Here is a 55,406-nt window from a genome sequence, read left to right on the forward strand (position 1 = left end):
GCGGGAGCGACCGTCGCCGTGGCCGGGGGCGCGATCTACAACGCCGCCGACCCCGCCGCCGCCGCGAAGGAACTCAAGAAGCGCGCCGCCTGACCGAACCCACTCGCTGTGTGCCGGGCATCGGCTCGGCACACAGCGGAACAGCCCCGAAATCACATTTCAGAATTTGGCTCCGAATGTGTCGAGTCAGAATTGTCAGGAGTGCGCGTCCATGGCAGCAAACGGATCGATCTCCCGTTCCCGCGCGATCGAATCAGCTGAAGAGCTCGTCCGCTTGACGACCAAGCGGCTCCCCGACGACTGGACCGAGCTGGACCGGCGTGCGGTGGACACCGCGCGCGTGCTGGCGGCGGACGCGGTCGAGCACTGCGGGAGCGGGCACCCCGGCACGGCCATGAGTCTCGCGCCCGTCGCCTACGCGCTGTTCCAGCGGGTCATGCGGCACGACCCCGCCGACGCGTCGTGGCTCGGCCGCGACCGGTTCGTGCTGTCGGCCGGCCATTCGAGCCTCACCCTGTACATCCAGCTGTTCCTCTCCGGCTACGGCCTCGAGCTCGAGGACCTCAAGTCCCTGCGCAGGTGGGGTTCGCTCACGCCGGGTCACCCCGAGTACCGGCACACCAAGGGCGTCGAGACCACCACCGGCCCACTGGGGCAGGGCCTGGCCAACGCGGTCGGGATGGCCATGGCCGCCCGCCGCGAGCGTGGGCTGTTCGACCCGGACGCCGAGCCGGGCAAGAGCCCGTTCGACCACCACATCTACGTGATCGCCTCGGACGGTGACATCGAAGAGGGCGTCACCTCCGAGGCGTCGTCGCTGGCCGGCACGCAGCAGCTCGGCAACCTCACGGTGATCTACGACAGCAACGAGATCTCCATCGAGGACGACACCCGGATCGCGCTGTCCGAGGACACCGCCAAGCGCTACGAGGCGTATGGCTGGCACGTGCTGACGGTCCACGGCGGCGAGGACGTGGCGGGGATCCTGGACGCGATCGAGCAGGCCAAGGCCGAGACCAAGCGCCCGACCCTGATCGTGCTGCGCACCGTGATCGGGTATCCGGCGCCGACCAAGATGAACACCGGCAAGGCGCACGGCGCCGCGCTGGGTGCCGAGGAGATCGCCGCGGTCAAGCGCGCCGTGGGCCTGGACCCGGAGCAGAGCTTCCAGGTCGACGACGACGTGCTGCGCCACACCCGCGAGGTGGTGGTGCGCGGGCGCGTCGACCGCGAGAAGTGGCAGCTCGAGTTCGACGCCTGGGCGAGGGCCAACCCCGACCGCAAGGCCCTGCTCGACCGTCTCAGCCGGCGCGCGCTGCCGGCGCACTGGGCCGACGACCTGCCCACCTGGCAGCCCGACGCCAAGGGCGTGGCCACGCGCAAGGCGTCAGCCGCGGTGCTGGCCAAGATCGGCGCGGTGCTGCCGGAGCTCTGGGGCGGGTCGGCGGACCTGGCCGAGAGCAACAACACCACGATCAAGGGCGCGGACTCGTTCGGCCCGGTCGAGATCTCGACCAACGCCTGGCAGGCGAACCCCTACGGCCGCACGCTGCACTTCGGCATCCGCGAGCACGCGATGGGCTCGATCCTCAACGGCATCGCGCTGCACGGCGGAACCCGCCCGTACGGCGGCACCTTCCTCATCTTCAGCGACTACATGCGCCCGGCGGTGCGCCTGGCCGCGCTGATGCGACTGCCCGTGATCTACGTGTGGACGCACGACTCGATCGGCCTCGGCGAGGACGGCCCGACGCACCAGCCCGTCGAGCAGCTGGCGTCGCTGCGGGCCATCCCCGGGATGTCGGTGGTGCGCCCGGCCGACGCGAACGAGACCGCGTACGCCTGGAAAGCCGTGCTGGAGGACACCGCCGGGCCGGCCGGGCTGGCGCTGAGCCGCCAGGACCTGCCGACGCTGGAGGGCACGTCGGCGCAGGGGGTGGCCCGCGGCGGTTACGTGCTCGCCGAGGCGTCTTCGGGGCGTCCCGAGGTGCTGCTGGTCGGCACGGGTTCCGAGGTCCAGCTGGCCGTGGCGGCCAGGGAGGTGCTCGAGGCCGAAGGCGTGCCCGCCCGCGTGGTGTCGATGCCGTGCGTGGAGTGGTTCGACCGGCAGGACCGGGCGTACCGGGACAAGATTCTGCCACCGTCGGTGCGTGCGCGGGTGGTCGTGGAGGCGGGTGTCGCACAGCCGTGGCACCGGTTCGCCGGCGACGCGGGCGAAATCGTGTCGCTGGAGCACTTCGGTGCATCGGCGGACTTCAAGACCTTGTTCAGCCAGTTCGGCATCACCACCGAGGCCGTGGCCGAAGCGGCCCGGCGCAGCGTGCGTGCCGTGAATTCGTTGTCCTGACCCGATTTGTGGAGGAAGATCGCGGTGACGCACTCGATTTCGAACAAGCTCGACCCCGGCCTTTTCACGGACGCGACGCGCGCGGTCATCGGCGAGGTCGACCGCGTGAGCACGGCGGTGCAGTCGCCGTCGTGGATCCGCGCCGGCGCGCTGCTCCTGAAAGCCCCGGCCGTGTTCACGATCGGCACCGGGCGCAGCGGGCTCGCGTTGCAGATGGCCGCGATGCGGTTCATGCACCTCGGGCTGCGCACCCACGTCGTCGGCGAGGTGACCGCACCGGCCATCGGCCCGGGCGATGTGCTGGTGGCGGCCTCGGGCTCGGGCAAGACGGCGCGCGTGGTGCGAGCCGCGCAGACCGCGCGTGAGCAGGGTGCGGACGTGATCGCGCTGACCACGGCGGCCGGGTCGCCGCTGGCCGAGACCGCGACCGAGGTGCTGATCATCCCGGCCGCGGACAAGCAGGACTTCGACGGCGGCGCGTCGGTGCAGTACGCCGGCAGCCTGTTCGAGCAGTCCGTGCTGCTGACCACCGACGCGCTGTTCCACACGCTGTGGAAGACCAGCGGCAGCCAGGCCCAGGAACTGTGGCGGCTGCACGCGAACCTGGAGTGACCGCACCTTTTAACAGCCCTGATGAGACAGTCCTAAGAGGAGTCGAAAATGTCCGAAGCGCGGGCCCGCGGTGACATCCACACGTTGGAGGCGGTGGCGCTGGCCGCCACCTCCCGCGCGGCGGTGGCCAGCTTCGCCTGGGTGGGCCGGTACGACCAGAAGGGCGCCGACGCGGCGGCGACCGCGGCCATGCGCGAGGCACTGGCCGACGCACCCGGGCGTGGGACTGTGGTCATCGGGGAGGGCGAGAAGGACGACGCCCCCATGCTGTTCAACGGTGAGGTGGTGGGCAACGGGCACGGCCCGGACTTCGACATCGCGGTGGATCCTCTTGAAGGAACGTCGTTCTGCGCGAAGGATCTGCCGGGGTCGCTCGCGACGATCGCGTTCGGCGAAGCGGGCACCATGTGGTCACCCGGGCCGGGGTTCTACATGGACAAGATCGTGGTGCCCGCCGCGGCGAAGGACGTCATCGATCTCGACGACCCGGCCGAGGTCACGTTGGCCAACGTCGCCAAGGCGCTGGGCAAGCAGGTCAGCGAGCTGCGCGTGATGATCATGGACAAGCCGCGCCACCAGGACCTGATCATGCGCGTGGTGCACGCGGGCGCGGCCGTGCAGACCCCGGCGGGCGGCGATGTCGGGGGCAGCCTGGCGGTGCTGCTGCCGACGAACGACGTCGACCTGCTGATCGGCGTCGGCGGCACGCCCGAGGGCGTGATGACCGCCGCCGCGGTGCGGGCACTGGGTGGCGGGATGCTCGGCCGGCTGGCCCCCCAACGCCCCGAGGAAGCCGACGCCATCCGTGCCGCGGGCATGTCCCTCGACCGCGTGTACGAGTGCTCCGAGCTCGTGACCGGCGACGCGTTTTTCGTCGCCACGGGTGTGAACGGCGGGCCGCTGGTCGGGCGGCCGCGGAGGATCGCCGGCACGACCGTCACCGAATCGCTCCTGATTTCCCGGGGAGAAGTTCGCCACGTGACACACACGACCTTCGCATGATTTTCCGTTCGACCACCGAGATCAAGGAGACACGGTGACGTTGCACCTGGACGACCTCGGCGTTCGCCGCCTCGGCGAGTGTCGGTACGACTCGCCGATCTCCGAGATGCTCTCCACCAAGCAGACCTCCCCGCACTACGTCGCGGAAGGCGACCGCGTGCTGTTGGAGGACACCGTTTCCATGCTCGCCGAGCACAGCCTCCCGCCCACCCAGGTGCCGAGCTTCGAAGCCGCCGGGCCGCGCCGGAAGATCTATTTCGACCCCGCGCGCGTGACCGCCGGGATCGTCACCTGCGGGGGGTTGTGCCCGGGGCTCAACAACGTGATCCGCGGTCTCGTGCAGGAGCTCGCGGTGCACTACAAGGTCAAGCGGATCCTCGGTTTCCGCAACGGCTTGCAAGGCCTCACGCAGCAGCACCGCTACGACACCGTCGAACTGACTCCCGAGCGCGTGCGCGACATCCACAACGCCGGCGGCACCATCCTGGGCAGCTCCCGCGGCGGCCAGGACGCCGACGAAATGGTCGACAGCCTCGTCCTGCGCGGCGTCGACATCATGTTCGTCATCGGCGGCGACGGCGGCATGCGCGCGGCCACGTTCCTCAGCAAGGCGATCCGCGCGCGTGGCCTCGACATCGCCGTCATCGGCGTCCCGAAGACGATCGACAACGACCTGCCCTTCACCGACCAGTCGTTCGGCTTCCAGAGCGCGTTCGCCCGGGCCACCGACTTCATCTCCGCGGTCGCCGTCGAGGCCGCCGCCAGCCCGAACGGCGTCGGGATCGTGAAGCTGATGGGCCGGCACTCGGGATTCATCGCCAGCTACGCTGCCTTGTCCGCCAACGCCGCGGACATCGTGCTGATCCCCGAGATCCCCTTCGCCCTGGGCGGCGCGGACGGCCTGCTGGCCCACGTCGAGGAACGCGTGAGAGCCAAGGGTTACGTCGTGATCGTGCTCGCCGAGGGCGCGGGCCAGGACCTCCTCGAGGACCACGGCCTGCCCCAGCTCAACGGCCGCGGCACCGACGCCTCCGGCAACATCAAACTCGGCAACATCGGCGAACTGCTCAAGGAACGCATCACCGCCCACCTGGTTTCGGTCGGCCTCCCGCCGACCATGCGCTACATCGACCCGAGCTACGCGGTCCGCAGCATCGCCGCCAACGCCTACGACGCCGTCTACTGCCTGCGCCTGGCCCACGCCGCGGTCCACGCCGCGATGGCCGGCCACACCGAAGCCGCCGTCGCGCGCTGGCGGCGCCGCTTCGTCCACGTGCCGCTGTCGCTGATGACCAGCCGCCGCAACCAGGTCGACCCGGATGGGGATCTGTGGATGTCGGTCCTGGAGACGACCTGCCAGCCGGCGGAGTTCGGTGCCTCGCAGGATCGGGTGCGGGTGCGGTCGGGGTTCTGCTGACGCTCGCAGGGCGGAGCCGGTCGAGGTCTCCTGGCCGGCTTCGACGGAGCCGTGCCGGCTGAAGCGCTCTCCGAAGAGCAATGCGGGCCGCCCCGATCAAGGGCGGCCCGCATCGTCGTCGGGAGGTGGCTCAGAACTTGCCGGCCTGCACGTCGGCGACCGTGACGCGCGAGGACTTGTACGTGGCCATCGCCGACTTCGACCCGTTGCTCACGGGGAGACCCGTGGCGGCGTCGACGGTCAGCACCTCGGCCTCGCCCGAGAAGAGGGCGGCGCCGGCGGTGATGGTGAGGGTCGGCTTGCCGTCGGTGGTCGATTTCGTGACCGTGACGTCCGGAATCGTGGAGAGCAGGCGGAGCACGCCCGCGCGGACCTGGGGGTTGGCCGCGCCGAGGTTGAGCGCGTTGACGGCGTTGGTCCACAGGTGGTTGTCGACCAGGTTGTCCAGCGTCTTGCCGGTCGGACGCTGCGTCGGGACCGCGACACCCTTCGCGCGGTAGATGTCGGCTTCCTTGGCGATGGCATCGGCCCACGCCTTCTGAGCGGCGGCGTCGCTGAGCCCCAGGCCGAAGCCGTTGGGGGTCGCGTTGACCATCTTCGTGCGGGCCTCGTTCAGATCGCCGGTCGCGGCGAAGCGGGCGGCGGCGACGTCGGCCGCGTCGTTCGGCTCGGCGAGGTTGGCGTGGCTCGCGATCACACCGGGCAGCGACTTCGCGTCTTCGGCGAGGTAGACCTCGCCCTTGTCCGTGTAGAGGCTGTACACCACGTACGGCGAACCGTCCGGCGCCTTCGTGCTGCGGATGACCAGCGAAGCGTCGCCGGTGACCGAACCGGCGTTGGTGGTCACGTTGGCCGCCAGGCTCACTAGCGGCGAGGTGACGGCCGGGGCGTCGGCGACCGACGCCGGGGCCTGGGCCTGGGGCTGCGGCACCGAGGTCGCCACCACGGCAGCGGCCACGGCGGCGGCCGCGACGGCGCCGAGGCCGATCTTGCCCGGCACACCCGGGCTGGCCCAGCTGAACTTCGCCCGGCGGGCCGGAGTGGTGGTGGATTCGGACATTGCTGCTCCTAGGGCTGCGCGTGCTTTTCCGTACGCCTCGGGGCGCAACGGCTGAACATCCTTCAAGTTGCGGACCAAATCCATCTCGTCCACGGTCAAGCGCCTTTCTTCACAGGGGCCGGCTTCGTCAGGAGTGCAGCCACTTCGGGCGCCTTCCGCAGCGCCTTTCTGGCCTGGTGCAACAGGCGGCGCGCCGTGCCGGCCGGCACGCCGAGCACCCGCGCCGCGTCGGCAGCGGTCAAGTCCTCCCACGCGACGAGCGTGAGCACTTCGCGTTCTTCCGGCTTGAGCTCCGCCAACGCCGCCCGCAGCACCGCCTGGACGTCGACGCGCGCGTCGACCTCAGACCACGGGTCGGCACCGCGGTCCGGCACGTCTGGCACGAGGTCCTCTGCCGGCCGCGACCGCCAGTGCCGGCGGATCGTGTTCAGCGACACCCCGTACAGCCACGGCCGGGCTTCCGGAAACGACCTGTCGTACGTGCCCCGCGAGGCGTAGGCCGCGACCCACACCTCACCGAGCAGGTCTTCGGCCGCGTCGCGCCCCACCCGACGAGCCAGGTAGGCGCCGATCGCGCCCTCGTGCCGGCTGATCACCTCCACGAAGGCTTCCTGGTCGCCCTCCAGCGACCTGCCGATCAGTTCCGCGTCCGAAGTCATGCCACTCCTCGCTTCTTCCCTGACCTTCCATGGGGGAATTGCCGATGCGGCGCGAAAGCGTTCAGCGCCGGCCCAGAAGGAGGGTGAACGAGGAGGTCGGGGCACCGAGACCCGTCGCCGCGTCGTAGCCCCGGGTGGTGGGGAGGCTCTTGTCCTGGCCGAAGGTCGTGACGAACGCGGGGTCGAACTCGTCGTCCAGCCGGTATCCGAGAGCGATCGGGGGATCGGCCGGGTCCACCGGCAGGATGTCGCGCACGGCCGGGCCGCCCGCCAGGCGGTAGATAGCCGGGTTGGCGAAACCGAGGGCGTGGCCCGCGGTCTGCATCGCGTCGGCCTCGATGCCGGCGAACAGCGGGGAAGACGCGCTCGTGCCACCGATTGGCACTTCCGCGTAGCCGCCGCTGCCGTCCAGGTCGGTGGCGCCGATCAGCCAGGCGTTGCCGGCGTCGGCCGAAATGTCCGGGATCACGCGCTTCGCCGCCGTGGTGCCGTGGTCCGTCGCCAGGCTGCGCGGCACGGCCGCCTTCTGGTAGCCGGGCTCGGCGAACAGCGTGCTGAGGCCACCGCCGGAACCACCGTCGAACTCGCCGGGCGGATCTTCGTCGTACCCGGTGCGGTCCGAGTTCATCGGCAGGAGGTGATCGCCCCACGTGTGCTCGGCGACCACCTCGCCGTGCGCGCCGATCTCCAGGCTCGTGCCGCCGACGGCCGTGGCCCACGGGTTCGACGCCGGGAACTGGGCCTGGTGGAGGTTTTCGGCCCCGCCGTCACCGCTGGAGAAGTCGAAGCCGATGCCTTCGAGCGCACCCTGCTGCAGCACCAGGTCCCACGGCGCCCTGCCCGCCGGCGACAGCGAGTCCTCGCCGAGCCCGGCCGACGTGCTCGCGACGTCGGCCAGGTGCCGGTCGACCACGCGTGAAACTCCGTCGAGCCAGGACTGCAGCTCCTGGGGTGCGAAGTCGGCACAATCGACGATCACGTTCACGATGCGCGCGTCCGGCGCCCCGAGGTGCGCCGACTGCACGTCGATCGACTCCTCCAGACCGCTCTCCCTGCCTACGCACGAAGCGTCCGAGGTCGGGCTGATGTCTTCGACGTACTGCCCCGGCGTGAACACGGGCTCGCCGTGCGCGGCGAAGAACCGGTTGGCGTCGGCGAGCTCCGTCGGCGAGTGCTCGTCGAGGATGATCGCGACCGTCTTGCCCTTGCCGGTGTAAGGGCTGTTGGACAGGCCGTACGCGTCACGCACCTGCTTCGGCTCGTACCCGCACAGCTGCGTCGGCGCGGTCGTGTGCCCGAACGCCGGGGGGATCGGGCTCGTGTGCTCGCCCCAGTAGTGGGAACACGGGAAGTCGGTGGGCTGTGTTGCCGTGCGGGCCCCGGCCGCGGTGGTGCCACCGACGATCGGACTCAGCTCGAGCTGGTCGATCCCGGTGACGCTCACGATGTCCGCCGCCACCGCCGCCGGAATGGAGAACCCGCCCACGACACCGGCGTCGCGGAATGTCCGCGTTCCGCCTTTCGGCTCGGTCACCGTCCGGTCGAACTCGCTCACCTGTGTGCCGAACGCGGCGTCGATCTGCGCCACCGTCGCGTTCACCGCGAGGTAGTGCTCGGTGGTCGCGGTGACCGTCATGCCCTGGCCGGCGAGCCAGGACTCGACGGCGCCGACCTGCCCCGGGGCCGGACCGAACTGCTGGGCAGCCTGTGCCGGCGTGAGGAAGTGGGCGTAGCGCGGACTGGCCGGGTCGGACACCGCGCGGGCGGCGTCGGCGAGCCCCGGTCGATCGGCCAAGTACACGCGCAGGGCGACGGGCATCGTCGCGTCGAGCGGACGTGGTGTGCCGGTGAGAACGCCGGGGTTCGGACTCGGCAACTCGACCCGCGACGGCGTCGCCGCGAACGCCGGAGGTGCTGTGCTCGCGGCGAAAACCACCGCGCCGGCGAGCACAGCACCTCGGCGGAGAACCTTCTGGTGTGTTGTCACACCCGGCTGTTGTCAGGCCGGGTGGGCAAGTGTTCAGGCCACGCGTTCGAACAGCGCCGCGATGCCCTGGCCGCCGCCGATGCACATGGTTTCCAGGCCGTAGCGGGCTTTCCGGCGCACGAGTTCGCGGCTCATCGTCGTGAGGATGCGGGTTCCGGTGGCGCCGACGGGGTGGCCGAGCGAAATGCCGGATCCGTGCACGTTGACGCGGTCGAGGTCGTCGGAGAGCTTCCACTCGCGCAGGCACGCGAGAACCTGCACGGCGAAGGCTTCGTTGATCTCGATCAGGTCCACGTCGGCCAGCTCGACGCCGGCGCGTGCCAGCACGGCCGCGGTGGCCGGCACCGGCCCGGTGCCCATCGTCTCCGGCGCGACGCCGGCCACCGCCCAGGTCACGAGCCGGACCAGCGGCGTGAGGCCGTGTGCCTCGGCCTGTTCCGGCGTGCAGACGATGCACAGCGCGGCACCGTCGTTCTGGCCGCTGGCGTTGCCGGCAGTCACGGTGGCGTCGGGATCGTTCTTGCCCAGCACGGGTTTCAGCGCGGCGAGGGCCTCGGCCGTGGTGTCGGGACGCGGGTGCTCGTCGGTGTCGATCACCTGCTCGCCGCGCCGCGTGCGCACCGTCACCGGCACGATCTCCTCGGCGAACACACCCGACTCCTGGGCTTGTGCGGCCCGCTGTTGCGAGAGCAGCGCGAGCGCGTCCTGCTCGGCGCGCCCGATGCCGTACTCGCGGCGCAGGTTCTCCGCCGTCTCCAGCATCCCGCCCGGCACCGGGTGGTTCCGGCCGCCGGCCGTGACGCGGCCGCGCGCGAGCGAATCGTGCAGCATCACACCGGAACCCTTGACGCCCCAACGCATTCCGACACTGTAGAACGGCGCGTCGCTCATGTTCTCGGCGCCGCCGGCGATCACCAGGTCGCTGACGCCGGTCTGCACCTGCATCGCCGCGTGCAGCACGGACTGCAGGCCGGAGCCGCAGCGGCGGTCGAGCTGGAGGCCGCCGCTGCGCAGGCCGAGGCCGCCGTCGAGTGCCACCACGCGGCCGAGCGCCGGTGCTTCCGACGTGGGGTAGGCCTGGCCCAGCACGACGTCGTCGACCGCGTCCGGGTCGAGGCCGGTGCGGTCGAGCAGCGCGCGCAGCACGGTCGAGGCGAGGTCGGCCGCGCTCACCGACGCGAGCGCGCCGCCGAAGCGGCCGACCGGGGTGCGCAGCGGCGAGCAGATGAGGGCAGGACGAAGCTCCATGAACGGGTTCCTCCGGAGAAAAAAAGTCAGTCGGTGCCGGCGCGGAGCCTTCCGGCGTGGTGGATGTGGTCCGACATCAGCGCGCCGGCCCGGATCGCGTCGCCGGCCCGGATGGCGTCGATGATCCCGACGTGGTCCGAGTCCAGGGCCGACACGTTGTGGTCGGTGTCCCACAGCGTGACGCTGGTCGGGAAGCGCGACCACAGGCTGGAGATGTGGTCGAGCAGCACGGCGGCGCCACCCTGGTAGATCGTGTAGTGCAATTCCTTGTTGAGCCGCGAAAGCTCGGCGCTCGTGGCTCCGGCGGCCTCGGCGGCCCGCAGCGCAGCGTGGGCCGCTTCGATCGCTTCGAGGCGCTCGGCAGAAATGCGCTCGACGGCGATCTGCGTCGCGAGCCCTTCCACCGCGGCGCGCAGGCGGTAGAGATCGTCCGCGGTCTCGGGATCGACGTCCTTCACGGTCGCGCCGCGGTGCGGTGAGTAGCTGATCGTGCCGTCGGCTTCCAGAATGCGCAGGGCTTCGCGCACGGGTGTCACGCTCACGCCGTAGCGCTGCGCGATCTGCACCTGGCGCAGCGCCTGTCCCGGTTGCAGCGTGCCATTGGCGACGTCCTGCTTGAGCCGGGTCACCACGTAGTCGGTGCGGCTCTGCGGAGGTGCCGGAGTGCCGTCCGCGATCTCCGATGCGCGTGCCATGCGTCAGCCCTACTTCCTTCACATTGTGTAAAGTGCAGACTACCTACGCACGGCCTTGGCCAGGCGTTGCCGCGCGTCGTCGCTTTCGAAGCACAGGGCCTGCAGTGCCGCGTCGGCGATGCGCCGGTGGTCGCCGGGAGCGTGCACGGCCTCCTTCGCGTAGCGCACGGCCGTCATCGACGCTTTGCCGAGCTCGCCGAGCAACTGCGCGAGCGCGGCGTCGAGGTCGTCGGAGACTTCGTCGACCAGGCCGATGGCCAGCGCCTCCGCCGCGCCGATCCGCTTGCCGGTGAAGATCAGGCGCTTCGCCGCGGACCGGCCCACGATCTTCGGCAGGCGGAAGAGCCCACCGGCCGACGGGATGATGCCCAGCCGCACCTCCGGCAGACCCCAGGTCGCCGTGGTCGAGGACAGCCGGAAGTCGCAGGCCAGCGCGAGCTCGCAGCCGCCGCCGAGCGCGTGTCCGCCGACGAGGGCGATGGTCGGCCACGGGTACTCCTCGATCGCGGTGAAGAGCCGGTGGTTCACGCGTTGCAGGGCTTCGCGCCGGGTGCGTTGCGCGAGCTCGTTGAGGTCGGCGCCGGAGACGAACGTGCCTGGCACGGCGCTGCGCAGCACCAGCGGCCGCTCGCTGTCCGCGAACTCCGCCACGGCGCGGTCGACGCCGGCGCTCATCTCGAGGTCGAGCGCGTTGAGCTTTTCAGGCCGGTCGAGCCAGATCGTCACGGCGTGGTCGGTGACTTCGGTGCGCACGCTCATTGCAGGTTCCCCGATCCCGGGACACGGGCCCCGTCCTGGTCGTAGCGGTAGACGCCCTGTCCGGTCTTGCGGCCGAGCCGGCCGGCCTGCACGAGGCTGACCAGCAGCGGATCGGGCCGGAAGCGTTCGCCGAGCGACGTGTACAGCCCTTGCAGCACCGACAAGCGAGTGTCGAGGCCCACGAGGTCGACGAGCTCGAACGGACCCATCGGGTGGTTCAGGCCGTGCTTGAGTGCGAGGTCGATCTCCTCGGCGTTCGCGACGCCTTCGGAGAGCATGTGGAACGCCTCGTTGCCGATCAGCACGTTGACCCGGCTCGTGACGAAACCCGGCCGATCGGCCACGCGCACCACGACCTTGCCGGCCGACTCGCACAGCTCACGCGCCAGCGTTTCCGTGGCCGGCGCCGTCTGGAGCCCGCACACCATCTCCACCAGCGGCAGCCGGTGCACGGGGTTGAAGAAGTGCAGGCCGATCACGCGCTGCGGCTCGGGCACACCGGCGGCGATCGCCGTGATCGGCAGCGCGGAGGTGTTGCTCGCGAGGACCACGTCCGGGCCGGTCACCGCGGCCACGTCGGTGAGCATCCGGTGCTTGAGCTCGAGGACCTCGGGCACGGCTTCCACCACGAGGTCGCTGCCCGCGAAAGCGGACACGTCCGCGCCGGTGCTGATCCGGTCGACGGTTTCGGCCACGGCGCTGGAGGTTCCGGAGCTGGGCATTCCGGAGCGCCGGGCCGCGCGTTCCAGCCCGGCGCGAACCGCCGCGCGGCCGCGTTCGGCCGTCTCCTGGTCGACGTCGCACAGCACCACCGAGTGCCCGGCGGCGGCGAAGACCTGGGCGATGCCCCGGCCCATGATCCCCGCGCCGAGCACACCGACTGTCGAGCTCATCCGGTTCCTCCGATCTTCGTTGACGGAACCTCAGCGTATTGCATAGACAGCATTTTATAAAATGTGTAACCTCCGTCGGCAACTGATCCCGCGAGGAAGCAAGAGGTGCGACGGTGAGTGACCCGGTCACGGCGTGGACGTCCGCGCTGAGCGCTGCCTCCGTCGCCGACCTGGGCGAACGCGAGCGGCAGGCGGTCGAGGTGCTCGTCGCCGACGCGCTCGGCATCGCGGCCGCGGGCCGCACGGCTCCAGGTGTCGGAAGTGCCCTGGCCGGTTGGGAAACCGACTTCGGCCAAGGTCCCGTCCGGTTGCCGTGGACGGCCGCGAGCCTCCCGGCGCCGGCGGCTGCGGCGGCGCTGTCGGCGCTGATCCACGCGTGGGACTTCGACGACACACACGATGCCGCGGTGGTGCACACGAGCTGCGTCGCGCTGCCGGCGGCACTCGCGGTGGCCTCGGCGCACGCGCGGTCCGGAGCCGACGTGGTCGCCGGGCTGGTCGTCGGAATCCAGGTGCTGGCCAGGGTTTCCTCGGCGATCGGTGGCCGGCGAGGCGTGATCCGCACGGCCGGCCTCGGCGCGCTGGGCGCGGCCGCGGCAGCGGCGAGAACCCTGGGCCTCGGGCCCGAGCAGCTCACGCAGGCGCTCGGCCTCGCGCTCACCGCGACGGGCTCGGCGATGACCCGGCAGGTCGTCGCCGAAGGTTCACCGGCCAAGCGGCTGCAGCCGTCGTTCGCGGTGCAGGCCGGGGTTTCCGCGGCGCTGCTGGCCGCGCACGGGGTGCCCGGCCCGTCCGGTTGGCTCGACGGCGAGTACGGCGTGCTCGCGTTGCGCGACGGGAATCCGGCGGACGCTGTGGCCGAGATCAGTGCGCCGGGCTGGGAAATAGCTCGCCTTTCCCTCAAGCCCTACCCCGCCTGCCGGTACGCGCACGCCGCGATCGCCGCCGTGGCCGGCGCACGTGCCGAAGACCTGGAGCGCGTGGTCGTGCACGTGCCGGCCGGACCGGCGTACGCCAAGGTCGCGCGGCCGTTCCGGTGGCGCGGCCAGCCGGTGGCCGACGTCCAGTTCTCGATCCCGTGGCTGGTCGCCGCCGCCCTGCGCACCGGCACCGTGGACCTCACCGCGATGCGGGATCCGGTGCTCGGTGACCCCGTGATCGAACGGCTCGCCGCCCGCGTCCACGTTGCCCAGGACCTTCCGTCGCAGGTCAGCATGGCACCGGCGGAGGTCGAGCTGCACCGCACCGACAGCTCGGTCGAACGCCGGCGCGCCGACATGCCGGGGTCGCCCTCGTGCCCGCTGACGCCGGCGCAGGTCGAGGAGAAGACCGCGGCGTGCGTGCGCGTCGGCGGTCACGACAGCGGTGCCGTCCGCCGGATCTCGAGCTTCAGCACCGCACTCGCCGGGCTGGCCGCCGCGGAGTTCCGCGCGGCGCTGGCCACGATCGACACACAGGAGAGTTGATGGACTTCACACTCACCCCCGAACAGCACGCCCTGCGTGACGCCGCGGCCACCCTCGCGCGCCGCGAGTTCAGCGCCCGCGCGTTCCAGCGCAAATCGTTCGCGTGGGACAGCCTGAAAACGCTGGCGGACAACGGGTTCACCGGCCTGACCATCGCCGAGGCCGACGGCGGCCAGGGTGCGTCGCTGCTCGACGCCGTGCTCGTGATGCAGGCGGTGACCAAGGTCTGCCCGCACAGCGGCGACGCGCTGCAGGCGAGCAACTTCGGTGCGATCCGCCAGATCGCCAACTTCGGCTCGCAGCGCGTCAAGGACGAGGTGCTGACCAAGCTGCTGAAGGGTGAAGGCCTGGTCAGCGCCGGGATGAGCGAGCCGGAGGCCGGATCGGCGCTCACCGACCTGCGCACCACCGCGCGCTACGACGGTGACTCGGTCGTCCTCAATGGACAGAAGTGCTGGAACTCCCACGGCCCGGAGATCACGCATTCCGTGGTGTGGTGCCGGTTCGGCCCGCGCACGAGGGACATCGGCGCGGTCGTGGTGCCGGTCGACGCGCCGGGCTTCAGCAAGGGCCGGCCCGAGCGGTACATGTCCGGCGAGCAGCACTGCACGCTCAACTTCGACGAGTGCCGTGTGCCGCGTGACTACGTGCTGGCCGATTCGGACGCGGTGAAGAACATGCTGTCGATCTTCGGTGTCGAGCGCCTCGGCAACGCGTCGCGGGCTCTGGCGCTCGCCGAGACGGCGTACGAGCGGGCGGTGGAGCACGTCAAGCAGCGCAAGCAGTTCGGCCGTCCGCTGATGGAGTTCCAGGGCCTGCAGTGGAAGTTCGCCGACATGCGGATCAAGCTCGACTCGGCGCGGCTGCTCATCTACCGCGCGGTCGCCAACGCGGCGGGCGAGACACCGGACCCGATCGAAGCCGCGATCGCCAAGGCGCACACCAACGAGGTTGCCTTCGCCGTCGCCAACGACGCGCTGCAGGCGTTCGGCGCCATGGGCTACTCGACCGAGCTGCCGATGGAGTACTTCATGCGCCGGATCCGCGGCTGGATGATCGCCGGCGGCTCGGTGGAGATCCTGCGCAACACCATCGCGCAGGACGTGTTCGGCACGCGGTTCAGCCAGCGCCGTCCTGAGGCCGCGCGGTGACGGCCACGGCGGAGATCGCGACCTGGGCCGCGCGGCAGCGTGACGAGCAGCTGCCCGGGGAGGTCGTCACGCACGTCAAACGGCTGCTGCTCGACCACCTCGGCGGAGTCGTCGCCGCTTCGCGGTTCCCCGTGGCGAAGCTCGTCGCTGACTACGCCGCCGTGGCCAACCCCGGCACCGAAGCCACGGCCGTCGGGTTCGGCCGGCGGTCGGCGGAAGGCGCGGCGCTGGTCAACGGCACGGCCGCGCACAGCCTCGAGGTGGACGACGGTTACACACCGGGCAGCGTGCACCCGAGCGCGGTCGCGTTCCCGGCGGTGCTCGCGGCGGCGCAGCGCCACGGAGCGTCGGCCGAGCGGCTGCTCTCCGGCGCGGCGGTGGCCCTGGAGCTGACCTGTCGGCTGGCCGCCGCCGGACACCCCGCGACCTGGCGCAACGGCTTCCACAACACGCCGCTCGCCGGTGTCGTCGCGGCCGCCGCCGGGGTGTCGACGGTGCTGGGTTCCGACGCCGCCCGCACGGAGCACGCGCTCGGCATCGCCGCGTCGCACGCCGGTGGGCTGTTCGCGTTCCTCGGCCAGGACGCCGAGGTCAAACGCCTCCACGCGGGCAAGGCCGCGCGCGACGCCCTGGCGAGCGCGGAGCTGGCCGCGCGGGGGCTGACCGGACCGTCCGGAGTGCTGGAAGGCGCCAAGGGCTACTTCGAGGCCTTCGCGCACAACGACCACGACCCGCGGGTGGTCGTCGAGGGCCTGGGTCGTGACTGGGCCTTGCTGCGCACGTATGTCAAGCCCTACCCGTGCTGCCGGCACCTGCACGGCCCGATCGACGCGGCCTTGAAGCTGCGCGAGGAGCGGGGCTTCGACGTCACCCGCGTGACCCGGGTCGCCGTCGGCACCTACACGGTGGCCTCCCATCACAATGCGACCACAGTGGACAGCTTCCTCGGCGCGCAGATGAGCATCCCGCACGCCGTCGCTGTCGCGCTGCTCGTCGGCGAGGTCGGCCTGGCCGAGTTCGACCCGGCGACGTTCGGCCGCGAAGACGTCCGCGCGCTCACGGCCAAGGTCGAGGTGACCGCCGATGCCGAGGCCGACGCCGTGTACCCGGTGGAGCGCCCCGCGCGCGTGACCATCGACCTCGACGGCGCCGAGCCGCTGAGCCTGCGGGTCGCCCAGCCGTATGGCGAGCCGGACAACCCGGTCTCCGACGCGGCGCTGGAGGACAAGTTCCGCCGGCTGTGCGCGCCGTCGCTCGGCGAGGACCGCATCACGAAGACCATCGAGGCCGTGCGCGCGCTCGAAGACCTCTCCTTCCTGACGGAGCTGGCCGCATGAAACCGTTGACCGGACAACGGGTCGTGGAGGTCGCGACCTACGTGGCGGCGCCCTCGGGCGGGCTCGCGCTCGCGCGGCTCGGCGCGGACGTCATCCGCGTCGACCCGCTCGGCGGCGCGAGCGACCACCACCGCTGGCCGCTCGCGCCCGGCGGCGGCAGCCTCTACTGGACCGGGCTCAACAAGGGCAAGCGGTCCGTGGCCGTGAACCTGCGGTCGCCGCGCGGCCAGGAGCTCGTGACGGCGCTCGTCACCGAACGCGGCACGCTGCTGGACAACACCGTCGGCTGGGAGTGGCTCGCGGACGAACGGCTGCGTGCCCTGCGGGCCGACCTGGTCCACGTCCGCGTGCAGGGCCGGCGCGACGGTGGCCCGGCGCTCGACTACACCGTCAACGCCGCGGTCGGCGTCCCCGACCTGACCGGCCCGGCCGAGGCGGGCGGGCCGGTGAACCACCAGCTGCCCGCCTGGGACCTGCTGACCGGCAGCCAGGCGGTCAACGCCGTGGTGGCCGGCCTGCTGCACCGCGCGTCGACCGGGCAGGGCAGCTACGCGGAGGTCGCGCTGTCCGACGTCGCGCTCGGTGCCGTCGCCGATCTCGGTTGGCTGGCCGAAGCTCGCCTGACCGGGCAGGACCGGCCCAAGCAGGGCAACCACATCTACGGCAGCTTCGGCACCTCGTTCCGCACGGCCGACGGCGCACACGTGATCGTGGTGGCGATGACGACGCGGCAGTGGCGGGCGCTGCAGGAGGCCACGGGCACCACCTCGCTGCTGGCGGGCGTCGGCGAGCGCGCTGGGCTCGACCTCGACGTCGAGGAGAACCGGTACCGGCTGCGCGACGAGCTGGTGGCCGTGCTGGCGCCGTGGTTCGCCGAGCGTGACATCGCGGCCGTCACCAGCGCGTTCGCGGAGACGGCTGTGCTGTGGCAGCGGTACCGCTCGCTCACCGAGGTGGCTGCCGGCGCCGATGAACCGCTGCTCGGCGAGATCGACCAGCCCGGTATCGGGCCGGTGCCCGCCGCCCGTGGCGCGGTGCGCTGGCCGGGCGCGGCGCCGGACGTCATCGAGCCCGCGCCGGTGCTCGGCGCGGACACCGAGGCCGTGCTGAGCGGCGAGCTGGGGCTGGGGCAGGCGGAGATCGCGGCACTCGTGGACGAGGGGGTCATCCGATGACGAACACCGCGGAACTGGCCGGGGCACTGCTCTGGCCACGCAGCATCGCGCTGGTCGGCGCGTCCGACAATCCGGAGAAGACGAGCTCGCGTCCGCTGCGGTACCTGCGCTCGTCGGGCTTTGCCGGCCGCATCTACCCGGTGAACCCGCGCCGGGAGTTCGTGGCGGGCGAGCAGGCGTGGCACTCGCTCTCGGACCTGCCCGAAGTGCCCGACCACGTCTACGTGATGACCGACGCCGAGCAGGCCATCGAGGCCGTGGGCGAATGCGGGCGCCTCGGTGTGCCGGTCGCGACAGTGCTTGCGAGCGGCTTCGGCGAGGAAGGCGAGCAGGGTCGCGAACGCGAGGCGCGCCTGCGCACGGCGGCCGGGTCGACGCGGGTGCTCGGCCCGAGCAGCCTGGGTGTGGTCAACCCGCGCAACGGAATGCTGCTCACCGCCAACGCGGCCTTCGCCGAAACCGACCTCGCGCCGGGTGGCGTGTTCGTCGCGTCGCACTCCGGCAGCGTGATCGGTGCGCTGGTCTCGCGGGGAAAGCAGCGGGGGATCTCGTTCGCGGGCCTGGTGTCCACCGGCGGCGAGGCGAACCTGAGCCTCGGTGAGATCTGTCTGTCCACAGTGGATGACAAAGGCATCGCTTCCTACGCGTTGTTCCTGGAGTCGTTGCACCACAGTGAAGACCTCGCCGAGTTCGCGCTGGCCGCGGCCGAACGCGGCAAGCCGGTGGTCGTCTACAAGCTCGGTCGCTCGGCGCAGGGCGCGCAGCTCTCGGTCTCGCACACTGGCGCGCTGGCCGGCTCCGACGAGGAGGCCGACGCGTTCTTCCGGGCGTGTGGCATCAGCCGCGTCGACAACCTGGAGGCGCTGATCGAGGCGCCGGCGTTGCTGGAGCGCGTGCCGGCCGGCAAGAGCCCGGCCGACTTCTCGGTTGCGGTGCTCACCACGACCGGGGGTGGCGCGGCGCTCATCGTCGACCAGCTCGGCCTTCGCGGCATCAGCGTGCGGGCTCCGTCGGCTCCGCTGCTGCAGCGGATCCAGGCGCTCGGCGCGCCGATCACCGACAGCATCGTCATGGACCTCACGCTCGCCGGTGCGAAGCACGAGATCGTGAGCGGCGCGCTCGACGAACTACAGCGCAGCGGCGAGTTCGACCTGGTCGTGATGGTGGTCGGCTCCTCGGCGCGGTTCCACCCGGAGCTCGCCGTGCGGGCGGTGGTGGAGCGGGCCGACGGTCCGACGCCGCTGGCCGCGTTCGCGGTGCCGGACGCCCCGCAGGCACTCGCCGCGCTGTCCGAAGCCGGCGTGCCCGCCTTCCGCACTCCGGAGGCGATCGTGGAGGCCATCGCCGCGGCGGCTTCCCGCCCGGCCGCACCGTCGTACCGGCGGTGGTCCGGAAGTGCCGGGGGTGCCCGGAAGGTGCTCGACGAGCTCGACTCCTGCCGGGTGGTGGAAAAGCTCGGCATCTCGGCTCAACCCGGCGTCGAGCTTTCGGTCGAAGCGGTGCTCGATGGGCGGGTACCGGCCGGCCTGCCGTACCCGGTGGCCGTGAAGGTGCTTTCGGCCGAGATCGCGCACAAGACCGACGCCGGCGGTGTCGTGCTCGGCGTGTCCGGCGACGACGAACTGGTTGCCGCGGCCGGCGCGATCGTGGAAGGCGTGCGCCGCTCCGGCGGGGTGGCCGAACGGCTGCTGGTCACCGCGATGGCACCGTCCGGAGTGGACGCTCTGGTCGGCTACCGCGTGAGCGACGAGGTCGGCCCCCTGATCATGGTCGCGGCCGGCGGCATCACCGCCGAGCTGTACCGCGATTCGAGCCTGCGCCTCGCACCGGTCGACCTCGCCACCGCCCACGAGATGATCCGCGAGGTCAAGGGCCTCACGCCGGTCGTCGGCTTCCGCGGCAGCAGCGGCGACGTCGGTGCGCTGGCCGCCGCGATCGTCGCACTGTCCACATTGGCCACGACGGCACCGGAGGTGCTGGAAGCCGAGGTCAACCCGCTGCGCGTCTTCGGCCCGGGTGAAGGTGCCACGGCGCTCGACGCCTTGGTGTGCGTCACCGAAAACGGTTAGTCCTGCCTGTCTCAACGCCGAGCTGGAGGTAATTCGTGATGTCCGATTCTCGCCGGTCCCCGTCTTCGGTGGGGGCCTATCTCGACCGCGCGAAGGTGGGCCGCCCGCACGTCAAGCAGCTGGCCCTGCTCGGCGGAGGCGGCTTCTTCGACGCGTTCGACATCTACTTGTCGGGCTCCGTGCTGGCCGCCATGCTCGCCACGAAGTTCTCGACGGTGGGCCAGAACGCGCTCCTGCTGTCGGCGACGTCGTTCGGCCTGCTCGTCGGCACACTCGTCGCCGGCTACCTCGGTGACCGCTTCGGCCGGCGCTCCACGTACCTGTATTCGCTCGCGCTCTACAGCGTGGCCACGCTGCTGACCGCGGTCGCGCCCAACCACAGCCTGATCACCGTGCTGCGCGTGGCCACGGGCCTCGGCCTCGGCGCGGTGCTGATCACCGGGTACGGCACGTGGAACGAGTTCGTGCCCAACCGCCGGCGCGCGTCGTGGGCCGGCGTGCTCGCGATGGTCGTCAACCTCGCGCTGCCCGCCTCCGCGATCGCCGGGCTGTTGGTGATCCCGTCGTGGGGCTGGCGGGCCATGTTCGTCGTGTGCGGTGTGCCCGCGGCGCTGATCTGGGTGCTGCAGGTGAAGTTCCTCGACGAGTCGCCACGCTGGCTCGAGTCGCGCGGCCGCCACGAGGAGGCCTACCGGATCGCCCGCAAGTACAACCCGGACATGCCCGAGCACCCGCCGGCCGGCTTCGCACCCCCGGCCCCGGCACTCGTGCGCCCCGACTTCCGCGCCCTCTTCCGCAAGCCGCTCGGCAAGATCACGGCGGCGTGCATCCTGATCGCCGTCTGCAACCAGATCGCGTTCTACACCTTCCAGTCCTGGGTGCCGACGTACCTGGTGGGGCAGGGCCTCTCGGTCGAGAAGAGCCTCGGCATCACCGTGTTCATGCAGCTCGGGGCCATCCCGGGCTGCCTGATCGGCGGCCTCGTCGGCGACCGCCTCGGGCGCAAGTGGATCAATGCCGCGCTGTTCGTGCTCATGGGCCTGGTCGGCATCTGGTACGGCTACTCGCACTCGACCACGCAGCTGATCGTCTCCGGGATCGCCTGGGTGTTCCTCGCCAGCTTCGCCATCTCCGTGCAGATCGCGAGCTACATCCCCGAGCTGTTCCCCACCCCGCTGCGCATCCAGGGCTCGGCCCTGGCCAACGCCTGCGCTCGCGGCTCGATCATCGTCACGCCGTTCCTCGTAAGCTCCACCTTCGAGAGCGCTGGCGTGCAAGGCGTGTTCCTCGGTGTTCTCGGCGTGTGCCTCATCGGTGCCATCTCCGTGGTCCTGTTGGCCCCCGAGACGCGCCGGCGCAGTCTTGAGGACATCGAGGAGTCCACCGTCGGCCGCGTGGCCGAAGCAGAACTGGAAAGGAAGATGTCGTGACCCGTCTCGCCCAGACTGCCGGTTTGACCGACGTGCAGTCGGAGATCCTGGCGACGGTGCGTGCGTTTGTGGACAAGGAGATCATTCCGCACGCGCAGGCGCTGGAGCACGCCGACGAGTACCCGGCGGAGATCGTGGAGGGGATGAAGCAGCTCGGCCTGTTCGGGCTGACCATTCCCGAGGAGTACGGCGGTCTGGGCGAGTCGCTGCTGACCTACGCGCTGGTGGTTGAGGAGATCGCCCGCGGCTGGATGAGTGTGTCAGGTGTGATCAACACGCATTTCATCGTGGCCCACATGCTTGCCCACCACGGCACGGAGGCGCAGAAGCAGTACTACCTGCCGCGGATGGCCACCGGTGAGGTCCGGGGCGCGTTCTCGATGTCGGAACCGGACCTGGGCTCCGACGTCGCCGCGATCAAAACCCGCGCCCGCCGCCACGGCGACGATTACGTGATCGACGGCGCGAAGATGTGGCTGACCAACGGCGGCACCTCCACCCTGATCGCGCTCCTGGCCCGCACCGATGAGGGTGCCGACAAGCCGCATCGGAACCTGACCACGTTCCTGGTGGAGAAACCCGCGGGGTACGGGGAGGTGCTGCCGGGTCTGACGATCCCGCCGAAGCTGCACAAAATGGGCTACAAGGGCGTCGACACGACCGAAGCGGTGTTCGACGGCTTCCGCATCGGCGCCGACCAGGTCCTGGGTGCGGCCCCCGGTGAGGGCTTCCCGTTCATGATGGACGGGGTCGAGGTCGGCCGGGTCAACGTCGCCGCCCGGGCCTGCGGGATCGCGATCCGCGCGTTCGAGCTGGCGATCGCCTACGCCCAGCAGCGGCGCACGTTCGGCACACCGATCGCCGAGCACCAGGCGATCGCGTTCAAGCTGGCGGAGATGGGCACCAAGGTCGAGGCCGCGCACTTGATGATGGTCAACGCCGCCCGCCTGAAGGACTCGGGCATCCGCAACGACGTCGGCGCGGGGATGGCGAAGCTGCTGGCCTCGGAGTTCTGCGCCGAGGTGACCCAGGACGCCTTCCGCATCCACGGCGGCTACGGCTACTCCACGGAGTACGAGATCGAACGCCTGATGCGCGAGGCACCCTTCCTGCTGATCGGCGAGGGCACCAGCGAAATCCAGAAAACCATCATCAGCCGCGGCCTCCTGCGCGAGTACAAAACCCAGTCCTGACCGCCCCTCCGGCCGCCACCTTCCGACGGGACTGCACGCGCCGGTGGCCCGAGCGCCGGACCACCGGCCCGGTCCGAGGTGCTTCCACCACCTTGTGCTGGCAGCACCGACCGCTCTCGTGTGCAACACCCAGCCCACGACACCCGCAATCCGAGGCTCACGAGCCCGCGACGCCCGGCAAGACCGGCTTCACTCGGCCAGACCGGCTTTGCCCGGCCAGACCGGGTGCGCCCAGCACTCCGGCAGCGTCCGGCCAGACCGGCTTTGCCCGGCCAGACCGGGTGCGCCCAGCACTCCGGCAGCGTCCGGCCAGACGGGCAGCGCCGAGCACTCCGGCTTCGCCCCGCCATGGGCGGGGCTTACCGGGGCGCTGTCCGTGGCCGTCGGGCGGTGTCGTCCGCGGTGAACACGGGTTTCGATGAGCCCTGCGGCGCAGGCGTTACCGCCGCAGGGTGGCGCCGTTGCCTGCGATGAGCGTGGTTTCGGCCAGCACTGGGGCGTTGCTCGCGGCGGGGTCATGCCGTTGCCCTCGGCTCTGTGCCTGCGGCCGCCAAGCGGACACCCGGACAAACAGACAACCGGATCACAGCTCACCCAGCAAGGCTGCCGCACCTCGCACGGCCCCCGACACCCTCCTTTCTCCCACTCCAACCGACCCCGACGATCACTCAGCGGTCTCCACCTACACCCCCGTCCGTACGAATTCGTGGCCCGACATGTCCTCCAAGGTCACCGCGGCGATGTCCGACGCGGGCATGCTCGCCGAGCCGTACAGCTCCGCCCCGGCGCCCGAGGGCGTGGTCGAGAACTGCCAGCCGCCCGTGGCCTGGCGGGTGCCGTCCTTGCCGAGGACGACCAGGCGGCAGCGGGTGCCGTCGGGCAGGCCCTGGACGTGGGCTTCCACGCGGACCCAGCCGTGGGCCGCGGTGACTTCGGCGGAGAGGTGGGTGGGGCCGGCCGAGCCCGTGAACAGCAGGGGGTCGGGGTGCGACGGCGCGACGGCCACGTCCGGGTCCGGGGCGGCGGCCGGGAGCAGGGGCGGCGCGCTGGTGCCCGCGTGGCCGACCAGGGCACCGAGCCCGAGTGCGGCGGCCGCCACGGCCACGGCGGCCGTGGCGGCCAGCGTTCTGCCGCGCCGGCGGGTGCCCGAGGCTTCGGCGCGGACCTGTCGCAACGTGCGTTGCAGCAGTAGGTCCGCGTCGTCGGGCGGGCCGTTGAGGAGCAGCTCGGGCGGGATCGCCTCGAGGAACTCCTGCATCTCGCGCACTGAATCCACCTCCTTCCGGCAGTGCTCGCAGGTCGTCACATGGGTTTGGTCAAAAGGGCGGTGATCAAAGCGATTCATGCCGCACCCACTGGCTGCGGGGCGCCGAACGATTCGCGCAGGGCACGCAGCGCGCGGTGCGAGCGCGACTTCACCGTGCCCGCCGGGATGCCCAGGCGTGCCGCCGTTTCCGGGACGGTGTGACCGCGCAGGTACACCTGCTCGAGCACCTCGCGGTACTCGGGCGTCAAGCCGTCGAGCGCCTCGCGCACCACGATCGAGTCGACCACCGCCGACGAGTGGTCACGGGTGATCGCGACCGTCGCCGGCGACTCCGCGACCTCCGCGGGCCGGGCGGCGCGCGCCCGGATCCGGTCGACGACCAGGTTGCGCACCACCGTGAGCAGCCAGGCCCGCGCGGAACCCTTCCCGCTGACGAGACTGTCCGGGTTGCGCCACGCACGGACCAGCGCCTCCTGCACCACGTCCTCCGCCGCCGCGCGGTCGTTGAGCAGCCGCGTGGCGTAGGCGAGCATCGCCTTGCCGTGTTCGGCGAACAACGTCCTCACGAGTGCCTCGTCGGCCACCTGCGCGCGGGCTCGCATCCCGGTCATCTGTCACCACCCTCTCGTCCGATACTTCGAAAACGGACGCCGACCTGCGGGTGGTTCACCGATCGCGAAGATTTCTCGTCCGAGGAGTCACCCGTCGTCTGGAGAACGCGCGGGTTTCACGTCGACCACGGGCGTGCCGTCGATCGCTTCCAGGTGCGACACGAACACCCGCAACCCGTCGATCTCCACGATCTCCACGCGGTGCAGCCCGATCGGGTTCGGCCGCGCCGGCGAGCGCGTGCTGAACACGCCCGCCATCGCGCGCGCCGGATCGCTGCGCGGCCGCACGGACAGCACCGACCGGTCGGCCAGGTGCAGCCACGTGAACACCAGCACGTGCTGTCCTGGCCGCAGGTCGCGCAGGCCCTCGGCCATCGAAGGCTCGAACACGAGCCACGCGGCGGGGGCACCTTCGTCGGGTTGTTTGGGCGCCCCGTCGAGGTCCTTCAACGAAGACTCGACGTGGGCGATCGGGCTGAGCTGGAAGGGGGTCATGCCTGCAGAAGCTACCGCCGTCGTCCGACAGGAACCGGCCGTGAACCGCGAAAACGCCATAGTTGTCCATATCCACCGAATGGCTGTGGACAACTACGGCGCCAGAGGACCAGACTACTGCCGGGGGTCACCGCGGGAGGGCCGGGAAATGTCCACTGTGGAATAGTCAGTGGTGCTCCATCTCGCGGGAATCCGTGTCGTCGAACAGCGCTCCGGGCGCGATCGACGGGTCGTCGTGCAGGATGATGGGGGACGCCAGCACCACCCCGCTTCGCGACGACCCGCCGATCAGCACCGGCCACTCGTGCTCGTTCACGCACGCCTCGACAGCCGGCTTCGCCCACGCGGGCGGGTCGATCATCGACAGGAAGTGGCCGGGGTCCACCGCGAGGATCACGTGTGCGGCCAGCAACGCCGCACGGTCGTTGTTCGATGGGCTCGTGTTGCGCAGGTCCACCCGCAGGCGGGTGCCGCCGAAGGGGCCGTCGAGCGCGTCGAGGCGGGCCGTGAGCACGCCCGTCAGCGCGGCGCAGCGGCGGATGAGCGTGCAATGCTCGCCGACGCAGAGGCGCGTTTCGGCCGGGGGAACGGAAAACGGGTGCCGCACCGGCGACGCGAGCAGCTCGGCAACGGGGGAGACGAACGTCAGCTCGTGCTCCACGGCTTCGTCCCGCGTCGAGTAGTGCTTGTTGCCGACGGTTGCGGTGTCGACGAAGCCGTAGCCGTCGTGGACGAGGCGTTCCTGCGGTTGGAGGAAGCGCAGGATGAGGCTCACGGAGGCGTGCGCGGCCGCTTCGAGCAGGCATTCGATGCGTGACGCGGCGCCCGGCACCAGCGCTTCCGGCACGCGGTGCTTTCTCGCCGACGCGCGGTACGGGTGGCGGAGGTACCCCTCGTACAGCACGGCGTCGGCGATGGCGCGTGCCTGGTCGAGCACGTGCGGGTCACCCATCGGCGGCCTCCGCGCGGTCGCGGAGCTCGGTGAAGAAGCGGTCGATGGCTTCGTGGGCTTCGGGGCCGCCGTCCGGGCCGCACCACTGCAGGCGGATGAGGGCGACGAGCTCGTAACACACGTCGATCGGCACGAGGAAGGCTTCGAAACCGGTGTCGCGCTTGTTGATCAGTATCGCTTCGACATCGGGGGCGACGTCCGGCTGGGTGTCGAGCAGCTCGGCCCAGGTTTCCTTGGGCAGCAACGATTCCTTCGTGCCCGTGGGAATCGGGTGGCACACGGCCGCGTGGTTCTGCGGCGAGTTGTAGAACGCGAAGGCCATACGCCCGGGGATTCCGGCCGCTTCCCAGAGCGCGGCGCCGGCGGGGAAGGGCTCGGTGTGGAGGTACCGCCTCGGCACCGCGCGATGCCGCCGGCTCGCGGTGGTGCGGGTGAAGAGCAGGTAACAGGCGTGACAGGTGCACATGATGGTGCGGGACTCGAGGTCGATCACGTGCCCGTGGCCGAGTCCGACGCGTTCGCTGCAGACGTCGCAGCGCTCACCGGGCGCCGGTCGCTCGACCGGCGTGAGGAATCCGCGCAGGCTCCGCGTCATGCCCGCTCCGCGGCTCGGGTGTCCACAGTGGAATTTCTTCCGCCCAGCCCACCACCCGCTGCGACGCGGCGCTCGCCGGGCGCCGCCACCGCACCGGGAGAAGTCCTCGGAGAGCCGACCATGGCGGCACTTCCCTGCGCTCGGTGGTGGGAGCAGTCGCCCTCACATTAGGTCTGTGAGGTGGATCACACAATAGGTTGCGGGGGTGGTGAAAGTTCACCCGAGTGGTGGCTGAGGTTGGTCTGCGTGGCGGATGGCTGGGCGGGCCCGGTTCCAGGGTGGGTTTCGCGCGATTGCCCACAGGTGGCCCTGAGTTGGCTGGCAGATCGGAAACGAACTCCGCTGGGCCCGCACCACGTACACCGAAGACCAACCCCGCACCGGCGCCGCACTCCGGATCAAGTCCTCTTCCCGTGGGGGCGCGCCTGGTTTGCCGCGAGGCGGGGTGGGATTTCGTGCGGTTGTCCACAGGCGGAATGAGTTGTGGACAACTGCGGGGGTTTGGCGACGTTTTCGCGGAATTGTCGGTGGGGGCCGATAGAATGGAGCAGGGACGCCCCCGGGAGGGTGGGGGTCTGTCTTCCCCCGGATGGCTGGGCAGTGCTTTGTTTGCGCGCTCGGTACATCCGGCGCCGGCCACTCCAGCGCGGTCATCCCACCGCCGTGATTCGACCGCCGTCACTCCACAGCAGACCGTCACTCCACAGCAGACCGACTCGACCCGGCACGACACGGAACCACACCACCAGGGTCACCAAACGCAGGCCGCGCTCAAGTCCGGTCATGTTCCCCCTGAGAATCCTCCGCCCGCGAAAGCCACGTGTCCGCCTCCTCCGCCGCCCCCCGCGCCTGCAGCATCCGCGCCAAGCTCAACATCCCCTGCACATCCCCGGTTTCCGCCGCCGCGCGGAAGAAGCGTTCCGCCTTCGCCAGTTCGTCGCGGGCTTCCGCCAGGTGGCCCAGGTTCGTCAGGGCCGGGATGCTGCCGTGCTCGGCCGCCTTGCGGTACCAGGCGGCGGCTTCGCCCTCGTCGCCGCGGTTGCGGGCCAGGACGCCCAGGTTGGTCATCGCGGCGGGGTCGCCGGATTCGGCGGCGTCGAGGTACCAGGCTTCGGCCTCGTCGACGTCGCCGCGGCGGTGCAGGAGCAGGCCCAGGCGGACAGCGGCCTCCACGTTGCCGGAGGTGGCGCCCTGGCGGTACCAGGATTCGGCGTCGGCGAGCTTGCCGAAGCGTTCGGACTGGCGGCCGAGCAGGCAGGTCGCCGAGAGGTCGCCGCCGGTCAGGGCCTCGTGCCACCAGCGCGTGGCTTCGCGATAGCGGCCGCGTTCGCGCATCACGATGCCGATGTCGATCATGGCCGACGTGTTGCCCGCGCTGGCCGCGCGGCGGCACCAGTCCTCGGCTTCGTCGTAGCGGCCGCGTTCGGCGAGCAGGTGGCCGAGCGCGCTCACGGCCTCGACGTCGCCGGTCACGGCGGCTTCGTGGAACCAGTACTCGGCGTCGTCGACGCTGCCGCGCCGTTCGTACGCGCGGCCCAGGCCCAGCATCCCGCGCGGCTCACCGGCGTGGGCGGCCTCCTGGTACCAGCGTTCGGCCTCGTCGAGCACGCCGCGTTCGGCCAGGAGGTTGGCCAGCGCCGTCATCGCGATGCGGTCGCCGCCGGCCGCCGCGCGGCGGAACCACGTCTCGGCCTCGGCCAGTTCTCCGCGCTCGCGCAGTGACGCGCCGATGCGGGTCATCGCCACGACGTTGCCGCCTTCCGCGGCCTTGCGTTGCAGGTAGTCGTCGACGCGCGAGTTCCACTTCCGCAGCCGCCCGGTCAATCGGCCACGCTCCCTTCCGCCTTCCCCTTACCGAGTAGTCGCTCGACGCGCCGCGGACGTGACACGTGGTCCCGGACACGGTTCGCGCGCTGCTGAGAGTGTCGGCACGGTCACGGGCCCCGCGCCGGGGCATACTGCCGCCTCCCGAACCCGTCGAGAGGATCGCGCGCGCATGGCCCGGACGTCCCCCACCCAGCGGATCCTGCTGGTCGTCGTGGTTCTCGTGGCCGCCGTCGCCGGGATCTGGTACGCCGGGCACCAAAGCGGTGCCGAGACCACGAACGCCCAGCCGACCGGCGCCGCTCCCGCCGACGTGACGCAACAGCTGGCGGAGCTGAAAATCGCGCCCCGAACGTCGATGTCCGGGTATTCCCGTGACAAATTCCCGCACTGGGACAACCAGGGGCACAACTGCAACACGCGCGAGCTCGTGCTCAAACGCGACGGCAAGGACGTCAAGGCCGGCTCCGACTGCAACCCGACTGCCGGCACCTGGTTCAGCGTGTACGACGCCGAAACCTGGACCAAACCCGGCGACGTCGACATCGACCACATGGTCCCCCTCGGCCAGGCCTGGGCCAGCGGCGCGCGCGAATGGACGACGGAGAAGCGCGAGCAGTTCGCCAACGACCTCACCCGACCCCAGCTGTTCGCCGTGACGGACAACCTCAACCAGCAGAAGGGCGACAAGGCCCCGGACCAGTGGAAGCCGCCGCTCGTGTCGTTCTGGTGCACCTACGCGACGGACTGGGTCACGGTGAAGCACTACTACGGCCTGACGATCACCGACGGCGAGAAGACGGCCCTGCAGGAAATGTTGAAGCGCTGCCCGGCCTGAGGTCCGGGAGTACCGTCCCGGGTGATCGAACCGGGACATGGGGACGCGTTCGATGGGCTGGTTCTCGCGGCGCAAGGAGCCACCGCAGATCACTTTCGCCACTCGTGAGCAGAAGGAAGCGGCCAACTCCCGGCTGCGCGAAGCCGGCGTCGACCCACTTCATCGCCGAGATCACCTGTGGCCGTTGCGGCGCGGACTGGCTCGACGGTGTCCGCTACCAGAACGAGACGGCCGCCCGGTGCCCGCGTGCGGTGTGCTCAACTTGGTCGAAAGCGAAGGCATCGTCGTCGCTCGCCCCTCGGGAACCTGAGCCGACCGAGACTGTCGGTGTCCGCCGCTACGCTCCCGGCATGGCGATGTTCCTCTTGCTCCACGGCGGTGGCGGCAGCGGCTGGGAGTGGCACCTGGTCGCCGAGCAGTTGCGTGCGCGAGGCCACGAAGCGGTCGCGCCGGATCTGCCCATCGAAGATCCGCAGGCGAAGTTCGCGGATTTCGCCGACACCGCGGTGAAAGCCGTCCGTGGCGCGTCCGACGTCGTGGTCGTGGGGCATTCATACGGGGGCTTCACGGCGCCGATCGCGGCCCGGCGGCTCGGCGCGCGGCTGCTCGTGTTCGTCGCGGGCATGGTGCCCGCGCCCGGGGAGGCGCCGGGTGACTGGTGGGGCAACGTCGGGTACGAGAACCCCGGCGAGGGGCTGTCCACTGCCCAGCAGTACTTCGCCGACGTGCCGCCGGAGCTCGCCGAGGAGCTGGTGCGCCGCGGCCGTGAGCAGGCGAGCGCCGAGTACCACGAGCCGTGGCCCGAACCGGCGCTGCCGGCCGTGCCCACGCGGGCCCTGCTCTGCCGCGGCGACAAGTTCTTCGCACCCGAGCTGCAGCGGCGCGTCGCGCGCGAGCGGCTCGGGTGCGAAGCCGACGAGATCGACGGATCACACTGCGTCGCGTTGAGCCGTCCGGCTGAGCTGGCCGAGCGGCTCGACCGGTATTTCGCCACGCTCTGACACCGGGTAGCCGCCGGATGGTCCAGACCTATTGACGGCCTGGTTCACCGCTCCCGAACGTCGGTGTCCCGTGCACGGGTTCCTCCACCCCCGGTCCCCCCGGAGGTCCCGAATGAAGGTGAAAGCACTCGCCACCGCCGTGCTCGCGCTCGGCGCACTCGTCACCGGCGGCCTCGGCAGCGACGGCAAGGTCACCTTCACGTTCTCCCGTGTGGCGGGCGCCAAGGCGTACCGCGCGTTCCGCAACGGCCAGGCCCTGCAGTGGATCAGCGACTGGGGCCAGCCGACGCTGCAGGTCACCGACGCGAGCCCCTGCCAGAACGCCAACTACCAGCTCTACGCCATGACCGCCGAGGACAACTCACCCGGCTCGCTCGGCCAGATCTCCTCGGCCTACCGCGTGGACTCGGCGGGCAAGCTCGCGCCGTACGCCCTCGCCAAGGGCACCACGCTCAACTACCGCGTCACCGCCTACAACGACGTCGCCCAGACCGCCCTCGGCTACCAGGCCGGCCCGGGCTTCTGCGCCGTCGACGCGCGCAACATCCCTTGGGGCACCAGGATTTCCGTCCCGGGTTACGGCCACTGCTACGCCGCCGACATCGGCAGCTGGATCTCCGGCGACATCGTCGACGTCTGGCTGCCCGGCAACCAGGCCAACGACTGGGGCGTGCAGCGGCTGACACTCACGGTCGAATGAAAAAGGGGCGGCCTCGAAATCCACCGAGGACGCCCCTTTTTCAACGGCTCACCACTTGTCGTGCACCAGCGGCCGGATCAGCTCGTCGTACGTCGCCCGCACACCGGCCGCTGCTTCCTCCGGCAGCGGCGCCAGCCCGGCCGCGACGGTGTTGCCCCGCGCCTGCTCCGCGTTGCGCGCGCCCGGGATCACCACGGAAACGCCGAGCTGGTCGAGGATCCACCGCAGTGCGAACTGCGCCACCGTCTGCCCCTCGGGCACGAGCCCGCGAAGCCGCTCGACGGCCTCGAGCCCGACCTCGAACGGCACACCCGAGAACGTCTCGCCGACGTCGAACGCTTCGCCGTGGCGGTTGAAGTTGCGGTGGTCGTCGGTGCCGAAGGTCGTCGAAGCCGTGTAGCGGCCCGACAGCAGGCCCGACGCCAGGGGCACGCGCGCGATGATCCCGGCGCCCGTCTCGATGGCCTTCGGCAGCACGCGCTCGAGCGGCTTGAGGCGCAGGCAGTTGAGGATGATCTGCACGGACGCGACGTTCGGCCGCTCCAGCGCGGTCAGCGCCTCGTCGCAGGTCTCCACGCTCACGCCGTAGGCCTTGACGCGGCCCTCGTCGACCATTCGGTCGAGGGCGTCGTACACGGCATCGGACGAGTACACGGGCGTCGGCGGGCAGTGCAGCTGCACGAGGTCGAGCGTGTCCATGCCGAGGTTCCGGCGGGACCGGTCGTTCCAGTCGCGGAAGTTCTTCTCGACGTAGTTCTCCGGCACCTGCTCGGCGCGGCGGCCCATCTTCGTGGCCACGAACACCCCGTCACCGCGTTCGCGCCGGAAGCGGCCGACCAGGGTTTCGCTGCGGCCGTCGCCGTAGACGTCGGCGGTGTCGAAGAACGTGACGCCCTCGTCGGCCGCCGCGTGCAGCACGCCCATGGCCTCGGCCTCGTCGACGGTGCCCCAGTCGGCGCCGAGCTGCCAGCACCCGAGGCCCACGGCGGACACTTCACGCCCCAGCCGGGTGATCTTGCGAGTCTCCATGCCGGCGATCCTAAGCGGACGTACGTGAGCGGAGAGTGGCCCCGCCGCTCACTCGATCAGGTCCGAAATCTGTCGGGTGATCCCGGTCATACCGTGCACGATCGGTCTGCGCGAACGGTTGAATCGGGCACTGCCTCACTCAGCGGAGCCGACCGCGAACGCGGCCCACACGTACTTCCCGCCCGCGCACGGCTCGTAGCCCCACTCCAGGGAAAGCACGTGAACCAGCTGAAGCCCCCGGCTGCGCGCCGCCTCCGGCGACGGTTCCTTGAGCCGCGGCACCTCGTGGCCGGCGTCGAAGACGCACACCACCAGCCGTCCCTCAGACAGCCGCAGCTCCAGCCGATCCGGCCGCTCACCGTGTTCGAACGCGTTGGTCACCAGCTCGGACGTCGCCAGCAGCACGTCGTCCCGCCACTGATCGCCCACGGCCAGCTCATCGAGCGCGGCGCGGACAGCGTGGCGGGCGATCGCGGGCGCGGTGACGTCGTCCGGAAGCGCCAGGCGCACGGTGGCGGGTGTCGTGGTGCCTCGCGTCGGCATCTTCGACGTCGTCATGGCGTTCCACCTCCCGACCTGTCCGTTACTCGCACCGGCTTACTACCCAAGCGGAGTGACCCCGAATCAGGTGCCCTCGGTGATGTCGGTCTCGACCAGTCCCGTGCGCAATTTTTTCAACGTGGAGGCCAACAGCCGCGACACCTGCATCTGCGAAACACCCACGCGGCGGGCGATGTCCGACTGGCTCATGCCGGACCCGAACCGCAGCGCGACGATCTTGCGTTCCCGCTCGGGCAGGCTGTCCAGCATCGGCCGCAGCGCCTCACGCAGCTCCGCCTGGCTGAGGTTCGCGTCGGGCGCGCCGAAGCGCGTGTGCGCGGAGTTCTCGAGCAGGTTGTCCAGCGACGCGCCGTAGCGGCCCTGGCCGGCGCGCAGACCCTCGTAGACGTCCTCGATCGGCACGCCGAGGTGCTGCGCGATCTCGCTCGGGCGCGGCGCGCGCGAGAGGCGCACGGTGAGCTCTTCGCGGGCGGCGGAGATCGACGCGTTCAGCTCCTTGAGCCGCCGCGGCACCCGCACCGACCAGCTGTTGTCGCGGAAGTGGTGACGAAGTTCCCCCGAAATGGTGGGAACGGCGAACGCCAGGAAGTCGGTGCCCTGCGACGGGTCGTACCGGTCCACGGCGTGGATCAGGCCCACCGTCGCGATCTGCACCAGGTCGTCCATCGCCTCGTCGCGGTTGCGGAACTTCCGCGCGAGGTTGCGGGCGAGCTCGAGGTGCTCGCGCACCAGCCGGTCCCGGATGGCCTCGTGCTGCGGGGAACCGGGGGAGAGCTGGGCCAGCTCGTCGAACAGCGACGCCACATCGGTCTCGTCGCCCTCGGCGGGGGTGGTCACGGGCGGGCCACCTCACTCTCCCGGACGAGCTGCACCCGGGAGAGGTAACGACCGTCGGCCGGCGTCACGGTGCGTCGCGCCGAAGTGGCCAATGCGGTGAGCAGCTGCCAGGACAGACCGGTGTCGTCGGCGTGCTCCGGGGTGTCGGCGATCACCGACACGGTGACCTCGATGCGGCCCTCGATCCAGGAGAACACGCAGGTCAGCTTGCCGTCGGCCGCGGAGGGAAGCAGCATCGAGCACGCCTCGTCCACCGCCATCCGCAGGTCTTCCACCGCGTCGAGGTCGAAGTCCTGGCGCATCGCGATGTCCGCGACGATCGTGCGCAGCGTGGGCACCACGTGCGGAATGGCCGCCGTCCGCACCTCGATGAGCTGGGCGTCCTCCCGATCGAGCGGGGCGTTGTCCTCCACGTGCGGTCCTCTCTCCGGCTCACTCGGCCGTGTCCTGTACTGCCCGGTCTGCTCATGCCCGGGGTGTGAGCAAACCAAACCCGGGTTTGATTCGCGCGACCGGCGGGCATGTAGCGGTCGAAGAGCAGATCCCGGGAAAGGTGGGGACGAGATGGCTGACGTGAGCCGGCTGCCCAGTGTGGTCGCCGAGGAGTGGGAGTGGCAGCTGCGCGGTTCCTGCCGTGGTGCGGACAGCAGCCTGTTCTTCCACACCGACAACGAGCGTGGGTCCGCACGCGAGCGTCGGGAGTCGCGCGCCAAGGCGATCTGCCAGACCTGCCCCGTGCTGGCCCAGTGCCGCAAGCACGCAATGACCGTACAGGAGCCGTACGGCATCTGGGGTGGCCTCGGCGAGATCGAACGCCGTGAGCTGTTCATGCGCGAGCGCCGCGCCGCCAAACGCGACGCGCTGTCCGCCTGACCCAGCCCTGAACTCCGCCCCGCGTGCCTCGTCGGCACGCGGGTCGCTGTGCGCGCAGCCGTTCGCCGGTATGCGGGTGCCGCCGTCCGGCTCTTGCCCGCCAGTACCGTTTTCCGGGACAGTGGCGGCCCACGCGGCGACGGTCACCCACTGGGTTAGGGTTGGCCTTTCCAGACGCCTGGAACCGTGAACGGTAGCCGCTTGAGACACAGGCGCGTACCGGCGCAGCAGCAGCGCCTGACGAGGAGAAACTGCATGCCCGCAGCCGACCAGAACGCCACCCCGCCGGGGTTCGGCATCACGCTGGACACCGAGGCCGCCGAGCCACGGGTGGTGGTCAACGGTGAGCTCGACCTGCTCACCAGCCCGCAGCTGCAGGAGGCTCTTGCCGGGTTGATCGCGGACAAGAGCTCGCAGCGTGTGGTGGCCGACCTGACCGGAGTGACCTTCTTCGACTCCTCGGCGTTGAACGTGGTCCTGCACGCCCAGCGACAGGCCCGTGAGCAGGACGTCGAGCTCGCGGTGGTCCCCAGCTCGGCCGTGAGCCGCGTCATCGAGCTCACGGGAGTGGCCGAACACCTGAGCGTGTCGGAGGAACCGCCCGCCTGATCCCCGATACGGTCGCGCGGACCCGAAATTTGCTCGCGACCTGGGGGAGATCCACGATGATGGGGCGCACCCACGCCTCGACCGGTTGGTGCGCTGGGCTCGCCCTCGCGCCCGCGGTCGGCGCCGGCTCCGTGCACCAGGCCGTGGTTTTCGCGGCCACCACGGCCGGTTACGCGTTGCTCCCCGATCTCGACCACCCCGGCGCGAGCGCGTCCCGGCTGCTCGGCTGGCTGACGGGGGCGCTGTCGTGGTTGCTGCGCCGCGTTTCTTCGGCCGTGTACGCCCTGACGAAGGGTCCGCGCGACGAGAAGGTGACGGGCAAGCACCGGCACCTCTCCCACACCGTCTTGTTCGCGGCCGGCCTGGGCGCGCTCGCTTCGTGGGGCGCTTCCTCCGGCGGTCCGTGGGCCGTGTTCGGCGTGATGCTCTTCGGCTTGCTGCTCGCGGAAGGCGCGCTGGGTGACTGGCTGTTGCCGGTCATCATCGGCGCCATCCTGTGGTGGTACCTCACCGCGCCGCCCGATCACGCCGCGCAGCTGCAGGAAATCTCGGGCTGGCTCGGGATCGCCGTGGCGGTCGGCTGTTTCGTCCATTGCCTGGGCGACTCGCTGACGGAGTCGGGCTGCCCGTTCCTCTTCCCGCTGCCCATCGCGGGCGAGACGTGGTACGAGATCCGGCCACCGAAGGTTTTCCGGCTGCGCACCGGGAAAAAGGTGGAGAAGCGGCTGGTGTTCCCCGCGTTCGTCGTGGTGGGCGTGCTGCTGGTGCCCGGGGTGTGGAACTGGACGACGTCCACGGCCGAGCGCCTGTTCACCCCGCCGACGTCGCAGACCGCGACGCGGTGAACTCGGCGGGGTCAGGCGCAGCGCTGCGAGATTTCTGACACGGTTCGGCGCACCTGGGCTTCTCCGAGGAAGAATGAGGTTGAATCGGAACGATGCACCCGGTTCCGCCGGTACGGAGTGGCCGCTGGCGTTGTCGACGACATGGAGGAGGACGCCCGTGGACAAGCCAGCGCTGCGCGCCGACGCGCGCCGCAACCGCGCCCGGGTGCTGGCGGCCGCCGAGCAAGCCTTCGCGGCCGACGGCCTGGCCGTCCCCCTCGACGACATCGCCCGCCTCGCGGGCGTCGGCGCGGGCACGGTGTATCGGCATTTCCCCAGCAAGGAGGCGCTTTTCCAGGCCGTGGTGCTGGAGCGGCTGGAACAGTTCGCGGCCGAGGCGCGCGGTCTGGTGGACGCAGAGGACGCGGGCACCGCGTTTTACGACTACTTCGCTCGCGTGATCAAGCAGGCTTCGCTGAACCGCGCGATCTGCGAGGCGCTGGGAGCGACGACGGGGTCGGCTTACAAGGCTGAGGTCGGTACGGAGTTTCGGGCCAACTTGGGTGCGCTGCTGTCTCGGGCTCAGGCTGCGGGTGCGGTGCGCGGGGATATCGATGGTGATGACTTGCGGGCGTTGATCGTGGGGGCGTTGGCGGTGGAGCGGTATTCGCCGGGGAGTCATCACTTGGTGCACGTGTTGCTGGATGGATTGCGGACGGTCACCCCGGCAGGTCCCTGAGCTTCCGCGATCTGTGCTGGTCGGTGTCCTCGTCGTGGGGCGCTCGCGGTTGTCACGACTTGGTGCCGCGGCGGCACACGGCCATCGCGGTGGGTTCTTGAGCTTCCGTGGTCTGCTCGCCCGTGTATCGGAGCCGGTGCGGCACTCTGCAGCGCTCGGTTCGAGTGCGGTCCTCTGCTTGAGGCGCACGGGTTCCTGCGCGGCATTTGTTGTTGTGGAGGATCTTTTGGCGAACTGACATGGTTGTCCACAGCTTCGCCGACTTGTGGACAACTCTGCGCCGGGAGCGCCTTTCCGCCCGTCCTGTCGGTGCGGGCCGGTAGAATGGGATGGGGACGCCCCCCTTGGGAGGCGGGGGTTTTGCCTGGTTGGCGCCGCGTGCTGGGGATTTCCGGAATCTTGCGGTGACGACTTGGATTGGTTGCGGACGCCTGGTCTTGGCGGGCTTGTGGTGCGCTGTTGGATCAGTGGCGTGGCGGCGTTCGAGATCGGTGAGCAGAGTGGCGCTGGTCGCCGACATGAGCGAGTTCGGGCTCGCGTTGTGCTGGATCCGTCCCCGGCACCAACACGGTCCGTTTGTGGCCGATGTTCGTCGAGCGCGGCAAGGGTTCGATGCGGCGCAGCCACAGCGCCGACCACAGGTACGACGCGGCGTCGGCGACCATGGCGCCCGCGTAACCGAGGTACTGGATCACCACGCCCGCCACGCTCGGCCCCACGACCGCGGCCACGGATGCGTTGGTCTGCAGCCGCGCGTTGGCCTCCGGGAGGTCGGCGCGCGCGACGAGGTGGGGCACGTACGTCTGGTGCGCGACGTCGAACAGCACGCCGAGCACGCCGGCCAGCAGGACGACCGTGAACAGCTGCCAGATCGTCAGCACCCCGGCGACCGCGGCGACCGGGATCGAGCCGATGAGCACCACGCGGCCGAGGTCGGCGGCCACGAGCACCGGCCGTTGGCGGACGCGGTCGCACCACGCGCCGACCTGAAGGCCGAGCGTCAGGTACGGCAGGGTGGCGAGGGCTTTGAGCAGCGACACCTCGACCACCGAGGCCGACAACACGGTCGTGGCCAGCAGCGGGATCGCCAGGAGGTCGATGCGGCTGCCGACCTGGCTCAGCGCGTCGGCGAGCCACAGCCGTCGGAAGTCCTTGGTTCGCAGCAAGCCCCCGAGCACGGGAGTCACCCTGGCAGAGCTGCCTGTAGTGAGTCAATAAAGTTGAGTGAACTAGACTCAACCGGAGAAAATTCATCCCGTGTGAAAGTTGAGTTTAACAGGCTCAACTTGCACCGTCTGTAACGGCGCATAAGATCAACGCGACTACTCCTCGTACCTGCGCGTCGGCTGGCGAGGGAGGTGCCGGTTTGACGAAAACCGCTCCGACCTGGGGTTCTGTCGTCGTGACCGGGCTGGCGGGCTTCGCTGTCGGTCTCCTGGTTGCGGCACTCCTCGTGGCCGGGAACTCACCCGCGCGCCCGACGGGTACGTCCGTGCCGAGTTCGCCGCCGCCCGCGCAGCCGGTGACCGTCACCGTCACGGGGCCGCCTCAGCCGGCTGTCACGGTCACGCAGTCGGAGCTGCCCCCGCCGCCCAGTACGACGACGGCGACGGTGTCCGTCACGCGCGTTCCGCCCGTGCCCCCGCCTGCGTCGGGGTCGGGGTCGGGCTCGCCGACGTCGCTCCGGCCGACATCGGTCGTGGTGCCGAACAACGCGTCCACGCAGTGGTGATGCAACCTCCACGGCGTGCCCTTACGTCCGGGTGACGTGCGAAGACACCTGGGCGCCGCTGTCCTCCTGTTGGGTCTGGCCGGCTGCGGCGCGCCACCCGTCATGTGCCCCGCGATCGCCGCACCGCCCGGCCTGACCTTCGACGTGCCCGGTGGCCAGTTCACCCGAGCCGCTGTCAAAGCCTGCTGGTCAGGACACTGCACCGAGCGCAGCCTAGACCTGCATCCGTCCACCGTGTCGGTGAACACCACCTGCACCGCAAACGCTTGCGGCGCCGAAGCCGCCCCAACCGGCGGACGGTCCGGGTTCGCCGAGATCCCCGGACTGCCCGCCGCGCCGGTCGACGTCACGGTCACCTTCGACGACGGCCCGCCACGGCATCTGACCGTCCACCCGGGACCGATCCCGACCGGCCGGCCCTGCGGTGACCCGGGGCCGCAGGCCCTGATCACCGTCGCGCCCGACGGAACGCTGCGCTAACCCACGTCACGGCGTCGCCACCCGCCGAGGCCCGCCAGTAGGCACACCACGGCGATCGCGAGCAGCCACCCGATCGGCGTGGCCGTGAACGCCGCGCCCGGGAGCTTCGGCGGGTGCTGGAAGGGCGAGATGTCCAGCACGATCTGCGGCGCGTTCACGACCGGCCCGAACAGGCTGATCAACAGCCCCAGCGCGCCGGCGCCCCAGGCCAGCCCGGTGAAGCGAGGCAGGAGCCCGAACAGCAGCGTGCAGACCGAAACGATCACCCACGTCGCCGGGACCTGCACCAGGACCGCCGTGAGCAGGTCGCCGACGGAACCGCCGAGGTCGCCCGAGCGCAGGCCGTGCGAGAGGCCCAGGAACACGCCGCCGACGAGCACCAGCAGGGCCGTGCCGGCGTATGCGAACACCAGGTGGCTCGCCGCCAGCCGCAGCCGGCCGACGCGCGTGGCGAGCAGCGGTTCGAAGCGCACGCCGGTCTCCTCGCTGCGCATCCGCAGCGTCGCCTGCACGCCGTACAGCGCGCTGAGCATGGCGAACAGGGTCACCATCGTGGCGAGGAACGCGTCGACGATCGCGTCGGAGCCGCCGAGGCGCTCGAAGATCTGGCGGGTCTGCTCGGTGTCGCCGACGAGACCGGAGATGCCGTTCGCGATCGAGCCGAACAACGCGCCGCCGACGGCGAAGCCGATCACCCAGCCCACCAGCGGGCCGCGTTGCAACCGCCACGCCAGCGCGAACGGCGTGCGCAGCGACGCCTTGGCCTCCGGCGGCCCGGGACGCGGCGGCACCAGGCCGGTGCCGACGTCGCGGCGCGGCAGCAGCGCATAGCCGACGGCGCCCAGCACGAGTGTCGCGGCGACGGGCAGCACCAGCACCCACCAGCGTTCGCCGGCGAACGGCCGAAGCTGCTGCGACCAGCCGATGGGCGAGAGCCACGAAAGCCAGTGGGCGTCCGACGTGGAGTCCCCCGCGCCGCGCAGCAGGAAGGCGACGCCGATCACCGCGGTGCCGATGCCGTTGGCCGTGCGCGAGTACTCGGCGAGCTGCACGGCCACCGCAACCACGCTGGTGAACACCAGACCGGCCAGTGCCGTGCCCGCGCCGAACGCCACCGCGCCGTCGGCGGGCAGCTTCGCGCTGATCATCGTGCCGATCTGGACCAGGCCGATCAGCACACTCGCCGCGCCGGACACCGCGACGGCCGCGGTCAGGGCCGAGTACCGACCGACCACAGTGGACGCCAGCAGCTCGGCGCGGCCGGAGTCCTCCTCCGCGCGCGTGTGGCGCGTGACCGTGAACACGGCCATGAGCCCGATCAGCAGCGCGAGGAAACCGCCCATGCGCCACGCGATGAAGCCGCCCGCCGTCGTGAGGTCGAAGGCCGGGCCGTAGAGCAGCGAGAACGACGGGTTCGCCGCGGCGCCCGCGGTGAGCGCCGCCCGGCTGGCGGCGTCGGGGTAGAACTGGTCGTAGCTCGACACCGTGGCGGCCGGGACGATGCTGAGCAGCACGATCCAGATCGGCAGGATCACGCGGTCGCGCCGCAGCGCCAGCCGCGTGAGGTGCCAGGTGCCGACGAGCGCCGTGTTCGTGGCCGGCGCCCGCGTGAGGGTGGCGGTCACTTCCGGGCCCCTTCGGTGTAGTGGCGCAGGAAGAGCTCTTCGAGCGTCGGCGGCCGGCTCACCAGGCTGCGCACGCCGACCTGGGTCAGCCGGCGCAGCGCGTCGTCGAGCGAGCGCGTCTCCACGTCGAACTTCACGCGGTTGCCGGTCACCTCGAGGTCGTGGACGTCGGCGAGGTGGGCCAGGCCGTTGGGCGGACCGGCGAGCTCCGCGGTGATCGACGTGCGCGTGAGGTGGCGCAGCTCGGCCAGCGTGCCCGACTCGACCGTGCGGCCGTTCCGGATGATGCTCACCTTGTCGCACAAGGCTTCCACCTCCGCGAGGATGTGGCTGGAGAGCAGCACGGTGCGCCCCTGCGCACGCTCCTCCTGGATGCACTCCTGGAACACCGATTCCATGAGCGGGTCGAGACCCGAGGTCGGCTCGTCGAGGATCAACAAGTCCACAGTGGACGCAAGCGCGGCCACGATGGCGACCTTCTGCCGGTTTCCCTTCGAGTACGTGCGGCCCTTCTTGGCAGGGTCGAGGTCGAAGCGCTCGATGAGGTTCTTGCGCCGGGCCTGGTCGAGCCCGCCGCGCAGCCGGCCGAGCAGGTCGATCACCTCGCCGCCCGAGAGGTTGGGCCAGAGGTTGACGTCGCCGGGCACGTAGGCGAGGCGGTGGTGCAGGCTCGCGGCGTCACGCCACGGGTCGCCGTCGAGCAGGCGGACCTCGCCCGCGTCGGCGTGCAGCAGCCCGAGCAGGACGCGGACGGTGGTGGACTTCCCGGCGCCGTTCGGGCCGAGGAAACCGTGCACTTCCCCCACGGGAACCTGGAGATCGAGGCCGTCGAGGGCCTTGGTCCGGCCGAACGACTTGTGGAGGCCGGCGATCGAGATGGCGTTTCCCATGTTTCGGAAGCTACACTCGTTTCACGAAGTTGTGAAGTTAAGAAAATGTCTGGATCTAGTGATCACGGCCGGGGGCGTGCGAGAGGATGAGTGGATGCCTGAGACTCAGCGGGACGAGGACGCCGTCCGCCGGTACGTCGAGAGTCTGGGCCTCGTGCTGTCGCAAATCGGTATGCAGCGCATGGCCGCGCGCGTGTTCGCGGCCCTGATGACGACCGACGAAGGACAGCTGACGGCCGCCGAACTGGCGACCCAGCTCTCGGTGAGCCCCGCGGCCGTTTCCGGTGCCGTGCGGTACCTGGAGCAGGTCGGGCTCGTCACGAAGGTCCGCGAGCCGGGTGAGCGGCGTGACCACTACCGGCTCTACGACGACCTCTGGTACGCCACCTTCCTCAAGCGCGACCGGTTTCTGATCATGTGGCGCGACGCGGCCGAGGAAGGTATCGACGCGCTGGGCGCGGACACGCCGGCCGGCAAGCGGCTCGCGGAGATGCAGGACTTCCTGTCGTTCGTGCTGAAGGAGGTCACGAACCTCTACGACCGCTGGCACGAGGAGCGGTCGAAGCAGCGGGCGGCGGAGGGCTAGAACCCGGCGATCAAGGTCTTCGCCAGGCGGGCTGCGATGGCGTCGCCGCTGTCGGTCTCTTCGAACGAGTCGAGGAAGGCCTGCTGGAAGCACGCGCCGAGCAGCAGGCGGGCGACGGCGTCGAGGTCGGTGCCCGCCGGGATGCGGCCGAGGGCGGACTCCGCCCGCAGGTACGTCTCGACGAGCGCGATGGGCTGGTCCGGGCCGTGCTCGGAGTCGAGTGCGTCGCGGTGCGTGCGCAGCAGGTCGCGTGAGGAGAAGATCGAGACGGAGATCGGGAAGCTCGCGCGGTAGAACTCCAGTGCGGTACGGGCGAGTTCGGTCAGGTTCTGCTCGAGGCCGGCGTCCGCGGCGTGGTGCGCGAGGCGGGTCGCCGTGGCGCCCAGTGCCGGCAGTTCCTCGCTCAGCACGGCGAGAAACAGTGCTGTCTTGTCGCGGAAGTGCTTGTACAGCAAGGCTTCGGAATACCCCGCGGCCTGCGCGATGGCCTTCGTGGTCGCGTGCGCGTAGCCCTGCTCCCGCATGACCTTGGCGGCTGCGGTGACGAGGTCGTGACGGCTTCCCAACGGTGCTCCCTGAGGACGTTCTCAGCGGGGTGAGTGTTCACTCACCCTACCTGGTGAGCAAACACTCACCCCCTGAGTCGGAGGAGTTGCCATGAAGATCACCGTGCTCGGCGCGAGCGGCCGGACCGGGACGCTGGCGGTGCGGGAGGCGCTGGCGAGGGGCTGGCACGTGACGGCCGTGGTCCGGTCGCCTTCGCGGTTGCACGTTGCGAGCCATCCGCGGCTGGACGTCGCGGTTTGCTCGTTGGACGACCCCACGCTCGCGTCCGCGTTGCTGGGGCGCGACGCGATCGTGCTGGCGCTCGGCGCGCCCGACCGGCGACCGACCACGGTGAACGCGGACGGTGCCCGCGCGGTGCTCGCCGCGGTGGGCGGCACGGGCACGCGGTTCGTGGCCGTGAGCGCGGCGGGCCTGGAACTCGCCCCACCTGTGGACAACTCGGCTCACGGTATCCAAGACCGTCGGTGATCTTGTTTAAGGTCGGTGACATGGCTCTCCTCCGGTTGTTCCTGTTCGCCGCGTTGGCGCCGGTCCTCGCGGTGCAAGCGCTGCGCGTCCGCCGCGGCACGCCCCGGCTGCCGGGCGCCGGCGGCCCGACCTCGGACGTCGTGGGCGCCGGTCCCGAGGTGCGGCTCGCCGTGCTCGGGGAGTCCACCGTGGACGGTGTCGGGGTGGGCGCCCACTCCGACGGGCTCACCGGACAGCTCGCGGCCGTGCTGGCGCGTGGGGGACTACGCGTGCGTTGGCAGGCGGTGGGTCTCACGGGGGCCAACGCCGCGGTGGTCCGGCGATCGCTGGTCGAACGGCTGGAGCCGGCGGACGTCGTGGTGGTCGTGCTGGGGGTGAACGACACCCTCGAGCTGCACTCGGCCGCGCGGTTCCGGCGCGACCTGCTGGGGGTGGTCGTCGATGTGCGCCGACGGTTGGGTCCGGTGCCGGTGGTCCTGGCGGGGGTGCCGCCGATGGCCGCGTTCCCGTCGTTGCCGCGGCCGCTGCGCGATGTGCTGGCGGCTCGCTCGACGGCACTGGACCGGGCGGCGGCCGAGCTCGCGCGGGTGCCCGGGGTGGCGTACTCGGCGATGACACCGGATCTGTTGCACGAGGGCACGTTCGCCGAGGACCGGTTCCACCCCGGGCCTCTCGGCTACCGCGACTGGGCGGCCGCGCTGGCGCCCGTGGTGGCGTCCGCTCTCCCGGAGGTCACGCTCGGTCGGCATCCGAGGGAGCCGCCCCAGCCCATCTGACCAGCGGAGACGAAAAGTTCCGGGAAACTTTTGCGCTGCGTGTATCTGGGCGCACCCCCGTTGCGTCCTATGGGGCAAGCCGAGGGAAAAGGGAGACCCCGATGCCTGCCGAATCCGAAGAAGAGCCCACCCCGACCACCATCCCGCCGGTCACCACCGGCAACCCGCCCCACGGCGGTGGCGGCGGCACGACGCAGCCCGACGGAGCCTTCGACCCGTACGACGAGAAGGACGGCGCGAAGTAGCGAGACCGGGCGGCGGCCGGGAGCCGAGGGGGCTGCCGGACGCCGTCTGCCGGGCGGGTTCAGGGGAGGAGCCGCCCGGCCGGGCCCGATGGGGAGCGGGCCTGGAGAAGAGGGAGGGGAGTGCCGGTCGGTGCGGGTGCACGCTCGCGCCGGCCGGTGCACAGCACGGGCCGGCGCACGGGGGGAGCAGGCTCGCCAGGCCGGGTCACCACGACCCGGCTGGTACGGCCGGATCGTCCGGTCGGGCGGGACGGCGACACCGACCCGGCCGGCCGCCGAGCCGGGTGACCACAGGCGTGGACAACGGACAGGTCCGCTACGACGCCGAACACCGCCGAACACCGACGAACACGAAGACGAGGGTCGGCTCGCCCAGCCGGCCCACTGAGACCCGGACCGTGGCTGACCGAGCCGCGGCGGACCGGAGAGTGATGAGGACTGGCCCACCGAGCCGGACCGCCGAGACCCGGCGCCGGACGACACGGGGCTGGCACGTGTCGAACCGACACGCACCGGCTCTCCGAAACCTGCGCCGGAAACCGGGCCCGGGCCGAACGAGACGCAGCGGCACCCCGCTGACCCGGCACACCGCCACGACCACCCGAACAAGTGACTCGATGTATCCCAGTGCACCCTGTCTGCTCCTTCCCCGAGCGGGCCCACCGGACAGACTCCCGACACCGCCGCCGAACCCAACGCGCCTCGCGAGCGAGGCAGATACGGTGACCGACGTGCAAACCACCGAGGTAGACCCGCCGTGGGAAGGCCTGACCGGCGTCGACCTGCACGCTGCCTGCATGGAGGCGGCGCGGGCCGGTGACCGCAGGGCGATGGCGAAACTCGTCGACGAGCTGACGCCGCTCGTCTGGCACGTCGCGCGCGCGAACGGGCTCAACCGTCAGGTCGCCGAGGACGTCGTGCAGACCGTGTGGCTCGCCTTGTTCAGCCAGCTGGAGAAGCTGCGTGATCCGCGCGCCCTGGCTGCCTGGCTCATCACCACCACCAGACGCGAGGCAGCCCACCCGCACGGGCGCCGCGTGCAGCCGGTGCCGTTGAGCGACGAGGTCGCCGAGAACCTCGAAAGCACCCATCCCGGGCCCGAGGACGAAGCCGTGCGCGCCGACAACGACCGACGGGTCTGGCGCGCGTTCCTCAGGCTGCCCACTCGCTGCCAGGACCTGCTCCGCCTCACCGTGCTCGCCGGCCGTGCCGAGTACCAGGCGGTGGCCGACGCGATGCGGATGCCACGCGGCAGCATCGGACCCACCAGGGGTCGTTGCCTCGAAACGATGCGCGATCTCCTCGCAGGAGAAGGGGGTGGCCGATGAACGACATCGGCACACCGGGAAGTGGCAGCGCTCTGCCAGACGACGAGACGCTGCTGGCCGACCTCGGTCGTTTCCTCGACGAACTGGACCCGCCACCGGACGATCTGGTGCAGCGGGTCCAATTCGCGCTCGAACTCGAGAACCTCGACGTCGAGGTGGCGCGCTGGGAGCGCGCCGGTGAGCTCGCCGGCGTCCGCAGCACGGCCACGGGCACGATCACGTTCACCGTCAGCGACCTGACGGTGATGATCAACCTCACGCGCATCGGCAAGCTGCACCGCATCGACGGCTGGCTCGCACCCGCGGGCGAGTACGAGGTGGAGGTGCGGGTGGCCGACGAGGGCACGTTCTCCACCGTCGCCGACGAAGGTGGCCGGTTCGTCCTCGAGAACGTGCCGTGCGGGACCACGCAGATCCTGGTGCACCTCGGTGAGGGGCCGCACCGGCGCACTGTCGTGACTCCCACGGTCGTGCTGTAGAACCCGGACGGGCGTTACGGAGTGTCGCTGGAATGTGGTCAGATAGAGCGTGTGCGTGAGCAGTCGCCCTTCCTCGATCGAGTGATCGCGGTAGCGACTGATTTCTACACGCGAGGCCGCGCCGCGGCAGCCGACTTCCGTCCTGGTGCCGCGGTACGCCTGTTCCACCAGGCGCTGAACCGGCTGGCCCGGGTTCCGGAGCAGGTGGACGAGGTGCTGGAGCTGCGGACGCGCGTGCTGATCAGCCTGGCCTCGGCCGAGGCGGAGGTGACGTCGACCGCAGCCGGGCTCGCGCACCTCGAGGTCGCGGAAACCGAGCGGCTGGAGCTTCCGCAGGGGGCGGTGCGCGACTCGTTGCGGCTGATCATCAGGCTGCAGCGGGCTGTCGTCGTGATGCGGGCGGGCCGGTTCGCCGACGCGCTGACGCTGTACGACGTGGTGCTGCCCTCCATCGAGTCCGAAGTGGACGACGGGTTCGTGCTGCTCGTGCGCACGTTGAACAACCGTGCGCTCGTGCACATGGCGATGAACAAGCCGGGCGCCGCGCACGCGGACCTGAGCCGCGCGCTCGGCCTCGCCGTCGAGCACGGCCACACGTTGCTCGAGGCGAAGATCCGGCAGAACATCGGCGACCACGCCCAGCTCGTGGGCGACGTGCCCGAGGCGCTGCGCAACTACGAGCTGGCCGCTCGCCTGTTCGGCAGCGTGAGCCCGGGTTCCTTGCCCGTCGTCCGGCTCGACCAGGCGCGGGCGCTGCTCACCGCGGGGCTCGGCGAGGAAGCGGCGCGGCACCTCGACGAAGCGCTGCCCCAGCTGCGGGCCAACCGGTCCGGCCAGTACCTCGCCGAAGCCGAAGTGGCCCGCGCCGCCGCGGCGCTGCTGGAGGGGAACTTCGAGCTGGCGCGCAAGTTCGCGTCCGCCGCGCGGCGCCGGTTCCTGCGGCGCGGCAACACGACGTGGGCCGAGATCGCGAACCTCGCGCGGCTGCGTGCCGACGCGCACAAGGTCCTCAGCACGCGCGGTGCCCGCTCGACGACGCGGCTGCCCGCCGAACTCGTGGCACTGGCCCGGCGGCTTTCGGAGCTCGGGGTGCGCGACGAGGCTTCCGTCGCGCGGCTGCTCGCCGTGCGGCTTCTGCTGCGGCGCAAGGAGATCGAGCAAGCCGCGAAGGTGCTCGCGCGCGTGCCGAAGCCGCACGACACAACGCCGGTCGACCACCGGATGCTGTTCCGGCTGTGCCGCGCCGAGCTGGCCGTGGCCACGGATCGGCCGCGCTCGGCGCTCGCGCAGGCGCGCGCCGGGCTGCGTGAGCTCGGCATGATCCGCGACCGCATGGGCGGGCTCGACCTGGTGTGCGGCACGGCCGTGCACGGCGAAGAGCTCGGCCGGCTCGCGATGCAGCTCGTGCTGCGCCGCGCCCGCCGCAACGCCGCGGGTGCGCGCCGGATGTTCGCGTGGCTCGAGCGCACTCGCGCGCAGGTCTACCGCTACGAGCCGCTGCCCGTGATCGAGGATCCCGTGCTGTCACAGCACATCAAGGAGATGCGGCACCTGCAGCGCTCGATCCAGCGCGCCCGGGCCGAGGGCGATCCCGTGAAAGTGTTGGAGCAGCGGTATTCCGCGCTCCGGCAGGAGGCGAGCCGGCTCGGCTGGTACACGAGCCCGTGGGGCCGGCCGCGGCCTGTCGCGACGCCGGACGAGGTCGTGGAGCAGCTCGGCGACCGCGTGCTCGTGAGCCTGGTGCCCTACAACGGGCAGCTGTACTCGGTGGTCGTCGACCGCGGCACGTTCCGGCTGCTGAAGCTCGGCCCGCTCGACGACATCGTGGAGACGGCGAAGCAGCTGCACGCCGACCTCGACGCCCTCGCGCCCGACCACCTGCCCCCGATGCTGGCCGACACGGTGGCCGCTTCCGCGGTGCGGCGCGCGAACAAGCTCGACGCCCTGATCTCCGCGTCGCTGGTCAAAACCCTCGACGACCGCGAGCTCGTGATCGTGCCGATCGGCCAGCTGTACGCGATGCCGTGGGGTGCGTTGCCGTCGCTGCGCGGCCACGCGGTGTCCATCGCGCCTTCCGCCACCGCGTGGATCACAGCCAAGCGCGCCACCGACGCAGCCGCCGTGCTGCTCGCCGGCGGCCCCGGCGTGCCCGGCGCGGTGGGCGAGGTGAGCAAACTGCGCTCGGTCTACCCGGACGCCCACCTCGTCGACGGCACCGGCGCCACCAGCTCCGCCGTACTCGAAGCCCTCGACGGCAAGCGCCTGGCCCACCTCGTCGCCCACGGCGCCCACGAGCCGGCCAACGCCCTGTTCTCGCGCCTCGAACTCGTCGACGGCCCGCTGTTCGCCCACGAGACCTCGCGGCTCGCGCGCCCGCCCGAACGCGTCGTGCTCGCCGCGTGCGAGCTCGCCATGAGCCACATCCGCCCTGGTGAGGAGGCCCTCGGCTTCGCAGGCACCCTGCTGGCCAGTGGTTCCCGCACGGTGATCGGCGCCGTCGCCCGCGTCGGCGACCGCGCGGCGGCGGACACGATGGCGGACCTGCACCGCCGGCTGTCCGACGGCACGCCTCCGGCGGTGGCCCTGGCGGAGGCGATCGCAGTGGACCCGCTGCGGCGGCCGTTCGTGTGCCTGGGTGCGGGTTAACCCAGGAAGTCCGCCAGCGGCACCGGCGTCAGGCCGTCCTTCCTGGCCTGCGCGAGGAACGCTTCGTAGTCTTCCTTGAACGTCTTGCGGAAGTGCATCAGCACGATGTCGCCCGGCCGCAGCTTGTCGCCGACCTGGAACTGCACGTGCCCGTCGTTCACGGCGGCGCTCCACAGCACGGCCACGCGCATGCCGCAGAGCTCGGCGGCGTGCAGGGTGTTCTGGTCGTAGTTGCCGAACGGCGGGCGGAACAGCGTCGGGCGCACGCCGAGGCCGCGCTGCAGGTCTTCGGCGTCGTCGCAGATTTCCTTCTGCTGGAACGCCAAGGACTTGCCCTTGAGGTTCGGGTGGTCGACGGTGTGGTCGCCGAGCACCGCGCCCGTCGAGTCCAGAATGGACATGAAGTAGGCCTCGTGGCCCTTGACGTAGATCTGGTTCAGGAACAGCACCGGGTGCCCACCGGACTGCTGGATCTCGCTCTGCGCCGACGGGTCCTTCACGGCGCCGTCGTCCATGGTGATGAACACGTACGGCTTGGTGGTGGTGACGCGACGAACCACGCCGACCTTGCCGTCGGTGATGGCGGGAGCCTTCTGCTGCACCGTGCCGAACGGGTACGGGCCCGAAGGCGTCGTCGGCGGCACCGCACGGGGCGCGGGGTTCGGCTGGCTGGGCGGTGCGGGAGGAGCGGGCGCCGGCCCGGAACAAGCCGCCACCGCGAACAACCCGGCCACCACGAGAACCAGCATGCTGCGTTTCACACGAACGGAGACGTACTCACCCGGTCGTGCGTTGAACCGCTGTGGCCCAGCGCACCCCCGTTACCGCCCGGAGTCGGCTGCTTTGACCAGTTGTGCCGAAAGAATCCGGATCGCGCCCCGCAGGGCGGCGGCCGCCACCGCACCGGTTCCGGGCACGGACTCGGTGAAGGAGCCCGTCCAGCGCAGGTCCGTGCCGCCCGCGGTGTTGGGGGTGAAGAACACCTCCGCGCGGTAGTCGCGCACCGGGGTGGAGCCATCGAACGTGTAGACGTGGCGCCGGTCGGGCTCGTACTCCACCGTCTTCTCACGCAGCAGCACCGGCCACAATCCCACTTCGCGGACGGCGCCGACGCCGTTGGGATCGTCGTCACCCCGGCGGGCCCACCGCGCCTGCACGATCAGCGGCCGGCCCCACGTCGACCACAGCGGACCCTCGGTTTCCAGGCGGAACAACACTTCCGGCGGCGCCGAGCTCACGCGGTTGACCTCGAACGAAAACGTACGGCCGGGCATCCTCGGCCCCTTCCGCTTGTTGACGGGTGGATAACAAACCTGAGACGCCCAGCGTAGGTCAAGATGGGGGCGTGAGCCGCCCCGACTTCGCCGCGCCGCACTGGCTGGTCCAGCTCCTGCGTTCGAAACCCGTTCCCGTGCCGTGGAACATGGTCGCCCGCGCGGTCGTCGCGCTCGCCACGCCACTGGCCATCGCGTACGCGGCCGGCGACATCGCCGTGGGTGCCCTGGTTTCCACCGGCGCGCTGCCCGCCGTGCTGTCGGAAGCCGCCGGGCCGTACCGCTACCGCGCGCGCCGACTGGGCGGGGCGACGCTCGCGGCGGCGGGCGGGTACCTCGTCGGCCTGCTCACGGGCGCGGTGCCGGCGTGGTCGATCCCGGCGATCGTGGTGATCGCGGCCGTGTCGGCGCTGATCAGCGCGGCCGGCAGCAACGCGTCGGTGGCGGCGCTGCAGATGTTCGTCTTCTGCGTGCTCGGCACCGCACAGCACGCGACGGGCCTGAAGGTCGAAGAACTGTTCGGCTACTTCTGCCTCGGCGCGGCCTGGAGCCTGTTCGTGGCCCTGGTGACCTGGACGGTGCGGGGCACGAGCCCCGAACGCACCGCCGTCGCGCAGGTGTACATCGAGCTCGCCGCGATGCTGTCGGCCACCGACGAGCCGACGTCGCGCGTCGCCCGCAACCAGCTCACCGCGGCCATGAGCACCGCCTACGACCGCCTGCTCACCGCGCGCTCGTGGCTCTCGGGCCGCGACGCCACCTACCGGCAGCTGCTGAACCTGCTGTCCGCGACGACGCCGGCCGTCGAGGCGTCCGTGGCGATGGTCAACGCCGGGCGCCGGCCACCGCCCGAGGTCATCGACCACCTCACCGGCGCGGCCGCGGCCGTGCTCGCGACCCAGCCGCTGCCCCCGCCACCACCGGTGCCCGAGGACGACCTCGACCCGGTCGAGTCCGCGCTGTACGCCGGCCTCGCCCGCATCGACAAGGGCGACGACCGGCAGCGTCGCAAGCCCGCGTCGCCCTGGCAGCGCTTCCGTGAGTGGCTCGGCTCGCTCGCCTCGGGCCCCTACACCTGGCTGGCCGCACTGCGGCTCACGGTGTGCGTGGCGGTGGCGGAGGTCGTGGCGCTGATGGTGCCGTTCGAGCGCTCGTACTGGATCACGCTCACGGTCGGCGTGGTGCTGAAACCCGACTTCGGCTCGGTCTTCGGCCGCGCGCTGCTGCGGGGCATGGGCACGATCGCGGGTGTCGGCATCGGCGCGATCGTGCTCGCGATCGGCGCGCGCGGCTGGGTGCTGGTGGTGCTGATCGCCCTGTTCGCGGGCGGCGCCGCGATCGGGAAGGTGCGCAACTACGGGATGCTCGGCACCTTCGTGACGCCCCTGATCATCCTTCAGATGGACCTCGCCCAGACGGGCAGCTGGTCCGTGGTCCTCGCGCGGCTGCTGGACACCGTCACGGGCTGCGTGATCGTGCTGCTCATCGGCTACCTGCTGTGGCCCGGCTCCCGCCGTCCCCAGGTCGGCGGCCGTCTGGCGGACAGCTTCGACACCGTCGCGGCGTACGTGAAAGCGGCGCTGGTCCTCGACTCCACCCCCGAAGCCCGGCTCGCCCGGTCCCGCTCGCGGCGCGCGGCCTACCGTGCCCTGGCCGACCTGCGCACGGCGTTCCAGCAGGTGATCGTCGAACCCTCACCCGCGGGCCGGCACGCCGTGGCGTGGTGGCCGGTGATCGCCGGCCTCGAACGCGTGGCCGACGCCGTGACCGAAGTCGCGGTCACCCTCGGGCGCGGGGTGCCGGCGCCGTCGCCCGCCGAGATCGCGCTGCTCACCGACGCCCTGGCCGAACTCGCCGCGGCCGTGCGCGAGCAACGCGAACCCGCGTCCGGGCCACTGCCCGACAGCGCTCAGCTCTCCGGCGTCGTCGACCAGCTCGGCTCGACGTTCGACGCCGTCCGCGGCCCGGACCTCGTCGAGACGACGCCGCTGGGGCTGGTGCGCCGGTTCCTGCCGTACCACCGGCGCACCTGACCTCGCTCACTGCTGCGGCGGCTGCTCCGAGTCGGGCTTGTCGTTGCCCGCCAGCTTGCCGAGGAAGTCCTTGGCCTTCTCCACGCCGCCGTCGATCTGCGCGTCGTGGCCGCTCGTCTTCGACTTGGCGAACCCGGCTGCCTTGTCGAGACCCTGCTCGATCTTGTCGCTGTTCTCCCGCAGGGCTTCGGTGGCTTTGTTCTTGAGCTCGTCGAAGTTGATGCCCATGGTTTCGCTCCCCAATCCGGATGCCTGGCGTCCCCATCGTCACACAACGGACGCTTCCGGCAACTCCGGTGAATTCCCTGGGATCAGTTCACTTCCCCACCGGCCACCCCATCGGCCAGCGACGTGATCCGCCCGCCTCGCTCGCCGAGACCGATCAGGGCCTCCCGGGCGTCGGGCGCCGAGAGCGTGACGCGGATGCCCGAGCGGGCCGCGTCGTGGGCGGTGGCGTAGGTGAGGGCGCCGTCGTGGCCGGCGTTGATGGTGGCGGCCAGGCCGCCGGTGGAGGCCAGCGAGCCGCGGGCCGCGCCGAGGCGACCGAGGGCCTCGTCGACGATGGGCAGCAGGGCGTCGCGGTTGCCTTCGGTCATGGCGCGGACCAGATCGGGGCTGGAGGAAGCCACACGGGTGCCGTCGCGGTACGAGCCGGCGGCCAGGGACATCGCCAGTGGGCCGCCCTGGGCGCCGATGGTCGCGAGGATCGCGGCGAACAGGTGGGGCAGGTGGGAAATGCGCGCGACGGCCTCGTCGTGCGAGTCGGCGGGCAGCGGCACGGCGAAGGCGCCCAGGTCGAGCACCAGGCGCGTCACCTCGGCCCACGCCCCCAGGTCGGTGTCCTCCTCGACGCCGACCACCCACGCGGCGCCCTGGAACAGCGATGCGTCACCCGCGAGCCAGCCCGACTGGGCGGTGCCCGCCATCGGGTGCCCGCCCACGTAGCGCGTGTACGGCGCGCGCCGGCGCACGGCGTCGAGCATGGGGCCCTTCACGCTCACCACATCGGTGAGCACGGCGTGCGGCGCGTGCTGCGCGACCAGCCGCAGCAGGTTCTCGACCGCCGGGAGCGGCACGGCGAGCACGATCAGCGCGTCGGCCGACGCGGCCCGGTGCAGGGCGGCCTCCACGTCGGTGGTCACGTCGTAACCCGCGCGGCTGGCGGCGTCGGCGTCCACTTCGGACACCGCGGCCCCCCACGTGGTCCTGCCACTGGCCACGCTCGCGCGCAGCAGCGACCCGCCGATGAGCCCGAGCCCGATCACGCACACATCTCGCACGGGGCTCATCCTGCCAGTGGCCGCAACCCGGCTACAGCGTGGCCGCCAGGCGCGTGCCCTGGTCGATGGCGCGTTTCGCGTCCAGTTCGGCGGCCACGTCGGCCCCGCCGACGAGGTGCACCGGCACCTGCCCCAACGCGGAAGCCAGCTCGCGCACGGGCTCCTGACCGGCGCAGACCACCACCGTGTCCACCTCCAGCAGCCGCGGTTTCCCGCCGACGTTCACGTGCAGCCCCGCGTCGTCGATCCGCTCGTAGGTCACGCCCGAGATCCGCTCCACGCCCTTGGCTTTCAACGCCGCCCGGTGCACCCAGCCCGACGTCTTGCCCAGCCCCGCCCCGATCGGCGACGTCTTGCGTTGCAGCAGGTAGACCGTCCGCGGCGACGGCACGGGCCGCGCCACCCCCAGTCCGCCGGGCGCCAGCGCGGGATCCGTGACACCCCACTCGGCCAGCCACTCGTCGCGGGCCAGGGTCTTCGAGGTCAGGAACTCGCTCACGTCCACCCCGATCCCACCGGCCCCGATCACCGCCACCCGCGGCCCCACCGGTGCGCCCGATCGCACGACATCGACGTAGGACAGCACCTTCGGGTGGTCGATCCCGTCGAGCGCGGGCACGCGCGGCCGCACGCCCGTGGCCAGCACGACCTCGTCGAACCCGGCCAGATCCGCGGCCGCGGCCCGCCGCGAGAGGTGCACCTTCACCCCCGTGACCTCCAGCCGCCGCGCGTAGTAGCGGATGGTCTCGGCGAACTCCTCCTTGCCCGGGATCCGCCGCGCGATGCCGAACTGGCCGCCGATCTCGTCGGCCGCCTCGAACAGCTCCACGCGGTGGCCGCGTTCGGCCAGCGCCGTCGCCGCCGCGAGCCCGGCCGGACCCGCGCCGACCACGGCCACGTGCTTCACGCGCTGCGTGGGCGAGAGCACCAGCGTCGTCTCGTGCCCGGCGCGCGGGTTGACCAGGCACGACACGGGTTTGCGGCTGAACGCGTGGTCCAGACAGGCCTGGTTGCACGCGATGCAGGTGTTGATCTCGTCGGCCCGGCCCTCGGAGGCCTTGCGCACCCACTCCGGGTCGGCGAGGAACGGCCGCGCCAGCGACACGAGATCCGCGTCGCCGCGCGCGAGCACCTCTTCGGCGACCTGCGGCATGTTGATGCGGTTCGACGTGACCACCGGGATCGACACGTGCGGCTTGAGCTTCCCGGCCACCCACGTGAACGCGGCGCGCGGCACCGACGTCACGATCGTCGGCACGCGGGCTTCGTGCCAGCCGATGCCGGTGTTGATGATGGTTGCTCCGGCGGCCTCGACCTCGCGGGCCAGCGCCACGACGTCGTCCCAGCTCTGGCCGCCTTCGACGAGGTCGAGCATCGAGAGCCGGTAGATGATGATGAAGTCCGGGCCCGCCTTTTCTCGGGTGCGCCGCACGATCTCCACGGCGAAGCGCCGGCGGTTCTCCGCGGAGCCACCCCAGCCGTCGGTGCGCCTGTTGGTGCGCTCGGCCAGGAACTGGTTGATCAGGTACCCCTCCGAGCCCATGATCTCAACGCCGTCGTACCCGGCTTCGCGGGCGAGCGCGGCGCAATCGGCGAACGCGCGGATCGTGCGCCGGATCCCGTAGCCGGTCAGCGCCCGCGGGCGGAAGGGGTTGATCGGCGCCTTGAGGCTCGACGCCGAAACGCTCAGCGGGTTGTACGAATACCGCCCCGCGTGCAGGATCTGCAGCGCGATCTTGCCGCCGGCCTCGTGCACGGGCGCGGTGAGCCGACGGTGTTGGCGAGCTTCGGCTGTGGTGGTGAGCTTCGAGGCGAACGGCAGCAGCCAGCCCGTGCGGTTCGGCGCGAAGCCGCCCGTGACGATCAGGCCGGCGCCGCCGCGGGCGCGTTCGGCGTAGTACTCGGCGAGCTGCGGGAAGTGGGCCGCGCGGTCTTCGAGGCCGGTGTGCATCGAGCCCATGAGCACGCGGTTGCGCAGCGTCGTGAAGCCGAGGTCCAGCGGCTGCAGCAGGTTCGGGTAAGGCGTCATCGGGCGTCCTTCGTCTCGGTGGTCAGCGCGGTGAGCACTTCGTCGAGCCACTCGACCTGGCCTTCTTCGGCCCGGATTCCGCCGCGCAGCACGAGGTACTGGTGCCGGGCCCGGCCGCTGCCCGGCGAGGGGAAGTCGCGTTTCTCGATCCGGCGGTAGGCGTCGAGGCGCTCGGCGTGGGCCGCGCGGTGGCGCGCCAGCTCATCGGCGACGGCGCGCACGTCTCCGAACGACGCCCCGCGCAGCTTCACGGCAAGCTCCTGCGGCCCGGCCGACGGGTTCGGCTCGGCGAGCCACCGCCGCAGCTCGGCACGGCCGCTTTCGCTGACGGTGTGCACCTTCTTGTCCGGTCGTCCGCCCTGCGCGACGGCCTCGACTGCCACCCAGCCGTCGTCGGCCATCCGCTTGAGCACCCGGTAGATCTGCTGGTGGGTGGCACTCCAGAACAGCCCGATCGACTTCTCGAAGCGCCGCGCGAGCTCGTAGCCCGAACCCGAGCGTTCGGACAGCGAGACGAGGATCGCGTGTTCCAGTGCCATGGCGATCAGGGTGCTATGCAACTAGGTGCAGTGCAACCCGGTGCAACGCAGGTCACCCGCCGGGGTGGGGCAAATCGGGTCGACGAATGGTCCGAACCGACAAGGATGGACACCGTGCACCCGGTTCTGGAACTGATCAACGAGCGGCTGGCGTCGGGCAGCGTGCCGGGGGAG

The 55,406-nt window shown here is 71.0% G+C and carries 56 protein-coding genes (1 of these 56 running past the window's edge); 28 read left to right on the top strand and 28 right to left on the bottom strand.

The features are described from left to right. Positions 1-211 precede the first annotated feature (211 nt). Genes tkt through ACWEOE_RS08270 form a run of 4 tightly spaced genes read left to right on the top strand, consistent with a single transcriptional unit; the run spans position 212 to position 5,378 of the window. Positions 212-2,347 (top strand): transketolase, encoded by a 2,136-nt coding sequence (tkt, locus tag ACWEOE_RS08255; RefSeq protein WP_452005709.1) that lies wholly within the window; start codon positions 212-214, stop codon positions 2,345-2,347. A gap of 24 nt (positions 2,348-2,371) precedes the next feature. Beyond that, positions 2,372-2,959 (top strand): 6-phospho-3-hexuloisomerase, encoded by a 588-nt coding sequence (hxlB, locus tag ACWEOE_RS08260; RefSeq protein WP_452005712.1) that lies wholly within the window; start codon positions 2,372-2,374, stop codon positions 2,957-2,959. Positions 2,960-3,007: 48 nt separating this feature from the next. Continuing rightward, entirely contained in the window at positions 3,008-3,961 is a 954-nt protein-coding gene (locus ACWEOE_RS08265; RefSeq protein ID WP_452005715.1) for a fructose-bisphosphatase class II family protein, read from the top strand. Between the two features lie 34 nt (positions 3,962-3,995). Next, positions 3,996-5,378, top strand: a complete 1,383-nt coding sequence (locus ACWEOE_RS08270) for an ATP-dependent 6-phosphofructokinase (RefSeq protein ID WP_452005718.1) — start codon at positions 3,996-3,998, stop codon at positions 5,376-5,378. Between the two features lie 130 nt (positions 5,379-5,508). Here ACWEOE_RS08270 and ACWEOE_RS08275 read toward each other — a convergent pair whose 3' ends face one another. The 7 genes from ACWEOE_RS08275 to ACWEOE_RS08305 form a co-directional block, all read right to left on the bottom strand. Beyond that, positions 5,509-6,438 carry a hypothetical protein gene (locus tag ACWEOE_RS08275; protein WP_452005720.1) on the bottom strand — a complete coding sequence of 310 codons (930 nt, stop codon included), beginning with the start codon at positions 6,436-6,438 and terminating at the stop codon, positions 5,509-5,511. 95 nt (positions 6,439-6,533) lie between these two features. Further along, a complete protein-coding gene (locus ACWEOE_RS08280; protein WP_452005722.1) occupies positions 6,534-7,097 on the bottom strand; it encodes an RNA polymerase sigma factor in 564 nt (187 codons plus the stop codon). A 61-nt stretch (positions 7,098-7,158) separates the two neighbouring features. Then, positions 7,159-9,084, bottom strand: a complete 1,926-nt coding sequence (locus ACWEOE_RS08285; protein WP_452005724.1) for a protease pro-enzyme activation domain-containing protein — start codon at positions 9,082-9,084, stop codon at positions 7,159-7,161. 33 nt (positions 9,085-9,117) lie between these two features. Further along, positions 9,118-10,332, bottom strand: a complete 1,215-nt coding sequence (locus ACWEOE_RS08290; RefSeq protein WP_452005727.1) for an acetyl-CoA C-acetyltransferase — start codon at positions 10,330-10,332, stop codon at positions 9,118-9,120. Between the two features lie 26 nt (positions 10,333-10,358). Further along, a complete protein-coding gene (locus tag ACWEOE_RS08295) occupies positions 10,359-11,027 on the bottom strand; it encodes a GntR family transcriptional regulator (RefSeq protein WP_452005730.1) in 669 nt (222 codons plus the stop codon). 39 nt (positions 11,028-11,066) lie between these two features. After that, positions 11,067-11,786, bottom strand: coding sequence for an enoyl-CoA hydratase/isomerase family protein (locus tag ACWEOE_RS08300; protein ID WP_452005732.1), 720 nt, complete (start codon positions 11,784-11,786; stop codon positions 11,067-11,069). Beyond that, on the bottom strand, positions 11,783-12,679 hold the full coding sequence (locus tag ACWEOE_RS08305; RefSeq protein ID WP_452005735.1) for a 3-hydroxyacyl-CoA dehydrogenase family protein: 897 nt from the start codon (positions 12,677-12,679) through the stop codon (positions 11,783-11,785). The genes ACWEOE_RS08300 and ACWEOE_RS08305 overlap by 4 nt, the downstream gene beginning before the upstream one ends. Positions 12,680-12,792: 113 nt before the next feature. On the opposite strand from ACWEOE_RS08305, the gene ACWEOE_RS08310 reads away from it, so the two are divergent. From ACWEOE_RS08310 to ACWEOE_RS08340, 7 genes are read left to right on the top strand one after another with little or no spacing between them, the layout of a single operon-like run. Further along, positions 12,793-14,145, top strand: coding sequence for an MmgE/PrpD family protein (locus ACWEOE_RS08310; RefSeq protein WP_452005738.1), 1,353 nt, complete (start codon positions 12,793-12,795; stop codon positions 14,143-14,145). Then, positions 14,145-15,296 carry an acyl-CoA dehydrogenase family protein gene (locus tag ACWEOE_RS08315; protein ID WP_452005740.1) on the top strand — a complete coding sequence of 384 codons (1,152 nt, stop codon included), beginning with the start codon at positions 14,145-14,147 and terminating at the stop codon, positions 15,294-15,296. Before ACWEOE_RS08310 ends, ACWEOE_RS08315 begins: the two co-directional genes overlap by 1 nt. Continuing rightward, positions 15,293-16,633, top strand: a complete 1,341-nt coding sequence (locus tag ACWEOE_RS08320; RefSeq protein ID WP_452005743.1) for an MmgE/PrpD family protein — start codon at positions 15,293-15,295, stop codon at positions 16,631-16,633. The genes ACWEOE_RS08315 and ACWEOE_RS08320 overlap by 4 nt, the downstream gene beginning before the upstream one ends. After that, the gene (locus ACWEOE_RS08325) at positions 16,630-17,808 is read left to right on the top strand and encodes a CoA transferase (protein WP_452005746.1); all 1,179 of its coding nucleotides are present in this window, start codon (positions 16,630-16,632) and stop codon (positions 17,806-17,808) included. Before ACWEOE_RS08320 ends, ACWEOE_RS08325 begins: the two co-directional genes overlap by 4 nt. Beyond that, the gene (locus ACWEOE_RS08330) at positions 17,805-19,877 is read left to right on the top strand and encodes an acetate--CoA ligase family protein (RefSeq protein ID WP_452005749.1); all 2,073 of its coding nucleotides are present in this window, start codon (positions 17,805-17,807) and stop codon (positions 19,875-19,877) included. Before ACWEOE_RS08325 ends, ACWEOE_RS08330 begins: the two co-directional genes overlap by 4 nt. Positions 19,878-19,915: 38 nt before the next feature. Continuing rightward, entirely contained in the window at positions 19,916-21,307 is a 1,392-nt protein-coding gene (locus ACWEOE_RS08335) for an MFS transporter (RefSeq protein ID WP_452005752.1), read from the top strand. Then, positions 21,304-22,500 (top strand): acyl-CoA dehydrogenase family protein, encoded by a 1,197-nt coding sequence (locus ACWEOE_RS08340; RefSeq protein WP_452005755.1) that lies wholly within the window; start codon positions 21,304-21,306, stop codon positions 22,498-22,500. Before ACWEOE_RS08335 ends, ACWEOE_RS08340 begins: the two co-directional genes overlap by 4 nt. Positions 22,501-23,182: 682 nt before the next feature. Here ACWEOE_RS08340 and ACWEOE_RS08345 read toward each other — a convergent pair. The 6 genes from ACWEOE_RS08345 to ACWEOE_RS08370 all read right to left on the bottom strand — a co-directional run bounded on the left by ACWEOE_RS08345 (position 23,183) and on the right by ACWEOE_RS08370 (position 28,244). Then, positions 23,183-23,767, bottom strand: coding sequence for an anti-sigma factor (locus tag ACWEOE_RS08345; protein WP_452005758.1), 585 nt, complete (start codon positions 23,765-23,767; stop codon positions 23,183-23,185). 74 nt (positions 23,768-23,841) lie between these two features. After that, a complete protein-coding gene (locus tag ACWEOE_RS08350) occupies positions 23,842-24,378 on the bottom strand; it encodes a sigma-70 family RNA polymerase sigma factor (protein ID WP_452005761.1) in 537 nt (178 codons plus the stop codon). A gap of 87 nt (positions 24,379-24,465) precedes the next feature. Continuing rightward, a complete protein-coding gene (gene tsaA / locus ACWEOE_RS08355) occupies positions 24,466-24,873 on the bottom strand; it encodes a tRNA (N6-threonylcarbamoyladenosine(37)-N6)-methyltransferase TrmO (RefSeq protein WP_452005764.1) in 408 nt (135 codons plus the stop codon). A gap of 166 nt (positions 24,874-25,039) precedes the next feature. Further along, positions 25,040-25,825, bottom strand: coding sequence for a hypothetical protein (locus ACWEOE_RS08360; RefSeq protein ID WP_452005767.1), 786 nt, complete (start codon positions 25,823-25,825; stop codon positions 25,040-25,042). Continuing rightward, positions 25,818-26,420, bottom strand: coding sequence for a DUF5947 family protein (locus tag ACWEOE_RS08365; RefSeq protein WP_452005769.1), 603 nt, complete (start codon positions 26,418-26,420; stop codon positions 25,818-25,820). The genes ACWEOE_RS08360 and ACWEOE_RS08365 overlap by 8 nt, the downstream gene beginning before the upstream one ends. A gap of 771 nt (positions 26,421-27,191) precedes the next feature. Continuing rightward, positions 27,192-28,244, bottom strand: a complete 1,053-nt coding sequence (locus tag ACWEOE_RS08370) for a tetratricopeptide repeat protein (protein ID WP_452005772.1) — start codon at positions 28,242-28,244, stop codon at positions 27,192-27,194. 172 nt (positions 28,245-28,416) lie between these two features. Between ACWEOE_RS08370 and ACWEOE_RS08375 the strand changes: the two genes are divergently transcribed. The 3 genes from ACWEOE_RS08375 to ACWEOE_RS08385 all read left to right on the top strand — a co-directional run bounded on the left by ACWEOE_RS08375 (position 28,417) and on the right by ACWEOE_RS08385 (position 30,783). Next, a complete protein-coding gene (locus tag ACWEOE_RS08375; protein WP_452005775.1) occupies positions 28,417-29,082 on the top strand; it encodes an HNH endonuclease family protein in 666 nt (221 codons plus the stop codon). Between the two features lie 350 nt (positions 29,083-29,432). After that, the gene (locus ACWEOE_RS08380) at positions 29,433-30,083 is read left to right on the top strand and encodes an alpha/beta fold hydrolase (protein WP_452005778.1); all 651 of its coding nucleotides are present in this window, start codon (positions 29,433-29,435) and stop codon (positions 30,081-30,083) included. A 112-nt stretch (positions 30,084-30,195) separates the two neighbouring features. Then, entirely contained in the window at positions 30,196-30,783 is a 588-nt protein-coding gene (locus tag ACWEOE_RS08385) for a 3D domain-containing protein (protein WP_452005781.1), read from the top strand. Between the two features lie 48 nt (positions 30,784-30,831). On the opposite strand, the gene ACWEOE_RS08390 is transcribed toward ACWEOE_RS08385, so the two are convergent. From ACWEOE_RS08390 to ACWEOE_RS08405, 4 genes are all read right to left on the bottom strand, one after another. Next, the gene (locus ACWEOE_RS08390) at positions 30,832-31,812 is read right to left on the bottom strand and encodes an aldo/keto reductase (protein WP_452005783.1); all 981 of its coding nucleotides are present in this window, start codon (positions 31,810-31,812) and stop codon (positions 30,832-30,834) included. 135 nt (positions 31,813-31,947) lie between these two features. Next, on the bottom strand, positions 31,948-32,370 hold the full coding sequence (locus ACWEOE_RS08395; protein WP_452005786.1) for an ATP-binding protein: 423 nt from the start codon (positions 32,368-32,370) through the stop codon (positions 31,948-31,950). Positions 32,371-32,436: 66 nt separating this feature from the next. Next, the gene (locus tag ACWEOE_RS08400; protein WP_452005789.1) at positions 32,437-33,210 is read right to left on the bottom strand and encodes a SigB/SigF/SigG family RNA polymerase sigma factor; all 774 of its coding nucleotides are present in this window, start codon (positions 33,208-33,210) and stop codon (positions 32,437-32,439) included. Next, positions 33,207-33,623 carry an anti-sigma factor gene (locus tag ACWEOE_RS08405; protein ID WP_452005791.1) on the bottom strand — a complete coding sequence of 139 codons (417 nt, stop codon included), beginning with the start codon at positions 33,621-33,623 and terminating at the stop codon, positions 33,207-33,209. The genes ACWEOE_RS08400 and ACWEOE_RS08405 overlap by 4 nt, the downstream gene beginning before the upstream one ends. 151 nt (positions 33,624-33,774) lie before the next feature. On the opposite strand from ACWEOE_RS08405, the gene ACWEOE_RS08410 reads away from it, so the two are divergent. The 4 genes from ACWEOE_RS08410 (at position 33,775) to ACWEOE_RS08425 (ending at position 36,255) form a co-directional block, all read left to right on the top strand. Further along, positions 33,775-34,083, top strand: a complete 309-nt coding sequence (locus ACWEOE_RS08410) for a WhiB family transcriptional regulator (protein WP_452005794.1) — start codon at positions 33,775-33,777, stop codon at positions 34,081-34,083. A 255-nt stretch (positions 34,084-34,338) separates the two neighbouring features. Further along, positions 34,339-34,692 (top strand): STAS domain-containing protein, encoded by a 354-nt coding sequence (locus tag ACWEOE_RS08415; RefSeq protein WP_220245742.1) that lies wholly within the window; start codon positions 34,339-34,341, stop codon positions 34,690-34,692. A gap of 59 nt (positions 34,693-34,751) precedes the next feature. Then, positions 34,752-35,537, top strand: coding sequence for a metal-dependent hydrolase (locus tag ACWEOE_RS08420; RefSeq protein WP_452006473.1), 786 nt, complete (start codon positions 34,752-34,754; stop codon positions 35,535-35,537). Between the two features lie 157 nt (positions 35,538-35,694). Further along, positions 35,695-36,255, top strand: a complete 561-nt coding sequence (locus ACWEOE_RS08425; RefSeq protein ID WP_452005798.1) for a TetR/AcrR family transcriptional regulator — start codon at positions 35,695-35,697, stop codon at positions 36,253-36,255. Between the two features lie 464 nt (positions 36,256-36,719). Here the strand turns inward: ACWEOE_RS08425 and ACWEOE_RS08430 are convergent, their stop codons facing one another. Together ACWEOE_RS08430 and ACWEOE_RS08435 are read right to left on the bottom strand one after the other, a co-directional pair. Next, positions 36,720-37,433, bottom strand: coding sequence for an MFS transporter (locus ACWEOE_RS08430; RefSeq protein WP_452005801.1), 714 nt, complete (start codon positions 37,431-37,433; stop codon positions 36,720-36,722). A gap of 370 nt (positions 37,434-37,803) precedes the next feature. Beyond that, positions 37,804-37,977 carry a hypothetical protein gene (locus ACWEOE_RS08435; RefSeq protein WP_452005803.1) on the bottom strand — a complete coding sequence of 58 codons (174 nt, stop codon included), beginning with the start codon at positions 37,975-37,977 and terminating at the stop codon, positions 37,804-37,806. Positions 37,978-38,056: 79 nt separating this feature from the next. On the opposite strand from ACWEOE_RS08435, the gene ACWEOE_RS08440 reads away from it, so the two are divergent. Further along, on the top strand, positions 38,057-38,467 hold the full coding sequence (locus tag ACWEOE_RS08440; RefSeq protein WP_452005805.1) for a hypothetical protein: 411 nt from the start codon (positions 38,057-38,059) through the stop codon (positions 38,465-38,467). On the opposite strand, the gene ACWEOE_RS08445 is transcribed toward ACWEOE_RS08440, so the two are convergent. Next, a complete protein-coding gene (locus ACWEOE_RS08445; RefSeq protein ID WP_452005808.1) occupies positions 38,464-40,092 on the bottom strand; it encodes an ABC transporter permease in 1,629 nt (542 codons plus the stop codon). The genes ACWEOE_RS08440 and ACWEOE_RS08445 overlap by 4 nt on opposite strands. Further along, complete coding sequence (locus tag ACWEOE_RS08450; RefSeq protein WP_452005811.1) at positions 40,089-40,982, bottom strand: ABC transporter ATP-binding protein; 894 nt, start codon at positions 40,980-40,982, stop codon at positions 40,089-40,091. The genes ACWEOE_RS08445 and ACWEOE_RS08450 overlap by 4 nt, the downstream gene beginning before the upstream one ends. A gap of 94 nt (positions 40,983-41,076) precedes the next feature. On the opposite strand from ACWEOE_RS08450, the gene ACWEOE_RS08455 reads away from it, so the two are divergent. Next, complete coding sequence (locus tag ACWEOE_RS08455) at positions 41,077-41,568, top strand: GbsR/MarR family transcriptional regulator (RefSeq protein WP_452005814.1); 492 nt, start codon at positions 41,077-41,079, stop codon at positions 41,566-41,568. On the opposite strand, the gene ACWEOE_RS08460 is transcribed toward ACWEOE_RS08455, so the two are convergent. Continuing rightward, positions 41,565-42,134 (bottom strand): TetR/AcrR family transcriptional regulator, encoded by a 570-nt coding sequence (locus ACWEOE_RS08460; RefSeq protein WP_452005816.1) that lies wholly within the window; start codon positions 42,132-42,134, stop codon positions 41,565-41,567. The genes ACWEOE_RS08455 and ACWEOE_RS08460 overlap by 4 nt on opposite strands. A 91-nt stretch (positions 42,135-42,225) precedes the next feature. Between ACWEOE_RS08460 and ACWEOE_RS08465 the strand changes: the two genes are divergently transcribed. The 6 genes from ACWEOE_RS08465 (at position 42,226) to ACWEOE_RS08490 (ending at position 48,077) form a co-directional block, all read left to right on the top strand. Then, positions 42,226-42,603: an NAD(P)-dependent oxidoreductase gene (locus ACWEOE_RS08465; RefSeq protein WP_452005819.1), complete on the top strand. Its 378-nt coding sequence runs from the start codon at positions 42,226-42,228 to the stop codon at positions 42,601-42,603. 20 nt (positions 42,604-42,623) lie between these two features. Next, positions 42,624-43,379, top strand: coding sequence for an SGNH/GDSL hydrolase family protein (locus ACWEOE_RS08470; RefSeq protein ID WP_452005821.1), 756 nt, complete (start codon positions 42,624-42,626; stop codon positions 43,377-43,379). Between the two features lie 101 nt (positions 43,380-43,480). Beyond that, positions 43,481-43,624 carry a hypothetical protein gene (locus ACWEOE_RS08475; RefSeq protein ID WP_452005823.1) on the top strand — a complete coding sequence of 48 codons (144 nt, stop codon included), beginning with the start codon at positions 43,481-43,483 and terminating at the stop codon, positions 43,622-43,624. A 722-nt stretch (positions 43,625-44,346) separates the two neighbouring features. Next, positions 44,347-44,952 (top strand): RNA polymerase sigma factor, encoded by a 606-nt coding sequence (locus ACWEOE_RS08480; protein WP_452005826.1) that lies wholly within the window; start codon positions 44,347-44,349, stop codon positions 44,950-44,952. Further along, positions 44,949-45,431: a carboxypeptidase regulatory-like domain-containing protein gene (locus tag ACWEOE_RS08485; protein WP_452005829.1), complete on the top strand. Its 483-nt coding sequence runs from the start codon at positions 44,949-44,951 to the stop codon at positions 45,429-45,431. Before ACWEOE_RS08480 ends, ACWEOE_RS08485 begins: the two co-directional genes overlap by 4 nt. A gap of 81 nt (positions 45,432-45,512) precedes the next feature. Beyond that, on the top strand, positions 45,513-48,077 hold the full coding sequence (locus tag ACWEOE_RS08490; protein WP_452005831.1) for a CHAT domain-containing protein: 2,565 nt from the start codon (positions 45,513-45,515) through the stop codon (positions 48,075-48,077). Here ACWEOE_RS08490 and ACWEOE_RS08495 read toward each other — a convergent pair. Both ACWEOE_RS08495 and ACWEOE_RS08500 read right to left on the bottom strand, forming a co-directional pair. Beyond that, the gene (locus tag ACWEOE_RS08495; RefSeq protein WP_452005834.1) at positions 48,074-48,826 is read right to left on the bottom strand and encodes a polysaccharide deacetylase family protein; all 753 of its coding nucleotides are present in this window, start codon (positions 48,824-48,826) and stop codon (positions 48,074-48,076) included. The two genes, ACWEOE_RS08490 and ACWEOE_RS08495, sit on opposite strands and share 4 nt — an antisense overlap. A gap of 72 nt (positions 48,827-48,898) precedes the next feature. Further along, on the bottom strand, positions 48,899-49,351 hold the full coding sequence (locus ACWEOE_RS08500) for an SRPBCC family protein (RefSeq protein WP_452005837.1): 453 nt from the start codon (positions 49,349-49,351) through the stop codon (positions 48,899-48,901). Between the two features lie 71 nt (positions 49,352-49,422). Here ACWEOE_RS08500 and ACWEOE_RS08505 point away from each other — a divergent pair, with 71 nt between their 5' ends. Next, entirely contained in the window at positions 49,423-51,384 is a 1,962-nt protein-coding gene (locus ACWEOE_RS08505; RefSeq protein ID WP_452005840.1) for an FUSC family protein, read from the top strand. A 6-nt stretch (positions 51,385-51,390) separates the two neighbouring features. Here ACWEOE_RS08505 and ACWEOE_RS08510 read toward each other — a convergent pair whose 3' ends face one another. The 4 genes from ACWEOE_RS08510 to ACWEOE_RS08525 all read right to left on the bottom strand — a co-directional run bounded on the left by ACWEOE_RS08510 (position 51,391) and on the right by ACWEOE_RS08525 (position 55,232). Continuing rightward, the gene (locus ACWEOE_RS08510) at positions 51,391-51,612 is read right to left on the bottom strand and encodes an antitoxin (protein WP_452005842.1); all 222 of its coding nucleotides are present in this window, start codon (positions 51,610-51,612) and stop codon (positions 51,391-51,393) included. An 83-nt stretch (positions 51,613-51,695) separates the two neighbouring features. After that, positions 51,696-52,673, bottom strand: coding sequence for a prephenate dehydrogenase (locus ACWEOE_RS08515; RefSeq protein ID WP_452005845.1), 978 nt, complete (start codon positions 52,671-52,673; stop codon positions 51,696-51,698). Between the two features lie 22 nt (positions 52,674-52,695). Then, entirely contained in the window at positions 52,696-54,693 is a 1,998-nt protein-coding gene (locus ACWEOE_RS08520; protein WP_452005847.1) for an oxidoreductase, read from the bottom strand. Further along, entirely contained in the window at positions 54,690-55,232 is a 543-nt protein-coding gene (locus ACWEOE_RS08525) for a PadR family transcriptional regulator (RefSeq protein WP_452005849.1), read from the bottom strand. The genes ACWEOE_RS08520 and ACWEOE_RS08525 overlap by 4 nt, the downstream gene beginning before the upstream one ends. Before the next feature lie 105 nt (positions 55,233-55,337). Between ACWEOE_RS08525 and ACWEOE_RS08530 the strand changes: the two genes are divergently transcribed. Next, on the top strand, positions 55,338-55,406 hold the 5' portion of the coding sequence (locus ACWEOE_RS08530) for a patatin-like phospholipase family protein (RefSeq protein WP_452005851.1). The gene runs 870 nt beyond the window's last position; only the first 69 of its 939 coding nucleotides appear in the window; its start codon is at positions 55,338-55,340; the stop codon falls past the right edge of the window.

It is taken from the genome of Amycolatopsis sp. NPDC004368, from assembly GCF_053602515.1.

Excerpts from the sequence above, each read along its gene's own strand:
- ACWEOE_RS08500 (WP_452005837.1), bottom strand. The coding sequence starts at position 49,351 with ATGCCCGGCCGTACGTTTTCGTTCGAGGTCAACCGCGTGAGCTCGGCG.
- ACWEOE_RS08265 (WP_452005715.1), top strand. The coding sequence starts at position 3,008 with ATGTCCGAAGCGCGGGCCCGCGGTGACATCCACACGTTGGAGGCGGTG.
- ACWEOE_RS08300 (WP_452005732.1), bottom strand. The coding sequence starts at position 11,786 with ATGAGCGTGCGCACCGAAGTCACCGACCACGCCGTGACGATCTGGCTC.
- ACWEOE_RS08365 (WP_452005769.1), bottom strand. The coding sequence starts at position 26,420 with ATGACGCGGAGCCTGCGCGGATTCCTCACGCCGGTCGAGCGACCGGCG.
- ACWEOE_RS08475 (WP_452005823.1), top strand. The coding sequence starts at position 43,481 with ATGCCTGCCGAATCCGAAGAAGAGCCCACCCCGACCACCATCCCGCCG.
- ACWEOE_RS08450 (WP_452005811.1), bottom strand. The coding sequence starts at position 40,982 with ATGGGAAACGCCATCTCGATCGCCGGCCTCCACAAGTCGTTCGGCCGG.
- ACWEOE_RS08375 (WP_452005775.1), top strand. The coding sequence starts at position 28,417 with ATGGCCCGGACGTCCCCCACCCAGCGGATCCTGCTGGTCGTCGTGGTT.
- ACWEOE_RS08470 (WP_452005821.1), top strand. The coding sequence starts at position 42,624 with ATGGCTCTCCTCCGGTTGTTCCTGTTCGCCGCGTTGGCGCCGGTCCTC.
- ACWEOE_RS08420 (WP_452006473.1), top strand. The coding sequence starts at position 34,752 with ATGGGGCGCACCCACGCCTCGACCGGTTGGTGCGCTGGGCTCGCCCTC.
- ACWEOE_RS08360 (WP_452005767.1), bottom strand. The coding sequence starts at position 25,825 with ATGGGTGACCCGCACGTGCTCGACCAGGCACGCGCCATCGCCGACGCC.
- ACWEOE_RS08485 (WP_452005829.1), top strand. The coding sequence starts at position 44,949 with ATGAACGACATCGGCACACCGGGAAGTGGCAGCGCTCTGCCAGACGAC.
- ACWEOE_RS08335 (WP_452005752.1), top strand. The coding sequence starts at position 19,916 with ATGTCCGATTCTCGCCGGTCCCCGTCTTCGGTGGGGGCCTATCTCGAC.
- ACWEOE_RS08510 (WP_452005842.1), bottom strand. The coding sequence starts at position 51,612 with ATGGGCATCAACTTCGACGAGCTCAAGAACAAAGCCACCGAAGCCCTG.
- ACWEOE_RS08275 (WP_452005720.1), bottom strand. The coding sequence starts at position 6,438 with ATGTCCGAATCCACCACCACTCCGGCCCGCCGGGCGAAGTTCAGCTGG.
- ACWEOE_RS08395 (WP_452005786.1), bottom strand. The coding sequence starts at position 32,370 with ATGACGACGTCGAAGATGCCGACGCGAGGCACCACGACACCCGCCACC.
- ACWEOE_RS08280 (WP_452005722.1), bottom strand. The coding sequence starts at position 7,097 with ATGACTTCGGACGCGGAACTGATCGGCAGGTCGCTGGAGGGCGACCAG.
- ACWEOE_RS08380 (WP_452005778.1), top strand. The coding sequence starts at position 29,433 with ATGGCGATGTTCCTCTTGCTCCACGGCGGTGGCGGCAGCGGCTGGGAG.
- ACWEOE_RS08495 (WP_452005834.1), bottom strand. The coding sequence starts at position 48,826 with ATGCTGGTTCTCGTGGTGGCCGGGTTGTTCGCGGTGGCGGCTTGTTCC.
- ACWEOE_RS08385 (WP_452005781.1), top strand. The coding sequence starts at position 30,196 with ATGAAGGTGAAAGCACTCGCCACCGCCGTGCTCGCGCTCGGCGCACTC.
- tsaA (WP_452005764.1), bottom strand. The coding sequence starts at position 24,873 with ATGACCCCCTTCCAGCTCAGCCCGATCGCCCACGTCGAGTCTTCGTTG.
- ACWEOE_RS08295 (WP_452005730.1), bottom strand. The coding sequence starts at position 11,027 with ATGGCACGCGCATCGGAGATCGCGGACGGCACTCCGGCACCTCCGCAG.
- ACWEOE_RS08525 (WP_452005849.1), bottom strand. The coding sequence starts at position 55,232 with ATGGCACTGGAACACGCGATCCTCGTCTCGCTGTCCGAACGCTCGGGT.
- ACWEOE_RS08410 (WP_452005794.1), top strand. The coding sequence starts at position 33,775 with ATGGCTGACGTGAGCCGGCTGCCCAGTGTGGTCGCCGAGGAGTGGGAG.
- ACWEOE_RS08390 (WP_452005783.1), bottom strand. The coding sequence starts at position 31,812 with ATGGAGACTCGCAAGATCACCCGGCTGGGGCGTGAAGTGTCCGCCGTG.
- ACWEOE_RS08350 (WP_452005761.1), bottom strand. The coding sequence starts at position 24,378 with ATGACCGGGATGCGAGCCCGCGCGCAGGTGGCCGACGAGGCACTCGTG.
- ACWEOE_RS08315 (WP_452005740.1), top strand. The coding sequence starts at position 14,145 with ATGGACTTCACACTCACCCCCGAACAGCACGCCCTGCGTGACGCCGCG.
- tkt (WP_452005709.1), top strand. The coding sequence starts at position 212 with ATGGCAGCAAACGGATCGATCTCCCGTTCCCGCGCGATCGAATCAGCT.
- ACWEOE_RS08305 (WP_452005735.1), bottom strand. The coding sequence starts at position 12,679 with ATGAGCTCGACAGTCGGTGTGCTCGGCGCGGGGATCATGGGCCGGGGC.
- ACWEOE_RS08415 (WP_220245742.1), top strand. The coding sequence starts at position 34,339 with ATGCCCGCAGCCGACCAGAACGCCACCCCGCCGGGGTTCGGCATCACG.
- ACWEOE_RS08455 (WP_452005814.1), top strand. The coding sequence starts at position 41,077 with ATGCCTGAGACTCAGCGGGACGAGGACGCCGTCCGCCGGTACGTCGAG.
- ACWEOE_RS08515 (WP_452005845.1), bottom strand. The coding sequence starts at position 52,673 with ATGAGCCCCGTGCGAGATGTGTGCGTGATCGGGCTCGGGCTCATCGGC.
- ACWEOE_RS08325 (WP_452005746.1), top strand. The coding sequence starts at position 16,630 with ATGAAACCGTTGACCGGACAACGGGTCGTGGAGGTCGCGACCTACGTG.
- ACWEOE_RS08520 (WP_452005847.1), bottom strand. The coding sequence starts at position 54,693 with ATGACGCCTTACCCGAACCTGCTGCAGCCGCTGGACCTCGGCTTCACG.
- ACWEOE_RS08465 (WP_452005819.1), top strand. The coding sequence starts at position 42,226 with ATGAAGATCACCGTGCTCGGCGCGAGCGGCCGGACCGGGACGCTGGCG.
- ACWEOE_RS08290 (WP_452005727.1), bottom strand. The coding sequence starts at position 10,332 with ATGGAGCTTCGTCCTGCCCTCATCTGCTCGCCGCTGCGCACCCCGGTC.
- ACWEOE_RS08330 (WP_452005749.1), top strand. The coding sequence starts at position 17,805 with ATGACGAACACCGCGGAACTGGCCGGGGCACTGCTCTGGCCACGCAGC.